The sequence below is a fragment of the Scytonema sp. HK-05 genome, from assembly GCF_963872035.1.
Lineage (GTDB): Bacteria > Cyanobacteriota > Cyanobacteriia > Cyanobacteriales > Nostocaceae > Kalymmatonema.
The window spans coordinates 1-57,671 of the sequence record NZ_CAWMYC010000136.1 but is presented as its reverse complement, the minus strand read 5'-3'; the positions used below and the strand labels follow the sequence as shown (position 1 = coordinate 57,671).

The window sequence follows — 57,671 nt, the reverse complement described above, 5'->3', positions numbered from 1 at the left end:
GTACTGCCACCAACGGCAGTGATTACAGCCCCACCCTTACGGGTACGGCAACTATTGACACCGCTCAAGCCTTTGTAGACATTACCATCACCCCAGTTGACGATAATCTCTTTGACGAAGGCAATGAAAGTGTGACCCTGGCTCTGGTAGATGCACAAAACTACAGTCTGGATTTATTCAACACCACCGCCACAGTTACCATTAGCAATAACGGTAATAACGCCCCGACAAACTTGGTATTGAATGCTACCACGGTAGAGAAAAACGTGCCTGTGGGAACAGAAATTGGCACTTTCACCACGACAGACCCAGACACAAACGACCAGCACATTTACAGCTTGGTGACAGGGACAGGCGATACTGATAATGCCGTCTTCACTATTAACGGCAATAAACTACTCATTAATAATTCCCCCAGTTTTGAAAGCAAACCTAGTTACAATATCCGCGCCCGTACTACTGACAAAGGTGGGCTTTACTTTGACCGACAGTTAACTATAAATGTCAATAAAGGCAATGGCTCTACTGTAACGACTCAACCGACAACGTCTCCCCAGCTAACCAAAATTGCTTCTGATGTCTTTGCCATCAAAGGTAAAGTTAGTAGTAGTCAAGCCAAACTTTCAGTTAAGCTAACAGAGCACAATTCTCAAGTAGTCAATGAACTAGGAGTATTTACCGTTGACGATGCACAAGGTCGAATCAACGGTATTGTCCCTGGTACCTTAGGTTACAGTGAAGCTGCCTTGAATCGATCCCAGGTCATTTTCTCTGCTCTTGCCAATGTCCCGAATGGATTTGATACTGACTTGACACGCCAGTTGGCATTCGAGCCGGATGCCAACTTGAGATTCTACTTAGTAGGCGACAGCACAACCGATGCTGTGTTTTTTGATAAAACCTCTTTAACAAAAGTAGTGTTTCCATCTACCACAAATTTCAAAGCCGAAAGCTTGGAGAATGGAGAGTTCTCTTTTGCTTGGAAAGATCCATTTGCTCAAAACTTTGGTGACTTCAATGATTTGGTGGTCAAGGTGAAAGCAACAGATGAAGAATTTTCTTTAGGTAGCAGTTTGCAAGGAAAGCCGCAAGATGAACTCATCGACTTGCGACAAGTTAACACTCAAGTTAAAGCTGAGTTTATTCTCAATAGAGAAGCTGCTTTCAACAACTTTATTGGCTTTTATGAAATAGCTGATGACAAGGGTGGTATTGATAGCAATGGTGATGGTATTATTGACCAGCGTCCGGGGGATGCTGGTTATGCACAAGCTGCTGTTAAGGGACGTGTTGCCGGGATTGACTTGACAGTGAACAACCAAGCAACAGCAAATTTCACTGGAACTTTCAAAGGCGGTTCGCTGTTTGTCCCGTTCATGATCGTCAATGCCAAACCTGATACACTTTTAGATAGTGATTTCAATAATGACCCGCAAGTTTACTTTCCGTTCTTAGGTGCTAACTCTGACAAAACGGATCATGTTTGTCTGTTGGGGGATAACATCTTTGGTTTTGAAGATCTCGTTAATGGCGGTGACAAGGATTACAACGATGTTACTGTCCGAATCAATTTGACTAATGTTTGACCGAAAAAGAAAAGGATACAAGCCCCGAAATTTATTTCTGGAGAATAAAAAATGCGGAGCAACTTTATTCAAGCCCCTGGATTCATCCGTGGGGTCTTCACTTTTGAATGCGTGACTTTTGACTTTTGACTTCCCCAAAGGGGTGACACTCCCACCTTGTGAAAACTTCGTGCAGGCACTCGTTTATGCCTTCGGCACGCTACGCGTGAACACATCAAGCCGTGGGATTCTAGGCTCAACCTCGAAACTTGTTTAACCAGGATTGCACGCCTACTGAATAGAGGTTTCAACTCCCAAGCGCGTTTCTTGTCTTCTTTATAGTCACGTTGTAGAACACAACCACATTTGCAAGTGTGCGTTCTAGTAGACAGTGACTTTTTGACTATTGCACCACAATTTGGGCACTGCTGTGAGGTCTAGTGTAAAGGGGACTCTCGCTACCGCAAGTAAAACAGCAATGCAACCCCAGCGATCGCAATCACAACACCAGCGATCGCCCTCAAACTGACTTTTTCACCTATCGTCAGAGAAATTGGTATAATAAATAACGGGCTAGTTTGCAACAAAGTTAAGGCAATTCCCGCAGCAGTTAATTTAATCGCTGTCTGTTGCAACCAAATTCCTAAATAAGTCCCACAAAAAGCAGCAAAGATAGCCGCTAGAACTACTCTTGGTGAATGTAATGTTTTTAACTTAAAATCACCTTGTTGCCTGCGCAAGGGTAGCAATATCACGAGAATCAACACGGCTGCAATTAACCGCAACAAGGCTGCCCACAAAGGGCTAATACTGCTATTTGCCAACGCTGCACGAGCCAAAACAGTACCTATAGCATTGGTTACTACGTTTATCAGACCAAAGCCAACTCCCCGCCATAACTGCATTCTAGAAGTATGAGTAGAAGTATCATTTGTATCGGGAGTGCGTTCTGTCACCACCCAGGCAACTCCCAAAATGGTGAGCAAAATGCCACACCAAGCATTAGCGTTTAACTGCTCTTGGAGAAAAATGAGCGCTAATATTGCCGTCATTGGTGGCGCAAGGGTTCCTATGAGCAAGGCACGACGTGCGCCTAAAAAATTTAAAGCTGCCAAGAAGGCTGTATCGCCTAAGCCAATGCCCACAATACCACTAAGAACCAGCAGACACAGGGGAAGTGGTGAAATGTTGGGAAAAAATTCACCCTTGATGAAGATGGTCAGCAAAAGGAAAGCGATCGCAACCATCCCTTTGATCAAGTTGAGTTGCAATGGCGGGATACGCTCCCCCAAGCGCCTATATATTACCGATGCCCCAGCCCACAAACAGGCAGCAGACAAAGCTGCTATTTCACCTTTAAAACTTGTCGCACCCAATTTGAAATAATTATTAAAAATAATATCCATCTCTTTTCTTATAAGGAAAATATTTAATAATTTAAGATAAATACCTCTATAAACTTTAGCACTCAATGCACTTTACTGCTAATTTTCGCGGAACAAACTTTAGCACTCAACGTACTTTACTGCTAACTCTTTTATGGGGAAAAACTTTAGCACTCACAAGACTATAGTGCCAATATTTTTGAACTTTAGTACCTATGGTATAGGCTGATGTCCAACTTATTTCAGATGTTATTTAAGAGGATTTTAGGACATTAAAAAAATTAAAAGCTCTGGTTTGAAGAGAACTCATGTAAGAACTTGGAGGAGTAGAATGAAATACACTTTCGACATCGTAGGAGTATCTCCAGTTTTGCATTTTTTCAGTCACCAACAGCAGAATCTAGAAACACCGCAGCATCAAGGTGTAGAATTAGTAGCAACTCATAAATGTACGCTTGATGCTCTGCTTGAATCTGTAGAACCATTGCCACAAAAGTGGGGCTGGGATATAGATGAAGTCGTAAGTACTGTCATTGAGTTTTGGATGAATAATTCAGAGAGTATTGGCTATTGGAAATCACGTTTAATAGATGCAGGGAGTGATAACTTACTGGTAGCAAGAGTCGCTGATATTAAGGCTCTAAGAGCAGAACTTGAAGTGTTACTGGGTAATAAGTGGTGAATTGCGTGCCTGTTGATAGGAGCTACATCACCAAAATCGTCTTGAATGCCAATTTTAGGGAATGGAACAGTCCTGCCTAACAGCTGGGGCGATGGGCGATCGCCTTCCCAATTTGCCCTCACACCCCATCTTCCCGCTTACCCTCTTGTACACCCATGCCACCCAAATTAAGACTGCATGAAATCAGGCACACTTGCAATCGACTAATACTATCCGCAAAGTAAGCACAACACTTGGACTTGATCTAAGTGGAGTGTCTAGGGGCGCTTTGACTCGTCTCACCCGGATATTTATCTGGGTGACAGCTAAGAAGAAACGAAGCACGAAGGTTTTACTCCCTTCCCGGTATAAGATTACCGATGTAGTTTCTTCTCCCCTGCTCCCCTGCTCTCCTACTCCCCTGCTACCTAAACGGTAATCTTCGGGCGGGAAAGGAGTAGCCTCGTGCGTAGTATCTGCTTAGAATCCCCGTCGATTTATCGCGGGGATAAGTCAAAATAATTATTAGTCTTTAAGAATTTGCAAATCAGGGAAAAAATGGCACAAATCTATGATTCAATAGCTGAACAGTATGAAAATTTTTTCTCCTCCTGCTCCCCTGCTTCCCCTGCTATTGTCAAGAGCGGTAAGACTATTACTTTTTATTAAATCTGACCCAAAGTTTAGACCGAGTCTATTCTAGAAACATAATGAGAGTCAGGTTTTCAGTTGATAGCGACGGAATATAATCTTAGGGAATAATCTATTTGATAGATGTGGTTAATCTTTGCAAAGGCGCACCATAAACTAACACAGAGTCAAATAGAATATACCTGAGAGCCAAATAGAATATACCTGCAACTTTTATAGCAAAGCCTTTTAGAAGTTTTCGCTAAAAGCGGTTTTCGTATAACACACTCTAAATGTGTTTTCACAAAAGCGACATGATTCTTTGAGGAGGTGCAGGAACTATTTTTGCACCTTTTTAGGTAGAGAATCTGTCAGAGTTAATAGCACTCTACTTAAATTCCAATCACAAGACGTTTGTAAGGAGTTGAAATTGTAGAAGCTAACAGTGTCGATAGGTTAGGTCTGAATACTTTAGACCTAGCTGATATTATGATTGCTTTGCAGATTCGTATTCTCTTGACTCTCTTCAAATTCCAATGAGTTGTTGGAGATAGATGAATGTGAATAGAGTAGCAATCACGGCTGGCGTATTAGGTCTTGTCAGTGGTGCCCTTGTGGCTTGCTCACCCATTTCCCAAAATAACAGAGCTGCCATACAGGGTAACCGGAGTAATCAAGCTCCCAAACTAGGATCGGTCGCCGTGACCGTTGGTGACCTTGGTAACCCCTTCTTCGTCCTTATGGGTCGGGGAGCAGAGGCAGAAGCCAAGAAAATAGGCGGTAATGATGTCAAAGTTACCGTAGTTTCTAGTGGCTATGACCTGAACCAACAATTCAACCAAATGGAAAATTTCATTGCCGCAGGTACTGACGTGATCATCCTCAACGCGGGTGACAGTAAGGGAATTGCACCAGCAGTCGAGAAAGCAAAACTTGCAGGTAGTGTTGTCATTGCAGTAGATACGGGCGCTGAGGGAGGTGTAGATGCCACCATTACCTCCAATAATGTGCAAGCTGGACAAGTTGGTTGTCAGTACATCGTCGATCGCCTCAAGGGCAAAGGCAATATAGTTATTATCAACGGTCCTCCAGTTATCTCTGTCGTCGAGCGAGTCAACGGCTGTCAACAGATATTTGCTAAATATCCTGGTATCAAAGTGCTTTCTAAAGACCAGAACGCCGAAGGAAGCCGGGATGGAGGACTCAGGGTAATGAGTGATTTGCTCGCAACCTTTCCCAAGATAGATGCGGTTTTTGCCATTAACGATCCAACTGGCGTAGGAGCAGAACTGGCGGCTAGGCAGGCAAAACGCAGCGAATTTTTCATAGTTGGGGTTGATGGTGCACCGGAAGCAAAAGATGCGATCGCAGACAAGAACAGCTTGTTTGTTGCCACTGCTGCTCAAGACCCGCTAGGAATGACTAAAAAGGCGGTTCAGGTTGGTAACGACATTCTTTATGGCAAAAAACCTGCGAATCCCAACATTCTGATTCCGGTCAAGCTGATCACGCGAGACAACGTCAGCGAGTATAAAGGCTGGCAGTGATATAACATCCAACATTGCAGGAATCCCTCATGACAACGGATATTGCAGCCTCCCTTCCTAATGTACCGAGCACGACCCCAGTGCTGGAAATGCAAGGGATTACGAAACGATTTCATGGTGTACCCGCCCTCCAAAATGTCAATCTTACGATTTATCCAGGAGAGGTTCACGCCTTGATGGGCGAGAACGGGGCAGGCAAAAGCACATTGATGAAGATTCTTGCAGGAGCTTACATTGCTGATGAAGGCGAGATTCGCATCAATGGTAACCCTGTGAAAATTACCGATCCGGGTACGGCGCGACAAGCGGGTATTAATCTGATTTATCAAGAACTCAATGTCGCACCCAATTTAACCGTGACCGAAAATATTTTTATGGGTAGCGAGTTGCGGCGGGGTCAGTTTTTAGACCGCCAAGGTATGGAGCGTGAAGCACAGCAAGTCCTCCAAAGCTTGGGAGCCAGTTTTGCATCAAATGATGTGGTTGGCACTCTCTCTATTGCCGAACAGCAACAAGTGGAAATTGCGCGGGCGCTGAAAGACAAAAGCCGTATCTTGGTGATGGATGAGCCAACGGCTGCACTGTCTGACCGGGAGACTGAGCGGCTATTTGAAGTCATTCGCAAACTGCGCTCTGACGGCATTGCCATTATCTATATCAGCCACCGTATGGAAGAAGTGTATGCCTTGGCTGACCGGATTAGCGTACTGCGCGATGGTCAATATATTGGCAGTCTGACGCGGGATGAAATTTCTCCCCAGCGATTGGTGCAGATGATGGTCGGTCGTCCCATGCAGGACTTTTACGAACATCAGCGGCAAACAAACTTTGGTCCAGTGGTGCTCGAAGTCAGAAATATCAGCGACGGACGCAAGGTTGAACCTGCCAGCTTCGAGCTGCATGCTGGAGAGATTCTCGGTTTAGCGGGGCTGGTTGGTGCAGGACGCACGGAGCTATCTCGGCTGATTTTTGGTGCTGACCGCAAGGTTAGTGGTGAAGTCTTCCTGGATGGCAAAAAACTCAATATCAATACGCCCGGTGATGCCATTGCTGTCGGAATTGGCTATGTCCCGGAAGACCGCAAAGACCAGGGTTTGTTTCTGGAGATGAGTTCGCGTAAGAATATTGCCCTCAACAGGCTGAAGCAGGATGCAAAGGCTGGCATCGTTAACTGGCGTTCAGTCAATCAGATTGCAACGGAGGCGGTGGAAAACTTCCATATCCGGCTTGCCAATTTGGAAATCAGAGCGGTAGATCTTTCCGGAGGCAATCAGCAGAAGCTTCTCTTGGCACGCTGGCTAGCGATTAAGCCGAAAGTCTTGATGCTGGATGAGCCAACACGCGGTGTAGATATTGGTGCCAAAAGCGAAATTTACCGGATTATGAGCGAGTTGGCAGCACAAGGTATTGCTATTTTGATGGTTTCCAGCGAACTCACGGAGATTGTCGGGATGAGCGATCGCGTCCTAGTGATGCGAGAAGGGCAGCTGGTAGGGGAACTTGACGGCAGCCCTGGCAAAGAGATTACCCAAGAAAAGATTATGCACTATGCCACTGGAGCAGCGGAGGTACTAGGATCATGAGTCAAACCTTAAGACCTGTCAAAAATAGACCTGGAGAGCATCCAAAGTCGGCTCAGCGTAAATCAGCCAGCAATTTGCTTCAGGTTCTAGGAATTCTGCCTATTCTGGTGCTTATCTGCATCCTGTTTTCGTTGCTTACCCCCAACTTCCCCACACCGGGTAACGTCGTCAATATATTGCGCCAGGCATCAATCAACATTGTGCTGGCAACCGGGATGACGTTTGTGATTCTTACCGGAGGCATTGACCTTTCGGTTGGGTCAATACTGGGTGTTTCTGCCGTCGTTGCGGTGCTGGTATCGCTGATTCCAGGTCTGGGCTGGGCGGGTGTGCTTGCCGGTTTGCTGACAGGACTGCTTCTGGGGTTAGTCAATGGTGCTTTGATCAGCTTTTTGAATGTGCCGCCTTTTATTGTCACCCTAGGTTCACTTACGGCATTGCGGGGTGCTGCCTTTTTGGTTGCCAATGGGACAACTGTCATCAACCGTAACCTAAATTTTGCTTGGATAGGTAACAGCTATTTGGGTCCTATTCCGTGGTTGGTAGTGATTGCCCTGCTGGCTGTTGCAGCGAGTTGGTTTGTCCTGCGGCAAACTGTTTTGGGGGTGCAAATTTACGCTGTAGGCGGCAACGACCGGGCAGCACGCTTAACTGGTATCAAAGTCAATCGTGTGCTGCTGTTTGTTTATGGCGTCAGCGGATTGCTGGCAGGTTTGGCAGGAATTATGAGCGCCAGCCGCCTTTATAGTGCGACTGGTATGTTAGGTCAGGGTTACGAGTTGGATGCGATCGCCGCTGTCATTCTTGGTGGAACCAGCTTCACCGGTGGTATTGGGACTATTGGGGGAACCCTTCTCGGTGCGTTGATCATTGCCGTTCTCAACAATGGTCTGACCCTGCTGAATATGTCTTATTTCTGGCAACTCGTCGTCAAGGGTCTGGTGATTATTGTGGCGGTGACAATCGACCGGCTTCGCAGACGTTCTGGGCGTTAATGAAGAACACAGAACGCAGAACGCAGAACACAGTTGGGTTCCCACAAATAAAAACAGAAGACAAGGAAGACAAGGGAGAAATTGAATGAACTACAGATTTATCTGTGTCCATCTGTGTCCATCTGTGGTTCATTATTTCTTTGATATACCTTACTCCGGGTTGCAAGCCGCTATATTCTAAGTTCTGACAACTGTGTTCTGAGTTCTTTTTTGTTAAAAATCCAACATTCAAAATGGGATTGCTCAAGAAAAACTTATTTTTCAACCAAGTTTGCAATAGCTGTCGCCAAGAGAGCTGGCTCGACTGGCTTGGGAACATGAAGCGTGAAACCACTCCCTAATGCTTGTTGTTGAGCAGTCTGGGCTGCATAAGCAGTTAGGGCGATCGCCGGAATTTCTCCACCTTGTTCAGCTGGTAAAGACCTGATTTGACGAATCAGCGTATAGCCGTCCATTTCTGGCATTCCAATATCACTCACCAGCAAATCTGGCTGTTCTTCAACCAGTGATGAAAGCGCTTCATGCCCTGAAGCAGCTGCACGTACAGAAGCCCCATAAGCTTCTAGTAGGAAAACTAGAAAATTACGGTTATCTGGTTCATCATCCACAACTAGCACCCGCACTCCACTAAGATCTGGGCTATTACCATCTTTTTGAGTCTCACCTTCAATTGTCATCGAGGACTCAAGCATCAGAGGAAGCCTGACAGTAAAACATGCTCCCTTTCCCTCACCAAAACTTTCTGCTTGGACAGTTCCGCCATGCAGTTCAACCAAGTGGCGGACAAGGGGAAGACCTAATCCCAGCCCGCCAAACTTTCTGGAGTAGCTACTATCTTGTTGACGGAAGTAATCAAATACGTAAGGTAGAAAATCTGGTTTAATGCCTTTGCCTGTATCGATAACTTGAATCTGAGCATATGAGTTAACCGTGTCTAACCGAACTGTGACCTCTCCCCTAAAAGGTGTAAATTTAACAGCGTTAGAAACTAGATTCCACATGACTTGCTGCAATCGTTTGGGGTCGCCGAAAATCGGTCCTACATTCCTATCAAATACAGTCGTGATCTTAATTGACTTAGCTTGAGCAGCAAGAGAGACACTTTCGATAGCAGCAGCAATTGTGGTTTGCAAGTCAACAGCCATTGGATGGAGACTTAACTTACCGCGCAAAATCTTAGACACACTCAGCAAGTCATTAATAAGTTGTACCTGCAACGAAGCGTTACGCTCGATAGTTTCCAGAGCCTGATTTGTCTTATTTGCATCAAGCTTGCCACTCCGTAAAAGTTTCACCCACCCCAAGATGGGATTCAGGGGTGTGCGCAATTCATGAGAAAGGATAGCGAGAAACTCATCTTTGATGCGGTTGGCGACTTGAGCCTGTTCCAAAAGTTTATTTCGCTCTTGTTCGGCTCGCCTGCGTTCCGTGATATCTCTTAGAGAAACAAGATAAGCGGTTTCTCCTTGCCACTCAATTTCTACCACGCGCATTTGGGCAATTTTTTCCAAGCTACCGTTTGCGGCAGTGCTTTCTCTGTTGTATGGGTAAATATCAACCTCTGTGTTATCACTGCCAACAACAGGAAAGCCAAACAATTCACCCAATAGCTCTTCTTGCTTGCAACCAAACAGCTTTAGTGCTGCTGGGTTGATAAAACGTACAATACCCTGCCGATCCACCACCACAATGCCGTCAGCATTCTTAGCAATCAGCGTTTGCAACTGCACCGAAATCCTTTCCAGTGCAGCTTCGACTTGTTGCAAGCGATCTTCTTGTTTTCTGAGTTCTACTGTTTGTGCTTGTAGGCGTTGTTCTAAATCTTTCTTATGCAATTGTGATTGTGTTTTCTTAGCAAGTGCCTGCTTAATAACTTGGGGTAGGCGTGCTAGTTCATCTTTGGGTAGGTAGTCCGCTGCTCCTGCCTTGATGCACTTGACAGCAACAGATGCCTTATCTGTGCCATTAACAATCACAAAAGGGACATTCAACCCTTGTGCTTGCACTGTATGCAATGCCTCCAAGGCATCAAAATCATTTAAACTGTAGTCAGCAACGATCGCATCCCAACTAGAATTGAGATAAGTCAAGTAATCAGCTTGTGTTGCCACACACTGATAGTTCAGTGCAAAATCAGCCCCATTCATCAAAGCCAGAATATGTTCTGTAGTTTGGGGAGAGGTTAATAATAAAGTGTTGCATTTATCATCCACTTTTTTTAACTAGTCTTAGTAGACGGGTGATTATTATGAACAAATCTTAATAGTTATTGTTTCGGCATCATATCACCCAAAGACTTATGTTTCTCATTCTCCCTGTGGAAAGAGATTCGTCAGACGCTCCAATTCGCTTGGTTCTAAAGATACCGGATTCCCTGCGACAATACCCGTGATATTACGTAAAGGAGCGCCAATGTGCATACCCTCATTGTCAACTGTAAACTCTCGGATTTGCTTATCATGCTGTGAACCGCGCATTTTAATAACCGTTATTCCTCGGCGAATTTCCCCATAAACTTCAACATAGCGTAGTAATATAATGACATCAGTCGTTGTAGAGATATGAGCCTCTGAAGTTGAGGTGCCGCTGACAAGTGTCATCGGGGTAGTGGAGGTATACAGTGCTGTGATTTTCCGCTCTCTAACCATTGAGTTAAGACCAACAAGAAATTGCCGAAACCCTTGAGTGCTAGAAGCCCACTCCAATGCCGATAGACTATCAATTGCGACCCGATTTGGTTGAAATTCCTCGATAATCTCTTGCATTCTAATCAGGTGGTACTCCAGGGGATTTGTCTCTGGGTAGCGACAGACGACTCGCAATTTCCCATCTCGTTCCATTTGCCGGAAGTCAACACTCCAATTCAGCGCATTTCTAAATATCAGTTCTCGGTTTTCCTCAAAAGCAAACAGTATGCAGCGTTCGTTATTATTGACTCCAGCTGCAATAAACTCGGTTGATAGCAAAGTTTTACCTGTACCTGTGGCTCCTGACACTAGGATAATAGAATTACGGAAGAAACCACCGCTACACATAGTATCAAGTTCCGCAATGCCAGAGGTGATGCGGGTATCAGAACTACCACCCTCTCCTGTCTCGGTTGTGGAGAGGGGAATAATCACAATCCCTTTGTCAGAAAGGATGGAAAAAGGAAATTCTCCCTGTTGATGAGAACTGCCTCTATACTTAAGAATTTCTATAGTCCGTCGGCGTTTCTCCTGAGCGATCGCATTCCGTAGGATAATTACATTGTCAGCAACAAACTCCTCAACACCGTGAGTGCTAATCTCACCATATTCTTGAGAGCGCTCGGAAGTCACAACAACCGTACTTTCAATTTGTCCTAGTACTGAAGCAATCATGAATAGATCATTGCGGATGTGAGCTTTATCAGGCAAATAGGTAAAAATTGCACTCAGGCAATCCATAGAAACTCGCACTGCGTTCACCTGATTGATGGCATACTTAATGCGAGCAACTAAAGAATCAAAGTCGTATTCTCCACTAATTAAAGGCTTTTCGCCAGGTTGACCAGAGGCATCCACAAACACCCATTTGCCTTCCTCCTCCCATTGGCGGATATCCCACCCAAAGCTCCGCATATTTTTCCGTATACGCTGGGGAGATTCTTCAAAGGTGACAAACACGCCATTTTCGCCGCGTCTAATTCCCTCAGCAAGATACTGAGATGCAAATACAGTCTTGCCAGCGCCTGCGGTGCCAACTACCAATGTTACCCGACCTACAGGCAGTCCTCCTTCAGATAATACATCAAAGCCAGGAATTCCTGTGACAATCTTCTCAACGAAATCTTGTTCGTTTTCTTGATTCATCTCTACAATTTTGTTGTTGATTGATTAGTAAATAGAATACTACTGATTAGTATTACTTAATTATCCAGATGCCTCTGGGGAATATTAAGCCCTAACAAAACTGTTTGCATATCAGATAAATCACCGATAATTCGCACTTTCGGAAGAGGAAATTCCTTGATTAAAGTTGGGGTGACTAAAATTTTCTCAGCTTCAGCAACCTGTGGTTGCTCCAGCACGTCTATAATGACTATCTCATGTCTATTTTGCAGATGTAACTCACACAACTGAATCAAATTGGAGATGGCTCGCTGGGATCGGTCGCTGGCTCCTGTAACATACAGTTTGAGCAGATATTTATCACTCATTTGTCAGTCGAGTCACAACTTGTTAATTTATGTATTCACTTTTTATAGAGGTCATTATAATTTTTAATAATGTTAATTTTTTTCACACTAACGAAGTATTTCTGATAGTCAGTAGTTAGGTAGTTCTGACTTCATCACTCATCAAGCAATTTTCTGCTAATATTATTTGATACTTGCCTAAGCACTGGTTTTGTGATTTAATAAGGCTTGATTTGTTATGTAGTTTGGATTGATGATTAACTCTTTACTATAACTAGATACAAAATATTTGCTTAAATTTATAAAAAAATATTATCAATAAAATGTGAAGTGAAAAGCAGAATTCTTGTTAAGTATGTCGATTTTCTTTGAAATTCATCAATGCTACAGGATGTTGCATTGTCTGTGGAATTATTCATTTAATGATGCTACAGGGATGTTCTGATGGGAATTCAGGGTGCGGATCTGACCTCTCCCCTAACCCCTCCCCTTTTAGGGGAGGGGAATAAAGAACTCCCACTTCCCTCGTAGGGAAGGGGGTAGGGGGGTTAGGTCTTTTGAGAACACGCTTTGGAAATACGCATCAAAACTTTATCAAGTTCCTGCCTCACTTCTTCATTGTTAATTCTTAACAAACGTAGTCCCCGTGCTGACAAAACCTTGTCACGTTCTGCATCGTATTCAACTTGTTGTTCATGAATTTCTCCATCTAGTTCTATCACTAATGCAGCAGCGTGACAGTAAAAATCTGCGATAAATCCATCAATAATCTGCTGACGGCGAAAGTGAAAACCATTCAAACGATTCGCACGCAGATGTTGCCAAAGAATTTTTTCTTCTGCTGTCATTTGGCAACCAAGTTCTTTGGCACGTTGTAGTTTTGCAGAGGTTATGTTTTGTCCGATAACTATATTGCGAGTTCCCTCTTTTCTTGGTGGAGAGGGTTGCTTTTGTGTGGGGTTATTCATTCAGTAAGCATCATGAAAAATTTGTCTGTTTTATCATGGCTGACCTCTGTTTGACCTCTCCCCTAACCCCTCCCCTAAGAGGGGAGGGGAATAAAGAACTCCCACTTCCCTCGTAGGGAAGGGGGTTGGGGGGTTAGGTTTTTCGCTTATGTGGGAGGGTGCGATCGCCACTCTAAAAATGTGTTAAACCTAAGCTGCTTCCTTGATCAGGGCTTACATACATATATCAAATGTTTCCTGAACTCAAAACTCCTTTTATCGAGGCCAAACTTTCATCGCTATATCGGCTAAATATTCAGCACGAGTTTTAATTGCTTCTTCATTCCAGATATCTATTTTGCGGAAATACTGGTTTAAAGTCAAATTACTATCTCTTAAAAGAATTACTTTCTCTTCAAAAGGTCTGTTAGATAACTCAGGGTTATACCCTGTTAGTGTCAGGTTACCCAACGTGTGCAGCCATTTCTTTTGTACATTGCTATAATTAGCGCCTAACATTTGTTGCCACTCTTTACGTAAAGGGGACTTCTGCGGCATGATATGCTCAATAGTCAGTTTTTCAAACTCAACCCGCTCCTTGGTAACAAATTCCTCTATACTTTCTAATAGAAGCTTCACTCGGTCATTGGCACTTGAGCTTTTACTATATAAACTTCCCTGGATTATGGCATGACGGAATGAATCATCGTCAGGCCAGACTTGATTACCCTCAAAGCTTATAAGAACAGCACGTAACCCACTTATCAAATCATCAGGATTTTTTGCCTTTACTTGAGTGTATAAGTTGTTAAAAACAGTACCTAAAACTCTTGTAGAAACTCCTGTTAACCAACGGCGTACAAAGTATGATTCTAAATAACACAGAATTTTTTCAAAATCTTGAAGTGATAAGCGTTCTTCCTCGTACTCATGATAAATATTAAGGAGAAATATATGACAAGTGGTGAAATCTAACCTCATCAACCGCTTAAACCAACGCCTTAGCTTAGGTTTTGGTTCTTCATTTTCAAAATTCAAACGCTGATAATAGTTAGCGAACTGTACAAGGTTTTGTAACTCACCTTTGATACCTAATTCAGGTTGAGCAAAGCTTTTTTCCGATTTGTCAAAGCGCTTTTTAAGAGCTTTATAAACTTCTTTCTGATTAACTGCGTCTCCATCTTTACGTAAGTAGAACCAGAATGCGCTTGTTAATTCATCTGCATATTCCTTTTTGTCCATGTTAAGCTTAAATTTCTCTTGAAGAGGCAACCATTCACTTTTGTACACATCTTCTCGTTCTTCATCGGGTAACTTCATAAATACATAGTTACGAACCAAATCAGCCTGGGAGAGTTCTTCTCCCTTGTTGTTTAAGCTTTCAAAAATAAGGTATGGGTTATCGCTGTCGTCAGAAGTAATGTTTACTAATACTAAACGTTCTAACAGAATGGTTTTAAATTTTGCATAATCTAGGGAAATATCATCTTCATAGTCAGGCTTTTTAAACTTTCCTTCAAAAAATTTGTAAGCTTCATATATTTGTCCTTCCTTTTTAATATCCTTAGCCTGCTTGCTTTGAATAATACTCTTATATACCTCACGGTCATCCTGAGTAGGCAAAACTTTATAGATATCATCATTTTTTTTAAACTTATTTATCAAGTATAATTCTTCGACCTCTTGCGCCATATCCCGGTCGGTCTTTTTAAGATAGTTGCGTAATGCAGCCAAGACAATTGTCAGAGTTGTCAGACGTTGTTGCCCGTCTATAACAATAAATGGAGTAATACTGTCGGCTGTTCCGAGTACGGCTTGGGTTACTATTGGACCAAGAAAATAAAAACCTTGTACCTCCTCCTTGTAGAGACTCATCAAGTCTTCCCAGAGAGTCTCCCAGTTTTCTTTTTTCCAAGAGTAAGGTCGTTGAAAAAGCGGTATTTGAAACTGTTTACCACCTTCTAACAAGTTGCGGAGAGTAGTTTCTGATGCTTTCATTCTTACTTATCAATTCATGTGTAGTTCTATACAATCATAGACAGCCTTTTACATTCTTAAAGACTGACTTTAGATAGATTTACGTTAAAAAGCCCGCGTAGGCGGGCTTCGTTCGTATAGCCCCAGGCTTTAGCCTGCGGGCATAATATGGACATTTTTCTACTTCTTACTCGCCCCCGTAGGCATGCCCAAAATATCCTCAATTCTAGGCATCTCTTCCAACGAAATCACTCGTCCTTCATCCTCAAAACCGGCAATTTGATCAAAGTTCAAATACCGATACAAATTCTCAGCAAAAGGATGAATTTTATTCGCCACAATATCCAGATATTCCTGCAGTGTGGGAATCCTTCCTAACAGCGCACAAACTGCTGCTAATTCAGCTGAACCGAGATAAACTCGCGCATCTTTACCCATGCGGTTATTGAAGTTGCGCGTTGAAGTTGAAAACACAGTTGTACCATCAGCAACTCGCGCTTGATTACCCATGCACAAGCTGCAACCAGGCATTTCTGTCCGCGCACCTGCAGCACCAAAAATGGCATACACACCTTCATCTTTGAGTTGGTGTTCATCCATGCGAGTTGGTGGAGAAATCCATAGGCGAGTTTTCACTGCACCCGCGCCTTCTAACACCTTAGCAGTGGCGCGATAATGACCGATATTCGTCATACAAGAACCGAGGAAAACTTCTTGCACCGGATCATTGGCAACTTCCGATAACAATTTCACATTATCGGGGTCATTGGGAGCAGCAACAATGGGTTCTTTGATTTCGTTCAAATCAATTTCGAGAATTTCCGCGTATTCTGCGTCCGCATCGGCTTCCAAAAGCACGGGGTTTGCTAACCACTCTTCCATCTTGGCGACACGACGCAAAATCGTACGGGCATCTTGATAGCCGCGTGCTACCATGTTCTTCAACAGCGCGACGTTGGAACGCAGATATTCGGAAACTGTCTCAATACTCAGCTTAATCGTGCAACCAGCACAGGAACGTTCGGCGCTAGCGTCGGTGAGTTCAAAAGCTTGCTCAACTTTCAAATCTGGCAAACCTTCTATTTCCATTATCCGCCCAGCGAAGACATTTTTCTTGTTTTGCTTTTCTACCGTCAGCAAACCTTTCTGAATTGCTACGTAGGGAATGGCATTCACAACATCCCGCAGGGTAACACCGGGTTGCAATTCACCTTTGAACCTCACCAAAACAGATTCTGGCATATCCAAAGGCATGACACCCAACGCCGCCGCAAACGCCACCAACCCGGAACCAGCGGGGAAGGAAATGCCTAAGGGGAAACGGGTGTGGGAGTCGCCACCAGTTCCCACGGTATCGGGGAGTAGCATCCGGTTTAACCAAGAGTGGATGATACCATCACCGGGGCGTAATGCGACACCGCCACGAGAGGCGAAAAAGTCGGGCAATTCGTGATGAGTTTTGATGTCAACTGGTTTGGGATAAGCTGCGGTGTGACAGAAACTTTGCATCACCAAGTCTGCACTGAAACCGAGACAAGCAAGTTCTTTTAATTCATCGCGAGTCATTGGTCCGGTGGTATCCTGAGAACCAACGGTTGTGATGATCGGTTCGCATGATGTACCGGGATGGACACCGGGTAAACCACAGGCTTTACCCACCATTTTCTGTGCTAAGGTGTAGCCTTTGCCTGTATCAGCGGATTGCTGGGGACGGGTAAAGAGTGCTGTGGGTTCTAAACCCAGTGCAAGTCTTGTTTTATCGGTGAGAGTGCGTCCGATAAGCAGGGGAATACGTCCCCCGGCGCGGACTTCATCTAAGATGGTGTCAGGTTTCAGGGTGAAGGTGGAAATCACTTCGCCAGCTTCATTGGTGATTTCTCCTCTGTAGGGGTAGATGGTAATCACCATGCCGGTTTCCATCTTGGTGACATCGCATTGGATAGGCAAAGCACCAGCATCTTCGGCGGTGTTGAAGAAGATAGGCGCAATAGAACCGCCTAAAATATACCCGCCCGCCCGCTTGTTTGGTACATAGGGAATATCATGCCCCATGTGCCACAATACAGAATTAATTGCCGACTTACGGGAGGAACCAGTACCTACCACATCTCCTACGTATGCTACGGGATACCCTTTTTTCTTCAACTCAGCAATCGTTTGCAGCGCACCAGGCATTTTGCTTTCCAACATTGCCAAGGCGTGTAAGGGAATATCCGGGCGAGTCATAGCCTGGGGTGCGGGGGATAAGTCGTCGGTATTCGTCTCGCCAGGAACTTTGAAGACAATGACGTTGACGAATTCTGGTATCGTCGGACGAACAGTGAACCACTCAGCTTCTGCCCAAGAGTCTATTACGCGCTTGGCGAAGGGATTGGTTTTGGATAATTCCAAAATATCGTGGAAGGCGTCATACACCAGCAAGATTTTGCTTAATGCCACTGCGGCGTATGCTGCTATAGGTTCCTTTCCTTGTCCCCCCATCACTAGAGGTGTTTCCGAAGATGACGATACCGATACGGTAGGAGTTTGTAGCAGTTCGATTAATGATTGGACGTTGTAGCCACCCACCATTGTGCCTAGCAATTGCACTGCTTCGATGGGGGAAATTAAGGGGCTGGTGATTTCCTCTTTGGCAATGCCGGTGAGAAACCCAGCTTTGACATACGCTGCGGGATCAACTCCAGGGGAAACGCGATCGCGCAACAATTCCAGTAATGTATCCTCTTCACCCGCAGGCGGATTTTTCAGTAATTCGCACAATTCAGATGTTTGATTTGCATCTAAAGGCAGGGGGGGAATTCCTAGTGCGGCTCTTTCAGCAACGTGTCTGCGGTATGATTCCAGCATTATCTTCTCCAAGTAGTCAGCCAAAAATTTATTCTGTGTTTACAATCACTTCCCATTCTTTATGGGTCGTTTTTCCAGATTGTCGAGAACGGACAACTAGTCTCCCTTGGTTAAGTTTTTTGTCTAGCAAGGACTTATAATTATCACTGGTTAGCGCCCTAGCTAGTCAAGTTCTTTCCAATTAGCTATGATTGCTGGCGATTCTTTATTGAGTTGTCCACCTATTTATAAGATAGGATATTTGACTTATCCGTTGCATAGCACCGCTATTGTATATGCCCGAAACTTACACCGTTGAAATTAACCACCAAGGCAAAACTCATACTTTGCAAGTCAGCGAAAATCAAACCATCCTATCAGTTGCTGATGCAGCTGGTTTAGAGTTACCGAGTTCCTGTCATGCTGGTGTTTGCACGACTTGCGCTGCCCAAATTGTCTCTGGGACTGTGGATCAAAGTGATGGTATGGGCGTGAGTCCAGAACTACAAAAACAGGGCTATGTATTGCTTTGTGTCGCTTATCCTCGTTCCGATTTAAAAATTGAAACCGAAAAGGAAGAAATTGTTTATCAGTTGCAATTTGGTAAATAATGTAGAGACGCACCATGGCAAGCCAGCGCTGCAGGAGGGTTTCCCTCGTGCCGGCTCTGGCGTCGCGTCTTTAGATAAGTCAGGAGTAAAATAATGACAACCCATTTTATTACCGCAGAAATTGACCTACAAGAAACTCCCACAGAACTGCAAAAAGTCATTGAAGCAGAGTTGAAAAAACAGGGAGAACCTTTGCGGTGGGCAATTACATCTGTGGATGTTGAACAACAAGCATGCACTGTTGAAGCTGTTGTCACCACAGAAAGCTAATAGCAAATAGTGTATTTTAACGGTTAGTAGTTAGTCGATAGTTGATAGTAAAAACAACTAAGAACTAACAAATGTACAGACGCGCCATGGCGCGTCTCTAACAAATGTACAGACGCGCCATGGCGCGTCTCTAACAAATGTACAGACGCGCCATGGCGCGTCTCTAACAAATGTACAGACGCGCCATGGCGCGTCTCTACAACTAACAATTTCTTTTGACTTGAAATTTTTGAATTTATTTGTGCGTCCATATACCGCTATCTTAATTGTTCCTACTGGCGTTGGGGCAGCAATCGGGGGTTATGCAGGAGATGCATTGCCAGTTGCAAAAGCTTTCGCACAGGTTTGCGATCGCCTGATCACTCACCCCAATGTCCTCAATGGCGCTATTTTATACTGGAACTTGTCCAACACTTTCTACGTTGAAGGTTACGGGCTTGACAAATTTGCCGCTGGATGCTGGGGTTTGCGTCCAGTCCACCAAAACCGCATAGGTTTAGTTCTTGATCAAGCAATTGAACCAGAGTTACGGCACAGACACCTGCAAGCAGCGGATGCAGCCAGAGCAACTCTGGGATTATCCTTAACAGATTATGTCATAACTGACGCACCGTTAAATGTAGAATTACGAATAGCAACTTCTGGGGCAAGTTGGGGAACGATAGGCAACCCAGATAGTTTGTTACGGGCGGCGGAAGTTCTGATAAAGAGGGCGGGGGCAGAGGCGATCGCCGTAGTTGCTCGTTTTCCCGATACTCTTGATGAAGTTGCCGATCAAAACTACCGCCACGGTAAAGGAGTCGATCCCATCGCTGGTGCAGAAGCCGTAATCAGCCATTTGGTAGTGCGAACTTTTCAAATTCCTTGCGCCCATTCTCCCGCATTCTTTCCCCCATCTCTAGATCCAAATTTATCTCCTCGTTCCGCTGCCGAAGAATTAGGCTACACTTTTTTACCAAGCGTGCTTGTTGGTTTGAGCCGCGCACCCCAGTTTATTCCCAAAGCGTCTGATAAATTGTCTGATTTTGGTGACATTTGGGCAAACCAAATTGATGCGGCGATTGTACCAGCAACTGCTTGTGGCAGTAGCGCCTTGCTGAGTTTAAGTCACAGTAGGCGATGTCAAATTATTACCGTGGAGGAAAATCAGACTCAGGTACGAGTTCGTCCGCAACCTTTAGGGATAAAATCAATACAGGTGAACTCTTATTTAGAGGCAGTAGGTGTATTAGTTGCCCTGAAAGCAGGCATTAACCCATCTGCTCTTAGCCCAAATATATCTCCTTTACGGTCATTAACTATTTAATTCTCTCCATTTCCCCATCTCCCTTGTCGTCTACTCCTGGTGGTATCCCGTGGCACAACAGCAGAAGCAAGAGCCAGAAATCCCTTATTTGACACGCACTCAAGTGCTGGTGGCGATGGGAGCGACTGCAATTCTTTTGTGGATAATCGCTAAGGTGTGGCTGCAATTTGGTCGCTTTTCCTTAATGTCATGGCGCTGGCACGAGACAGAGTTGCTTTGGGGGGTGTTGTTGGGTTTATGCATCACCGCCTTGAGTGGCTTAGCTTATCGCCTATGGCCTGACTACCGTAGAAGTGCCAATTATTACTTAGAAATGGTACTAAAACCCTTAGCTTTGCCAGACTTGATATGGCTAGGGTTACTACCAGGATTGAGTGAAGAATTGTTATTTCGGGGTGTGATGATACCAGCCTTTGGATACGACCATTTCGCTGTGATCCTCTCAAGTGTTTGCTTTGGTGTATTACACCTGAGTGGTTCCCAACAATGGCCCTATGTGGTTTGGGCAAGCATTGTCGGATTATTTCTGGGTTATAGTGCTCTGTTGAGTGATAACTTATTGGTGCCAATTGTTGCTCATATCATTACCAATTTGATTTCCAGCTATTTTTGGAAGATTGGGCAGTCTCAGATCATTAAAAATTAAAAATCAAAAATTAAAAATTACACTGCTTTTCAAATGTTTATCCCACAAATCTTTGCGTGGGCATTAGACCTCTTGCATAAATATTATTATTGTCTGACGCAAAGACGAGGTAGCCGCGTGGTGAGCCAGCGCGAATGACGGTGAGTCCAGCGCGAATGACGGCTTTCCCGACCTACTAGGCGACTGGCGTAAGCGCAAAGCGCAGGCTCCGCCAACGCGAAGCGTGTCCGTTCGCGCAGCGTGCCCGCAGGGCGAACGGACATACCCGAAGGGCTTTCCCTCTCCTGTCGGAGACGCTACGCGAACGTGCCGGCTCTGGCGTCGCAAAGAAGAACACCAAGAAAACGAATGAGTGCAAGAAGTCTATTGCCCATAAAAAGCCAGGGGGAAATCGAAGTCCTTAGTCATTAGTTATTAGTCATTAGTACGTTTTATGCCTTCGGCACGCTGCGCGAAGGCGATTATTGTGCTTTATTATACGTCGGACTCTTGACCAATGACGCCGGACTAAGACGCTTAACGAGAAATCATCCCACCCCGCGCGTGGGATGGGCACATCAAGCCGTCTTTTTGTAAAAATAGCAAACGAAACTATAAATAAACACATATACACAGACAAATTATCTGCGTGCAGATCCGGTTCCAAATAGACCGAAATCTGATTTTTACCAGAAATATATTACTTTCTACCTTTCGATAGATCCTTATATAGGAAAATGTCCATAAAGCTAAATTCCCAAGAATGACTGAAAAAAATATAAATTTTAGTGAACAATTTGATTTTTTACTAAATCACTCTTGACAAAATCTAGGATTCTATAATAAAACAAAACAGTACATTCATATACAGAGTTTAGTTAAAACTTGTCTTCCAGATAACTTCTGATTTATCAAAATCTTTTGATGAAAAAAGAGTTAGTGGTTGGCATCTTCAACTAGCAGATATTGCAGTTAAGTTTAACTGTTGCTATTTTTACACCCTTGAAGCTGTTTTCAGACTTTTTGCAACACCACTTCATCACCCTACATTTCTGGAGGATAAGTTATTAAACAGTTAGGTAGAATTCATGAAAATAATCAAAACTTATGCAGAGGAGTTTTGTATTATTTATCCATATGAGACCATATGAGATGAATAGTAGAACATGATTCTATCTGTGCACAGATATCAAAATAGCCTGTGCAATTCTTGGGTCATAGCGGTTTTCAGATCTGGTGGGCATTGCTCATCAAGATCTCAAATGTCCATCATATAAGCTTTTAGAGCAATGCCCCGTTCGCGGAGCGTGCGCTTTGCGCTCAGTTCCCGCTTGTTGGGAAACCCCGAAGTTTGCCCGGAGGGAAACCAACGCCAGTCGCCTGCTGTCGGGAAACCCTTCCGTTCGCGTAGCGTGCGCTTTGCGCTCAGTTTGCCCGGAGGGAAACCCTCCTTGCAACTTCTCTCCGCCTGCAGGACTTCTCTCCACCCTACGATAGCTACTTTTTCCCCTGGTAAATGTCATTTGTAGCTTTCATAACAGGGGGTAGTTAAACCTGATTATGGATGGTCTTTTCAAGGAATGTAATATTTTTGCTGCCCACTGTTGTTAATTAGGTGAACAACAGCTACCTGTCTGATGTGCTTTTCAGGCAAATTGATTCTGCGTCTGTAAAAACTGAGCGTAAGAGATTTCAGAACAGATGTGGAAGCATTTGTCCACCTGCTTGAATTTGACAATCACTGGCTTAAATTATGTCACAAAATTCCGGTCAGGATAAGGTTTTTGAAATTTCTGACTTTTCTGAAAGCAAGTTTTTAACCCCTTGTCAGCGTCAGGTTTTGTTGAAGAATTTGCAAGCTAATTTGCAACCAGAATACCGTCGGAGGATAGAAATTATGTTGCTGGCAGATGTGGGGAAATCGCAAACCCAAATCTGTAAGATTTTAGGTTGTTCTCAGGAGATGGCGCGGTATTGGATCACCGTCGCCCAGGTAGGTTTGGCAGACAAATGGCAGGAACGACCGATAGGTAGACCGAAGATTGTGAACGACCAATATATCCAAAGGTTAAAAGAATTGTTTAGTCACAGCCCGCGTAAATATGGCTATGCATTTAGTTGTTGGACATCTCAATGGTTAAGCAAACATTTAGCAACTGAATTTGGAATTGAAATTAGCGATCGCCCACTGGGAAGGCAAGCATTACATCGTCGTCTACGAAATCACTCCTAAACGGGTGATTGTCGCCGATCCTGCCATCGGTCAACGCACCCTCACTTATGCTGAGTTTAAAGCAGGGTGGACTGGTTATGCCTTATTAGTGCAACCGACAGCAGAACTCAAAGAAAGCCAAGAAGCGAATACACCATTCTGGCAATTGTGGGAGTTAGTCAAACCACATGGGCAAGTCCTGCTGGAAGTCTTCATCACTTCGGTATTTATCCAGGTGTTTGGACTAGTCACGCCTCTGTTCACCCAGTTACTGTTAGACAGGGTGATTGTCCAAGGTAGTACCCTCACCTTAACTGCCATTGGGTTAGGGTTGCTGATTTTTGGTTTGTTCCGCGTCGCCATGAACGGACTACGACAATACCTGCTAGATCATACAGCCAACCGCATTGGAACAGCGCTGATGGTAGGTTTTATCAAACATACCTTCCGCCTTCCTCTAGCCTTTTTTGAGTCGCGTTACGTCGGCGATATTGTTTCTCGCGTTCAAGAAAACCAAAAAATTCAGCGTTTCCTGACTGGCGAAGCACTGTCAATCATTCTTGATTTACTGACAGTGTTTATCTATGTGGGTTTGATGTTTTGGTATAGCTGGCAGATGGCATTGTTAGTGCTGTTGATTGTACCGCCATTTTTTATTCTGGCGCTGGTTGCCACACCTTTGTTCCGCCGCATCAACCGTGAAGTTTTTAATGCCGGGAGCAACGAGAACAGTTATTTAATTCAAGCCCTGACAGGAATTCGCTCGATTCGCTCAATGGCAATTGAACAAACGGTGCGCTGGCATTGGGAAGAACTGCTAAATAATTTGATTAAAAAAATGTTTGGCGCACAAGTCATTGCCAACCAACTGCAAGTTTTCAGTTCTACCATCGAATCAGTGGCAAATACAGGATTACTGTGGTTTGGAGCATGGCTGGTGATTCACAACCAACTGACAATTGGGCAACTTGTAGCCTTCAATATGTTGTTGGGTAATATCATTCATCCTTTCCAACGCTTGACAGTACTGTGGAATCAATTACAAGAGGTGATGGTTTCCACCGAACGGATTAATGATGTTCTAGAAGCGGAACCAGAAGAAGACTTACAACATCAACCACGCCAATCTTTGCCAAGACTGCGGGGTTACATTCGCTTTCGGGATGTGACTTTCCGCTATCACCCAGAAAGTGATATCAACGTACTGGAAAACCTCAGTTTTGAAATTCAGCCTGAGCAAACTGTAGCGGTTGTAGGGCGTAGCGGTTCCGGGAAAACAACCCTTTCCAAGCTGATTTTAGGTTTATATACCCCGACAAATGGCAAAGTATTGATTGATGGTCATGATGTGACGAGTCTTCAGATGCGATCGCTACGACAACAAATTGGTGTTGTCGATCAAGAAACCTTTTTGTTCGGCGGTACGATTCGGGAAAACATTAGCATCGCTCACCCAGAAGCCACTTTAGAAGAGATTACCCAAGCGGCGAATCTAGCAGGGGCTTCGGAATTTATTCAGCAATTACCTATGGGTTACGAAACCCAAATCGGTGAAGGCGGCGGAATGCTCTCTGGTGGACAACGTCAACGTCTAGCAATTGCTCGTGCTTTACTAGGTAATCCCCGGTTGTTAATTTTCGACGAAGCAACCAGTCACCTCGATGCAGAATCAGAACGCATCATTCAAAACAATTTGAAAACAATTCTCCAAGGACGTACCAGCTTGATTATTGCCCATCGACTTTCTACCATTCGCAATGCTGACTTGATTCTGGTATTAGATCAAGGTGTGTTGGTGGAAAGCGGGACTCACAAGGAATTAATCGCCAAAAAAGGTCATTACTACTACCTCAATCAACAACAACTTGCTCAAGTAGGTTGACAGTATTCCTTTGATCACAAACTATGCCTCATCCATCCAATAATTCATCATCACCATTCACCCCAACCGATGATCAGCAACTGAGCACTCCACTTAATTCAGTTGAGGAAAATAATGCTGTAGCAGTTAATGCCAAAGATTGGTTTTACGGTACAGAGGAATTACTAGATGCTTTACCTCGTCTTTGGACGCGTTCTTTGCTGTATTTGCTGATAGGTTTTAGTGCGATCGCCTTACCGTGGGCTATGCTGTCTCAAGTTGATGAGACAGGAACTGCTAGAGGACGTATCGAACCACTAGGCGCAACGCAAAGATTAGATTCTCAAGTCACCGCCAGTATCACTGCTGTTAAGTCCCGATTTTTGACGTTTTCTTTTGCCTTTAGACTTGCGAGTCATCCCTTTAATATTTAACTTTTCAGTCGCTACCAAGCTATTACAGCTAACTATTTGTGTAGAGACTTTAAGCCATAACATATCGACTTGTCTGTTATCTTAAAACGGTAGCATCTTGAAAGCGGATTGACAACTATGAAGCAAGTGACAACGCGAATATCCGATAGGGAATTTGAACACCTGCAAAAATATTGCGAGATCTCAGAAAGAACTCAGTCAGAAGTAATTCGTAATTTAATACGAAAATTGTCAATCAAAGGGGCATTGAACCCCATTGATTGACCGCTATACGAACCCAGTCCGCTTCGCTGAGACTGGGGACTGCCGCGATGAGCGTTCAAAGGAGCATTTTGCGATTGTCCAGCAAGGGCGAATCGCAAAAAGCGCCCTTGCCTCCAACCGCACTCCGTGCAGTTAGTTGCCCTGTCCCTCTGGGACAGGGGGCAGGTTTCTAGAAAATTGCCGTGGCAAGAAGAGCGATCGCCTGTGGCAAAATCCGATGTTCCTGAACTTGAATCCTAGCGTGGAGCGTTTCTGGTGTATCATCAGGTAGCACTGGCACGGCTGCTTGCATCACAATCGGACCACTGTCCATCTCTAAACAAACGAGATGCACAGTACAACCAGTAATCTTCACCCCAGAGGCAAGGGCTTCTTCTACTGCACGCCCACCCTTAAAACTGGGTAACAAGCTGGGATGGATATTGATAATCTTGTCAGGAAACGCATCGATGAAAACTGACGTTACCAGTCGCATCCAACCTGCCATAACTACCCATTCCACATCATACTGCCGCAAAGTTTGCACAATTTGCTCATCCAATTCTTCGCGGCTTTTGTAGTCGCGGTGATTAAGAAGCACAGCAGGGACAGCCCACTTTGCTGCCCGGACTGCGGCATAAGCATCTGGATTGTTGTAGATTAAAACTTGAATTTGGGCGTTTAGTTGCCCATCTTTGATTGCTTGGGCAACAGCCTCAAAATTACTGCCATTCCTAGAAGCCAAAATTCCCAATTTCAAGGGAGATTGTGTCCCAAGTGTGTCAGCACTTATATCGGGAGAAACCAGGCTAGGGGAGACAGCGCCGTGGGCGGGTTTCCCGACTTGAGGCGACTGTCGTGTAGAATCAGGGCGAAGCGTCATAACGGCAGGGAGGATGAATCAGTAGATGCCAAAAATATATACTACTAAGTCGTGGTTAGATAATGATACAGTTGCCGCCTGGATTTTTCTCACTCCCGCAGTGATTTTTCTGGGCATCTTTATCCTTGGTCCTATTGCCTATTTGTTCTTCCTCAGCTTCACTGCTGGTAATTTCAGCTCAACAGGTGCTTACTGGGTGGGACTTAAAAATTATTGGCGCTTGCTTCTCAATCCTGATTTTTGGCAAGTTCTTGGTAACACTTTTTATTTTACAGTTGCTACGGTCATTCCCAGTCTCGTTATTCCTTTAGGACTGGCAGTGCTGTTAAACCGTAGCATAGCATTGCGCGAAGCCTTGCGAACCACCTATTTCCTACCTTCAATCATTTCTCTGGTAGCCGCAGGTTTAGGGTTTCGCTGGTTGTTTCAACCCGAAGGACCAGTGAACGCACTATTAAATAGTATTGGCATTTCGTCAATTTCCTGGCTAGGAGACACCTTTTGGGCAATGCCAGTACTCATTATATTAAGTATTTGGAAACAATTGGGTTTCAATATGGTCGTGTTCTTGGCAGGGTTGCAAGCAATTCCTCCGAGTCGTTACGAAGCGGCGGAACTTGATGGCGCGAATTCTTGGCAACAATTTTGGCATATTACCCTACCCGGATTACAACCCACTTTAATATTTGCCACAGTCACGACTGTGATTTTTACGTTGCGGAGTTTTGAACAAGTTTATGTAATGACTAGTGGAGGTCCTTTGAATTCTACTAATTTACTGGTTTATTACATTTATCAAGAAGCCTTTGGTCAATTTGATTTTGGTTATGCAGCCGCCGCCGCAACTGTACTCTTAGCAGTAACGCTGGTGCTAGTGTATTTGCAGTTGCGAACTTGGGGTGACGAAAGTTAGGAATTATGAATTACAGCGCTTCTTCTTATGATTACACTACAAATCGTAGGGTGGGCATTGCCCAGAAAAGTTTATGTGATGCGCATTTGAGATATTATGCCGCAATGCCCACCTTACAGAAAACCGCTGTATGAATCATCAAAAGTTTCATAATGCATAATCTAAAATTCATAATTTATATGATACCTGCTCTTCTCTTGCTGGTTCTTTTGCTTGTTCCAATTTACTCAATGTGTTCAACGATAGAAAACCGAAACCAACTTTAGAGGCAATATCTAGCAGCGTGTAAAACATTGTCTCAGAACCCTGACCGAAACTGCTGAAGCCTTCTGGGCTAAGAATCCATACAATCGGATAGAGTGTCCACAGCACGAGATGCACAGTTACTAGCTTGCGAAATGCTTGCTTTGATCTGGGATGTTTGCGTTCAGCTTGAACACGGTAGGGCTGCACCAGCAAGTAGATAATTGCTAAGTAAGCAGCGCAACTCACAATATACCAAATGTAGCTCATTGGTTTGGGTGTAACTGTAGCAACGAACCCAGTCGCCAGCATATAGGCGTTTGCTCCCAATAAGCTACCTGTAATAGGCAGACTCGTTTTTCCTAAAAAAGTTAAATCTAGCAGCAACAGCGGCGTGGAAAAAAACCAAGTGAGAAATCTTACCCAATAGGTTGGACGACCATTGATAATATTAACTCCTAGACCGAATGCCATTGCTAGATACAGTCCAGCAGCAATCAAGCAAATGAAAAAATTTAATGTATACAGTATTTGCCATCGCTCATTTTTAGCATTATGTGCGCCGAACCCGAAAAAAACACTTCCTAGTGCCATGCTAATGACACCAATCCACAGCCAAGTTTGAGTCATGTAGAGTTTTTAGCTTTTCAGTAATTATTGACTTTTGTAAATATTGCTTGCAATTATCCCAGTATTGCAATTTAAAAAGATGCTTCTAAATGCGTATTTTCAACTTACCAAAATATGTATTCCAATAGGATTTAAAGATTATCAAAATACTATCAAAAGGTAGATTATGTTTATTAACTACATCACCTTAATGTTAATTAATTTGGTAGCAGGGCTGTTTCTGCTTGCCGGTTACGTATATTTTGGTCTGAATCGCACCAATCAAAAACGTTGGGTTCCTGGCTTTGGTATGACAGGGGCGATCGCACTTGTTACCGGCTTACACATGATTTTCACTTGGCCCGTGACTGGAAGTTACAATATTGCTTATGGCGAAACAACAGTTTTGTTTGGGATTTTGTTTCTCGGTACTGCGATCGCATTAGCCCAAGGTTGGGATTTACTGACAGTAGCAATCTATGGCTTCTTCGCTGGACTTGCAGCCATTGTAATTGGTGTACGCATCATTAACCTGGGTTTGACAAAGAGCCCGTTATTATCAGGAATCGGATTTATCCTTACAGGGTTAGGAGGAGTATTTGCAGCACCAACACTGTATTTCCAATCGATACGCACCTTGCGGATAATTGGCGCAATAGTACTGGTAGCTGCTGCTTTAATCTTCGCTTTCACAGGGTATCTAGCTTACTGGGGACATCTTGCTAATTACTCCAATTGGAAGCCCTTACCCATGCAAACACCTTAATCGGTACTGAGTTGTGAGTACTAAGTAATCTGTTCTAAGCCCATCCCCTAAACACAACTTTAGTTATTTGCTAAAATATCAAGCTTTCGTGACCTTTATCAAAGTATTTTGACACAAAAAAGGACTCTCTCGCGCCTATATTGAGCCTCTTACCGATTTTTCGGAATTTTTTTGAGATTTTTACTCAGCATATCTACTTCTGGGGTGTAATTTCAAAAATACAATGATTTTCAGTATCTCCAGTTTGGATATATTACACCCAAAGGTCAATACCATGAAAAACTTTACTGAAAAACAGGAATTCATTTTCAGTCAAATTACAGATCAATGTTTTCAACAAAGGGACTTAAGTGGATGCGACTTAAGTGGAATCGACTTGAGAGCAGTTGATTTAAGTGGAATTAATTTGATAGGAGCAGATTTGCGCTTTGCAAATCTCAGTGGCGCTGTCCTCACAGGTGCAAACCTAAGTGGCGCAAATTTAATGCAAGCCAATCTGCAGGAAGCTTATTTGTATGAAGTTTCTTTGTGTGAAGCTAACTTAACTGCTGCTGATTTAACCCATGCAAATTTGTGCGGGGCTTTTTTATGGCGAGTGAAATTATGTGCAAGTAAGCTATGGGGAGCTTCCTTGTGTGATGCTGATTTAAGCGAAGCCGACTTAACCGAAGCTAAATTAGTTGAAGCATCGCTCATCGAAGCCAATTTAGTGAGAGCCAATCTCACTGGCGCACAGCTATGTGGAGCGATGCTGCTAGAAGCAAATTTGAATCAAGCTAACTTAACTGCTGCTGACTTAACATGGGCAAATCTCATGGAAGCAAACTTGAGTGAGGCAAACCTTTGGGAGGCAAATTTGACGAATGCAAAACTACAAGGTGCTATCATGCCTGACGGAACAATTCACCAACCTCAAATATTCTTTTTTTAATTCAGGGAAAGTGACTCGTCTTTAGTGTAGAGACGTGACGCCAGTCGCCTACGGAGGGAGACCCTCCTGCAGCGCTGGCTCGCCATGGCACGTCTCTACAAATAGTTGCCAAATAGTTAAAATTCTCGTTGCGAGAAAATAAAGATAGCTATTGCTAACAGTAAGATAGTGTATATTAAGGCATAGCCAGCATTTAAAATGAGTGAGAGCGTGTCAGGCAGCGCGGCTAAACCATACACAGCTTCATTTTTCAAATCTAATCGAGATAAATCTGGCAAGATAAGATACAAAGCTTGAGTCATCCGTTCAATGCTAGGGTTGCTACTCTGACGACTCAGTTGTAGTAGATCTTTGGTAAAATTACCCATGAGATACACTGCAAATGTTAAAGCTGTTGCTAACAAAGAACTAGTCAACACACCCAAGGTCATCGCGACAGCAGTTATTAAGGATAACTGTAAAAAGAGAAAAATTGCGGCAAGAAGAAGACTTGCCACAGGATAAGGAATATTTTTAAATTGCAAAAATCCTAGGTAAATCACCGTCATGATGACGATGAGTACGGCTAGCACTGCTAATAAACCAAAGTATTTACCAACAATCAATTCACTGCGGCTTAAAGGTTTGGCAATTAATAGCAAAACAGTGCGTTTCTCAATTTCTTTGTTAATCAATCCTGTGCCAACAAATATAGCAACAATTAAGCCCAGAAAACTCATTACCGCCAAACCAAAGTCTAAAAACATTTTGTCCTGTGTGGTTGCGGCAAATTCAGGAAGTAAGAGCAGGGCGGCTGCGAGTATTAAAGCATAAAAACCAATAATGTAAAGGATGCGATCGCGCACCACTTCCCGAAACACATTGCTTGCCAATACAAACACTCTGCCAAAATTCATAGGAAATTCGTCATTAGTGATTCTTCCCCAATACTCGCGCTCGTCGCAAAGCGTCCCGTGAGGGATACGCTCTCTACCCCCATCCCCCTCATCTCTTCACTGCTGTGGTGGTGGTGAACCTGCAAAAAATGAAGTTTTTCTTTCGCACTCAATTTCAGCGATTGTATTTCTCTGCTCCGCTTTCCTGCCTGTTTGAGTGGAGGTACTTCCAGACTCTACCACCGGATCAACTCGACAGGATTTTACTAGGTAATATCCACGGGGATTGGAACTAGGACCCTTCCAGATACTTAGTAAATCCAGTTTGTATCCGTCCTTGACACCGGATATACGCGGTTCAACGCCCCATAAAGACCTTTCTTCATATTCTGCCAAGTTTGTTTGTATGACTTGCCTGCCTAAGTTGCCCACTCTTTGTCTAGCATCGATTAACCACTGCTCTACTTGCGACCAGGGTTGTCCAGCTATTTGTGCTTCCACTTGCGAAGTCAGTTTATCTAAAATTAAAACGCCGTTTTTTGGAATTTTGTCAGTGGGTTGTGTTTTGACAACAAAGGCACTGTCCTGATAATTATCTACCAGCAGACTGGGATATTCGTTTATCCAATTATCTGTCACAAAATAGAATTGTAACCAGCAACTGATTACCATAGAACTGCCAACTAACATAATGATTTTTTGGCGGTCTTCTATCTTCGGAAGTTGAGCTTTTGCTTCTGTACCAGTTCCTTCAAAAAATTCTGGAATTGCAGTAATGACTGCCGAAATTGTTGGCCAGAGAACAATTGTTCTTGGTGTAAAAACATCTTCTTGATTACCAAAGGCAAAAACACTGACTAAGAACCCAGTGATCACTGACCCTATTGGCATATTGGTACCAGGAATCAGTAACGGATTGTCTGTCGTATACCAAGCAGTACCAAAAATTAAAAATAACCAACCACAAAATGAAATTAGATCTTTTATATAACCTGCAGAAAGAGATGACATTAACCCAGAAAAAATACTGAGATAAATTAAAGTCTGCCAGGAATAAGCTCTCGGCGGAATAAATATCTTTTTGAGTCGCTCGTAAACGTCTTCAATAATTCCAAATAAACCAAAAACATCTCTCAATATTTGCATAGTTTCTCCTTTATTTATGGCTGCTCATTATTGAATCATTATGAAATATCAATTCATAAAACTGAATATTTTTACGTATTTACCGAACGAATAAATAAAATGATTGCTATCAAACTATAGCTGAGCGCATTCCCTATAAGTATTGTGGTTACTACATTGGTATTTTGCCATTTACTCTTAAAAGCACGACGGGAATTACGCCGTTGTTGAATTGGTTGAGGTTCCGGAGCAGCTTTTTTGAGTTCACTTAATGACATTAACAAAATTCTCAACAAAAAATACTTAACTAAAAAAGTCCCAAAGAAAATTATAAAAGCCGTTAAAATCATTAATGTTTGTATATTTGGGGCTTGTAAGCGATTGAAAAAAATAAAATTTATTAATTCTGATTTGATTTGTGGAGGCAACACTGGATCGAGAAAGAAAAATATGATCCAACCAATGACGTTGGAAAAAACATTGATAGATACGGCATAAAAAGCACTCGTCTTTTTGTCAAATTTTAGCCTTGTATTTAAGACATACGCTTCTAGAGGAATTGCTACTAGTAAAAATAAAAAATTAAACAAAATTGCTCCAAGGGGAAAAATGCGGGGAAGTGGAAGTTCAGGAATTTCAAACATAAACAAGTCATCGCTAAGGTGTAACTTTAAGAGAGTATAACCGTAATACTGAGCGTGTTGCGGGCAATTATCTCATCTTATTTCGCGAGAGACCCCACATAGGCGCGGATCTTGGTGGGGAGGGATAGCGGTCAAGTTTAATCGTTCGTTCGCGTAGCGTGCGCGAAGCGCATTGCCATTAAACTTGACAATTTACGAGATGGCAGCACGATCAAACCCGTGCAACGCTTTCCCAGTCGGACTTTGTTTTTACTGAATTGACCTAACCGTTTCCAGCTTTGGTCAGATACAGAAACTTGTTTTTCAGTGTCACCGCTCACCCAGCCCAGGTAAGTCTTTTTCCCTTGAGTAGCTTGAACCAAATCGCCTTTTCTGAATCCGTGACGGGTTATAGTACCGCCATACTTGCGCCTAACTCCACCCTTTGCGGGAAGCATGAGATGCAGTTGACGACGCGATATTGGAGGACGGCGAATGATTGTAAATGGGGCGGGTGTTACAGTGACATCCCCCTTCCATCCCATTGATTGAGTGGACGTAATACCGTAGTGGATAAAGGCGCTACAAGCCAGAGCTACTCCATCTACAGCGTGAGTTGCTGGAATGGTATCACCCTTAAAATGCTTTTGCTTGTGGAGTCCTAGTTGTTGTCTAATATTGGCAGTTTGCCAACCCTCTACTTCGCGTACATCATCCCAATCGTTGCGCAAGTTTTCTAGCTGCCAATTCTGCCCAACCATCACCGGGCTAAAACCTTTATCGCCTCGTGCATTGACTATTTCGTAGGTCACTGTGGTGATTGGGTAGATGAGCGACAATTCGTTAAGCACTCGTAACTCTAGCTCCCGATTAGCGCGAATACTTGGTGGTATCTTGCATTGACGGCGGTTGTCAAACCTTGCTTGCCGATGGGCGCGTTGGCTGAATTCAACACAGCGGTCAATCCTACGACCTCTGCGACCACGTCGCATCATGGCGCGTTGCTCCATGCGGTCAATGACCGTTTTAAACGGTAGTTGCAGATGGGCTAACCATAAGGTAAATTTGGCAGATTGTACGCCAACGCCTGTAAATAGTTTGCCTGGATCGATACCAACTGCAATTGGTTGTGTATTTGGCGCTGAGGGGCAGCGAACTAGTTGAATCTGGAAAATACTAAGGTCGTTGTGTACAACCTTTGCTTTTCCTTGCTTTAACCAACGCCTCGCCCTACTAGGCTTTGTTGGCATTAATACCTTGCCTGATGGCGATAATACTGGAACTCGATACATTTTGAGATAATCCTCTTTTCAGAGTTGTAAGTCCCCTCGCCCAACTAATTACAGATGTCTTGGCTTGACCCAACGGCTAAACAAATAGCCTTAAAGTGTGTCCGAACTGGGGAAGTATTCGGAAGTTTTTAGCCGTAACTAGTCTCAATGGGCTATTCAACGCTTACGTCCCTAAGTTTGTTCGTGAGCTACCCCGTCCTCAGTCCCGAACGCGAGTGCGTCTCCGAAGGAGAAGGGCAGGGCGGGGTAGTTGAATCTTCCAGTCTTTTACCATGTTTTTGTTCTAGTATTTCGTTGTTGCTTTTGTTGCTTTTCTTCATATATCTCCATACCTTATGGGGTGTGGGGTGTGAAGAATTCCTACAGCCCCTTCATTTTTACGCACGGTAAATCTGGGCAACCGTATCAAAAATCGCGAGCATAAGCACGAATAGATCCGGTGCGTAGTGACGGTATTATCACTCAAAAATCCAAAAACCACACGTGTAGCCACGTCACTACGCAACGGTTGCCCAGATTTACACAGGTTTACCCAAGCCCGCAACGCCAGTTCCCTGAATCGGGGAAACCCTCCGTATCCCTCACGGGACGCAAAGCGCTCAGTTCGCCTCTGTCGGGAAACCCTCCTCTCAGTAGCGGAGACGCTGCTTTGAACACGACTTCTGTGCGCACGGGACTGACACAAGCTGCACCCTACACCCAAGAGTGCAAAACCTTCGGTAAGATGAAAGACTGCCACGTTACAGCTTTCATTCATATGACAAGGAACGGCATCGGTATTCGCACGGCTCAATTGCGATCCTCACGGCTTACTGGTCAAATTCACGTTTATGATGGCTCAGGGAAAGGCAAGTCACAAGCAGCTTTAGGAGTTGTTTTGCGATCTATTGGTTTAGGGATAAATACTGCCAACAATTCTAACCGTGTTTTGCTGTTGCGGTTCTTAAAAGGACCAGAACGGGATTATGACGAAGATGGGGCTATTACCGCCTTGCAACGCGGTTTTCCCCATCTAATCGACCAAGTTCGCACTGGCAGAGCAGAATATTTTGGACCAGACGAAATTACGCTTTATGATCGGGCTGAAGCAGCGCGGGGCTGGGATGTGGCTAAAGGTGCTGTAGCCTCGGGTTTGTATTCAGTTGTCGTCTTGGATGAAATTAACCCCGTTTTAGATTTAGGTTTGCTTGGAGTCGATGAAGTGGTGCGGACACTAAAATCCAAACCACAGGAGTTAGAAATCATTGCTACTGGACGCGCAGCACCGCAACAGTTGCTGGATATTGCCGATTTACACTCGGAAATGAAACCCCATGTCCACCCAACAGCAAAAGCACAGGGAATACAAGGTATAGAAATTTATACAGGGGCTGGCAAAGGTAAATCTACGAGTGCTTTAGGTAAGGCGTTAAAAGCTATTGGTCGGGGAATCAATCATCCTGGGTCAACTCGCGTATTGATTATGCAGTGGCTAAAAGGTGGCACAGGCTACACTGAAGATGCTGCTATAGCTGCTTTACAGCAGTCATATCCAGAGGTGGTAGACCATCAACGCTGTGGACGAGATGCCATTGTCTGGCGCAACTCCCGTCAAGAAATGGACTACTTGGAAGCCGAACGCGGTTGGGAAATTGCTAAGACTGCGATCGCCTCCGGATTGTACAAGACCATTATCCTTGATGAGCTTAATCCCACAGTTGACTTGGAACTCCTACCAGTCGAACCGATTGTTCAAGCTTTACTCCGCAAACCCCGCGATACTGAAGTTATTATCACTGGTCGCTGCCAAAATCAGCCAGCATACTTTGACTTGGCTAGCGTTCACTCTGAAGTTTACTGCCACAAGCACTACGCCAATCATGGTGTAGAACTTAAGCAAGGGGTAGATTTTTAAATGAGTCATTAGTCATTAGTCATTAGTCATTGGTTAAAATAGCTTGACAATTGACTAATGAGTAAATCCCAGTCACCCAATCAACAGTAACTTGTTTTGTCATTATGGATAACAATACGCTTGACTTAATCACAGGGGGAGTGGCGATCGCTATTATGTTAGGCGGCTTCGTCATGATGTTTACCACTGTTTTCACCACCAAACGCAAGTAAGCAGACAAACATTCAAAAAACAAGACGAGACACTATCTATGTCATAAGATGTGCAAGAAGCGCGATATGCAAAGTTTGTGAGTGTAACGAATGTCAAATATTGTTAAGCGCCAATCTCGGAACCGAAAACTCAAGCAAAAGCCCATCGGTTTACTTTTAGTTATTTTGGCTTGGAGTTTAGCTATGGGATGGCTGTTAGCCTTGGCAACTCATGCTCAAGGTGCGACTCCTAGCTCAGAGGTAGGTACCGTTGACGTAGTGCCTGCACAATACCAACTGGGACAAGAAGTGTATATAGAAAACTGCTCCACTTGTCACATTGCCTTACCACCCGCTGTTTTGCCTACCCAAACTTGGAAAAATCTCCTGGAAGACACACAACATTACGGTACACAGTTAAAGCCTTTAGTCGATCCGCCACGGATTTTAGTATGGAGGTATATTACAGCCTTTTCCCGTGTGCAACTACAAGACGAACAAACACCATATCGCGTTAATAGCTCCCGGTATTTCAAAGCTTTGCATCCCAAAGTTAAACTACCCAACCCCGTGGAGATTGGCAGCTGTGTTAGCTGTCATCCCAGTGCTGCAGACTTTAACTTTCGTCGCCTGACTCCGGAGTGGGAGAACTCGCAGTAATCGAGTAATCAATTCACGCATTCGCATTCAGGAGAAATTCAAAAGGTACGGCATCATAGAATTTCTCTGTCACTCCCTCACTCCCCCATCTGCCTCATCTGCCTCATCTGCCTCATCTGCCTCATCTGCCTCATCTGCCTGTTGGGCGATCGCTACCTATGCATGGTCGGGCTTCTGTGCTGTATCTGGAGGCAAAATGATACTATAAAAACAGTTTAAATTTAAGCTGAAAATTAAAACCAATCATTTAGTGAATTAATTGGCTTTTTATACTGCTTTTTTTAGCAGAACCTCATGTACAACCGATGCAAAACCACAAAGCCTCAGCAAGGCGCGTTGCTGAAGGCATACGCTCCAGGAAGGGAACCCCGCAGCAGGCGACTGGCGTGCATGGTTCCCCTTCGTGCATGCAAACTGCCGTTCGGTTGAGTTAAGAGTTTATAATCAATCGCAATCCTTATAATTTCCATCCCCCTTGATTCTGTATAATCTGCCATGCTAAAGACCTTGTTGGGCGATCCCAACGCTCGTAAACTTAAGAAATACCAACCTTACATTACAGAAATTAATCTTCTAGAGGAAGAAATAAAAGCCCTTTCGGATGATGAGCTAAAGGGCAAAACAGTAGAGTTTAAACAGCGTCTCAAGAAAGGCGAAACTCTGGATGATATCTTAAGCGAAGCGTTTGCTGTAGTACGGGAAGCAGGACGGCGAGTGTTAGGGTTGCGGCACTTTGATGTTCAACTTTTAGGCGGTGTCATCCTGCATACAGGGCAAATTGCCGAAATGAAAACTGGTGAAGGGAAAACTTTGGTTGCTACCTTGCCGAGTTATTTGAATGCCCTTACAGGAAAAGGCGTACACGTCATCACTGTAAACGATTACCTGGCTCGTCGGGACGCGGAATGGATGGGACAGGTGCATCGCTTCTTGGGATTAACTGTAGGGCTGATTCAGCAAAGCATGACGCCCACTGAACGCAAGAAGAACTACGACTGTGACATTACTTATGTCACCAACAGCGAAGTGGGTTTTGACTACCTGCGCGATAACATGGCGACAGACATCAAAGACGTGGTGCAGCGCCAGTTCAACTACTGCGTAATTGACGAGGTAGACTCTATCTTAGTTGACGAGGCGCGGACCCCGTTGATTATTTCCGGACAGGTAGAAAGACCCACAGAAAAATATTTAAAAGCCGCTGAAATCGCAATAGCGCTGCAAAAAGAAGAGCATTACGAAGTTGATGAAAAAGCTCGTAACGTGCTGCTGACGGATGAAGGGTTTGCTGAAGCGGAACAGCTTTTGGGAGTAAAAGATTTATTTGACCCAGAAGATCCGTGGGCGCACTTCGTTTTTAACGCCATTAAAGCAAAAGAACTGTTCCTCAAGGACGTAAACTATATTGTCCGCAATGGAGAAGTGGTTATCGTAGACGAATTTACTGGTAGAGTCTTGCCAGGACGGCGTTGGAGCGATGGACTGCACCAAGCAATTGAAGCAAAAGAACGAGTAGAAATTCAGCCGGAAACTCAAACTTTAGCGACAATTACCTACCAAAACATGTTCTTGCTGTATCCAAAACTCGGTGGTATGACCGGAACGGCAAAAACGGAAGAAGTCGAGTTGGAAAAAATTTACAAACTGGAAGTTACGGTAATCCCCACCAACAGAACGAGAAGACGCCAAGACTTGTCTGATATGGTCTTTAAGACAGAAGCGGGCAAGTGGGGGGCAATTGCTAAAGAATGTGCGGAAATGCACAGCATCGGCAGACCAGTGCTGGTGGGAACAACAAGCGTGGAAAAATCGGAATATCTCAGTCAGTTGTTAAGGCAGATGGAGATTCCCCACGAACTGCTTAACGCCAGACCAGAGAACGTGGAACGCGAAGCGGAGATTGTCGCGCAAGCAGGACGTAGGGGTGCAGTAACAATTGCGACAAACATGGCGGGTAGAGGGACTGACATTATCTTGGGTGGTAATGCCGAGTATATGTCACGTCTGAAGCTGCGGGAATACTTGATGCCCCGCATTGTGAAGCCGGAAGATGATGATACGTTTGGCATTCACAGGGCGGCTGGATTACCGTCCCCCAGCACTGGCGGAGGTCAAGGTTTTGTCCCAGGTAAGAAAGTGAAAACTTGGAAAGCTTCGCCACAGGTTTTCCCGACTCAGCTTACCAAAGAAACTGAGAAACTCCTCAAAGAAGCGGTGGAAATTGCTGTGCGGGAGTATGGCGATCGCAGCTTAACAGAACTGGAAGCAGAAGACAAAGTCGCTGTGGCGGCGGAAAAAGCTCCCACGAACGACCCGGTGATCCAGAAATTGCGCGAAGCTTACAAGCGTATTAAGCAGGAGTACGAACAGTTCACCAATCGCGAACACGATGAGGTCGTGGAATTAGGCGGTTTGCACGTGATTGGTACAGAACGTCACGAGTCGCGACGGATTGACAACCAGTTGCGGGGACGCGCAGGACGCCAAGGTGACCCGGGTTCGACAAGATTTTTCCTCAGCTTAGAGGATAACTTGTTGCGGATTTTTGGTGGCGATCGCGTCGCACGCCTGATGGATGCCTTCCAAGTAGAAGAAGATATGCCCATCGAATCCGGAATGCTCACCCGCAGTTTGGAAGGCGCACAGAAAAAAGTCGAAACCTACTACTACGACATCCGTAAGCAGGTGTTTGAGTACGACGAGGTGATGAATAACCAGCGCCGTGCTATCTACGCCGAACGTCGTCGGGTGCTAGAAGGGCAAGACCTCAAAGAACAGGTCATCAAGTACGCTGAAAAAACGATGGATGAGATCGTTGATTTCTACATCAACCCAGACTTACCCTCAGAAGAATGGGAATTAGACAAGTTGGTTGATAAGGTCAAAGAATTTGTCTATCTGTTGGCGGACTTGCAGCCAAATCAATTAGAAGATATGTCAGTTGGCGAGATTAAAGCCTTCCTGCACGAACATGTGCGAATTGCTTACGACCAAAAGGAAGCCCAAATTGACCAAATTCAAGCTGGATTAATGCGGCAAGCTGAACGATTCTTTATCTTGCAGCGGATTGATACCCTCTGGCGGGAACACCTGCAACAGATGGATGCCTTACGCGAATCCGTGGGATTACGCGGTTACGGTCAAAAAGACCCGCTGATTGAGTACAAGAGCGAGGGGTACGAATTATTCTTGGATATGATGATCAACATCCGCCGAGATGTGGTTTACTCCTTGTTCATGTTCCAGCCGCAACCTCAGCCAGCGATGCAAGCACCTTCAGAGATGGTTTGAGGTGAAGCACAATAAATGAGATCTCATATCTCACGCAAAGACGAGGGCAGCGCTCTTGGTCGGGAAATCCTCCTGCATAGCGCTGGCTCGTCTTTGTGTTATTGAGTGAAATTGCCTAACAGTTTTCTATCATAGATATAGAAACCTTTGCGGTTTTTACTACGGAGGCTCCCACAACGCAAACACCCGTAAAAGTACGCTTTGAGGAGTACCTAACTGAGGATGACGGGACTAACAACCGTTATCAACTAGTAAGTGGGAGACTGGTTTTAAGGAGAATAGTTATGGATAAGGTTTTTTCGATAGACAAGCTGTGCTCTGAGTCGTCAGGAGAAGTCCCAACTGCGGGGGTAGGTAAGATGTCCAAGGCTGACCGTCTTGTAGTGCGTGGTACAACGGAATATTCTATATATTATCGTGCAAAGGTCTTCAAGCTTTTGATAGTCGCCATGACAGCATTGGGAATCAGTTTTTTATCGCCTCAACAAGCTTCGGCACAAACTAATTCTACTTCCAGTCCTCCTGGTGTGGGCAACATTCCCAATTATCCTGTTGGGACGCGCATCTATCCGAATGGTGTGATTAACACACCAAATGGCAGTACGATTGCTCCTGCCACGACAATTAATAATGGCAACGGTACTACCACTTACTATTACCAGGATGGGACGCGCATTAACACCAATAGCAATACAGTTAGTCCTGGTGGAAGTTTTCTCACACCAGGAAGCTCGAATGGAGGGTTCCCACCTACACCCCAAAACCCTAACAGAGGGATTTTGCCCGCGCCAGGAAACTCGAATAGAGGTCTGAACAATCAGTAGCTACCCTCAGACCTTAAGGAGCGAAAAATCTCAAAAGGGCAAGTTCAGATCAAGACTCCTTACGGCTTTAGCTTTTGAGGATTGTCAATTCATATAAATAGGAAGAAGCTTCAGTGTAACAGGTTTAACTCAAGCGACTATTGCTACATTTAAAGCACTTGGAGCAGTAGAAGTTTAACCTACAGCAAACTCTGTAAATTTTCTTTTATAAGGCGAGTGAAATCCTAATACAATATCTTGCTTGGGAACGCCTAACTCTACTAATTCATCGGCAATGTTAGCTTCCGTACCATTATGCTGAATCCAAATTTTTTCATCCTTGATATCAAGATGCAAAACGCAACCATATACCCGTCTCTTGTTCTGCCAACCCACATAAACTAACTGATAGTGGTCATGTTCAGTATCAAAAATAGTCTGTACTTCAACTTCACCTTCTGATTTACCGTACTGACTATATGTTGTTAGTAGCTGTTTAATATATGCTCGATAATCATCTAATTTTGCCATGTGATAATCACCTCATTTTCAATGTTATAAATTAGCAAACGTAATTGATATTGTTGAATTATCATCTGAGTAAATGGCAGTTGAAAAAAAGTATCATAGGTATCGGATGGAACTGCTAAATATAAAGCACGTTCTGGCTCTTTTTGTGAAAGTGCAAAACGATAATTAATAAACTGTCCAAGGGCAGTATGAAATTCAGAAATGGTTGATTGACCAATAAAACTCTTAACTTCTACAGCTATTTTTTGTCCTTTTCTTTCAGCAGCAATAATCTTTTCTGCACCTAAATCAATGTAGAGTTCAACCAAACCCCACTCAATACGTAAAGGGTCATCAGTAATAGTCCACCCATCCCTTTGTAATGCCGATTTAACAATATCGTGAAATTTATCTTTAGCTGACATAACCTGTTTGTCCGCCCTTTTTGGGCATTCTATTTATATGCTATCCATCTTCTCAAGGCATAGCCAGGGCACAAACTCATGAGTGACAATAAAAGCAAGGTTAAATTTGTCAATAAGCAATTTTGCTTATTTATGCGGAATTGTAACGGTACGCCTCTGGCTTTGTGCCTGTACAGGATATAAGCGTGCGTTCACCTGCACAGTTACAATGATGAAGACAGTTTTCGACAAAACGCGAGGCAACAAATGGGATTGGCTGGGGTGAGAATTATCTTAGTAGAACCAGCAGGTCCTATGAATGTAGGGTCGATCGCACGGGTGATGAAAAATTTTGGGTTCAATCATCTGGTGTTAGTTAATCCTCAGTGCGATCCGCTTTCACCAGAAGCGTTGCAAATGGCAGTCCATGCCAAGGATGTTCTAGAATCAGCGGTATCAGTAGCGACAGTAAAAGAAGCATTGCAAGGATGTACGCGGGCGATCGCCACGACAGCTCGTGTTCGTAACTGGGATTCCCCCCTAGAAAACCCCCGCACAGCGCTACCCTGGTTATTGGAGCAACCAGAACAACCCGCCGCGCTCATTTTTGGTAGGGAAGACAGGGGATTGAGTAATGAAGAATTAAATTATGCTCAGCGGTTTATTCGCATTCCTACCAGTTCGAGCTATCCATCGTTGAATCTGGCGACTGCTGTGGGAATTTGCTGTTATGAACTGGCACATAGTGACGCCCAGAATGAAGAGGACACGGGGACTTCTTCTCTCTGGGCGTCTTCTAGTGAGCCTGCACCTTTGGATATCTTGGAAGAATACTACCAGCAGCTAGAATCGCTACTGCTTGAGATTGGGTATCTTTATCCTCATACGGCAGCCAGCAGGATGGAAAAATTCCGGCAGTTGTACAATCGCGCTCAGCTACAAACTAAGGAAGTTGGCATGTTGCGAGGTATTTTACGGCAGGTAGAATGGGCGCTTGAGAACCGGAACAATCGTGAAGACTTTTGACTCATCGGTTACCATGTATCCAGTCATCCTCCCAAAGCCTTTGATTATGGCTTAAACTAAACACAAAAATGTTATTGGTAAGCAGAAATTGATTTCAGTAACAAGGAGCTTTAAAAGTCACTTTGAATTGTAATTAGGGAGTCGGCACAAAAAAAAACAATTCAATGCCTATCAAGGTTTGAGACAAAAGTAGCTCCGCCCCTAAGGTGAAGCCTTTATAAATATGTTTTAGATTATACACTTTTATCAGCATTGTCTTTTATGCCAATGAGAACCGTTATAAAAACTGTTTCGCGGCGTCAACCCGCCAACGGTCAGCCGGTTAAGCGCAAAGTCCAAAAGCAGGGGCAAAATAAAGTTGAAGTGCCAAAACAGCAGCAACGAGCCTCGCATAAACCAACAACACCTACACGTATAAAATCCATTCCCCCTCTTAGCCTTGCAATACCGACACGAACCGGGGTAGTAGCCCAAACAGTCAAACCAATGGCTACCGCAAAAGGGAGAATTCCACCGTATAACCCAAAGACACCACAGTTCAAGAATGTGGGGGCGCGGAAGCAGCCGTTACCCAGAAAAACCATTCCAACCCGAAAAACGCGGTTAAAGCCGATGGCAAGAACATTTTTGTATGGTCTGCGGTTGTTAATTGTGGGAGTTGGTATCGGTGCGATCGTAGGCACGGCGTTATCAGTATTAGATCCTGCTACTCGCATCGCCACACCAGAAGCAACATCACCTGAGACAACTATCAGGCAAGAAACACAACCACAACCTACCCAAAATCCCCCAGTAGCGGCTTCCAGCTTATTGTTAACTCAGGAAATTTCTTCTTTAAAAACTGTTATACAAAATTTGGCAGCGGCAAACCCCAATCTCACACCAGGAGTTTTCTTGGTAGATTTGGACAATGGCGGTTATGTGGATGTGAATGGCTCCTCTAGTTTTTCTGCTGCTAGCACGATTAAAGTTCCGATTCTAGTTGCCTTTTTCCAAGATGTAGATGCTGGCAACATTCGCTTAGATGAAACACTCACCATGCAGAAAGAAATGGTGGTAGGCGGTTCTGGGGATATGCAGTACAAACCAGTGGGAACCCAGTTCACAGCGATGGAAGTCGCAACTAAGATGATGACAGTTAGCGATAACACGGCAACAAATATGCTGATTGCCCGCTTGGGTGGTATGCAAGTGCTGAATCAGCGTTTCCAGAGTTGGGGTTTGACAACCACTGCAATTCGCAGTCCACTTCCCGATTTGCAAGGGACAAACACCACCAGTCCCAAGGAGTTAGGGAATTTGATGGCGATGGTGAGTAAAGGCAATTTGGTGAGTATGTCATCACGCGATCGCATGCTGGATATTATGCGCCGCACAGTCAGAAATCATCTCCTACCAACCGGTTTAGGACCAGGTGCAACCATTGCCCATAAAACAGGGGATATTGGGACAACACTAGCAGATGCGGGTGTGGTGGATATGCCGACTAGCAAGCGTTACATAGTCGCTGTTATGGTACAACGCCCTAATAATGACGCCCGCGCCGAAAAACTCATCAGCTCAATTTCTCGTGCGGCTTACCAACAGTTTAGCCAGACTACTGCCATACCAGGCACTACAGGCAGCACAATGCCCCCAACTGGTTATCAGTCTCCTGTCATGAGTCCGCCTTTACCTAACAACATACCCAACAATATGGGAAGAACAATGCCCCCAACTGGTTATCAGTCCCCAGTCATGAGTCCGCCTTTACCTAACAGCATACCCAACAATATGGGAAGCACTGTACCCAACAATACTTATCAGTCTCCCGTTCAGCCCCCAGTGATGAATCCGCAGTATTATTATCCTTACCAACGCTAATCTCTGTTTCATGACATCTACTACACCCTCAATCCAATTTTTTGCTGGCATTTTTGAAGAACTCAGCAACGTCAGCTTGCGAGGTAACCCTAGTTCTGGAAAGCGCATTGTTTTGATGAGATTCAATCAATTGAAAGCTTTGGAAAAATTTAACAGCTTCACTAAACAATCTTTAAATTCCATGCTTTTGACAGACGAAGAAGGTGAGATTAGCGTGACTCCTTCTTCCACACAATTTATTTTTGGCGGTGCAGAAGGTGATGAATTGCAGCGTGTAGAGTGCAAATTTGAAATTGAGCAAGATGACCATTGGGAACGATTCATGCGCTTTATGAATCGTTATGCTGAGGCTAATGGTATGGCATATGGAGAATCTTGAACCTATTCACTAACCGTTTGTAACAGTGCTGGCGTTTCCACACTTTCTTCATACTCAGCCCAAGAGGTCGAATCCTTGCCCAAAGGTAGCCCGACGATTCGACAAATCAGCGTGAACAGAAGAACTAAACCGAGATTAATCAGCAAAGCAGCCACTCCGGCATATATAGAGACGCTGAGTTTGCCAAAATGAAGTGGAAAAATTGAATTGAAACCTTGTGCTACCATCATCTGAGTCCCTGCAATCATGCCGCCTGCCCAACCTGCAACCAAAGCCCACCGGTGAAACCAACTGGTGTAGAGTCCTAAGAAAACAGCAGGTAAGGTCTGCAAAATCCAAACTCCTCCAAGTAGTTGAAAGTTAATAATATTTGTGGTTGGTAAACCCAGAATAAACACCAAAGCGCCAAACTTAACTACGAATGAAGTCAACTTGGCAACGGTGGATTCCTCGTGTGCGGTGCAATTTGGGCGGAAATACTCTCGATAAATGTTGCGGGTGAAAAGATTCGCAGCTGCAATTGACATCACTGCAGCTGGTACTAACGCCCCAATGCCAATAGCAGCAAATGCAAACCCTGCAAACCAACTGGGAAAGATGGCACTCAACAGGGCTGGAACCGCACCGCTTGCTTTGTAGGCGCTAGGCAACTCGATATGAGCAGCGATCGCCATATAACCCAACAGCGCTAGCACACCCAACATGAGGGAGTAGATAGGCAGTAATGCAGCATTGCGTTTGATCACGTTACTGTTTTTACTGCTAAGAACACCCGTGATCGAATGAGGATACAAAAATACAGCCATTGACGAACCGAAAGCTAGCGTGATATAAGCCGGATACTGAGCTGGTGCGAGAAGTTCATGGAATGTTTTGGGATTTTGCAGGGCATGTTGATGAACAGCCGCAAAAATATGATCAAATCCGCCCAATTTGGATGGAATATAGACAAGGGCTACGAGCACAACCAGCAGGATCATGAAATCTTTGACAAAGGCAATCATGGCTGGAGCGCGAAGACCGCTTGTGTAAGTGTAAGCCGCTAGAATGACAAAGGCAATAATCAATGCGGCTTCTACTGGAACCCCGATTTGGGCAATGCAGACCTCAATGCCAAACATTTGCAAAGCAATATAAGGCATGGTTGCCAGAATTCCTGTCAGCGTCACAGCCAAAGACAATAGGCTGCTACCAAAGCGTTCTCGCACAAAATCAGCCGCTGTGACATAGCCGCGATTTTTAGCGACAGTCCAAAACTTGGGCATGACAAGATAAACGAGTGGATAAGCCAAAGCCCCGTAGGGAATGGCAAAAAATCCCGCAGCACCTGAGCTATAGAGGGCGGCGGGCACAGCAATGAAGGTATAGGCAGTATACAAATCTCCACCCAATAAAAACCAGGTCACGACTGTTCCAAAACGCCGTCCTGCCAATGCCCACTCATCCAGTAAATTTAAATCACCTCGACGCCAGCGAGCTGCGACAAAGCCAAGGATCGTAACCAGAACAAAGAAAAAAATAAATACGGTTAATGCTATCCAGTCCATGATGGATATCCTCCTAATCAGTTTATTTGCAACAGAACTAAGCTTTCAGTCGATATAAACCAGCTAGAAGTAAAGACGTAAGAAATATCCAGAGCGTTTGATACCAATAGAAGAATGGAATCCCTACCAATGTGGGTTGATTTCTGTTATAGAAAGATGGATATGACAGGGCAATGGCTGGAAGAATTAAAAGCCAGCGCAGCCAAACACGTTTATTTTGAGTTGGGCGACTCACCATAACCTCTCCCTTTATAAGTTGAGTAACACGCAGGAGACTGAGCCGATGTATTGCAATTGGTACTTTGTTGCACTGCTACTGCTCTACTTCCTACACCGATGAGAGTTAACGATGTTGAAGCAATCGCGCAGAGTGAATGTTGAAAGATTGCCATTCGCTTCACATTTGAGTTATGAAATCCCTTAATTTGGGAATCCTCATGGCTTATCAGCCACTAAACTAAAGTATTTCGCATCCGTTAAGGACCAGACCAGGCAAGATTTACCAGTTAAGTGAAACTTAATCACAAAAAGTGAGGTGAAATATGCTTTCTTATATCTTGTATATAAGTGTTAATTCTTATAATTAATGAAATTAAAATAACATTAATTATATGTGTGGAATACGAAAATTCAAGCTGTTGGAGCCTGCTTATACCAATTTGAAAAAAGAATGCGACAGATACACACTCTCAAACCCTCGTTATATATGGCTTTCTTAATGCCGTACCTTATGAATGAGCGAATGCGTGAATTGGTATTAGGGAGGCTTGGTTTGTATAGCCACACTTTTCTAGAGTGTTGGTGCAAGATATGAGATCTGCGATCGCCTTTAACAGCGCTGATACCGCATCCCTGGCAATTGCGAAACTAAACCCATGAGTTCCAACTGCAACAAAGCGCTGGAAACTTCACCCGCACTCATCCCGGTTTGTTGGATAATAAAATCAAACGGTAAAGATTCTGAAGCGATCGCATCCATAACCCGTTGAAGTTCTGGTGATAAAGTTGGCAACGGTAACTGCTGTTCTAATGACGGCGATGCTTCAACAGAATCGAGTTGTGGTATTGCTCCCAGCATTTTTAACAGTTCGTCTAATTCTTTAAGAATGGGAGCAGCCCCTTGGCTGAGTAATTTTAAACACCCTTGAGATGGGTAATCATCCAGTCTTCCTGGTAGGACATAAACATCTCGCCCAAAATCGTTTGCGTAACTTGCGGTAATCAAAGCACCCGATTTTATCGGTGCTTCCATCACCAAAACAGCACGACTCAAACCTGCGATAATTCTGTTACGACGGGGAAAGTGAGTGCGATCGGGTGGGGTTTTTGCTGGATACTCACTGACAACCAACCCAGCCGTCAAAATCTGCTTGTACAGTTCTAGATTTTTGGATGGATATACCACATCTACACCCGTACCTAAAACTGCGATCGTGCGTCCTCCAGCTTTCATCGTAGCGGCGTGACTTTCAGTATCTATTCCCTCTGCTAAGCCAGAAACTACTGTGAACCCATTTTTAGCCAAAGCCGTACTAATTTGGCGAGTCCAACGAATACCATACTCCGAAGGTTGGCGTGTACCGACGATTCCAACGAGTTGTTTTTGTCCAAGATTTTCTTGCAAGTCTACTTCACCGCGATAGTAGACAATCGGCGGTGGACTGGGAATTTCTAGCAGTAACCGGGGATAGTCTGCATCTGCTGGTGTCCAGAAATTCGGGTTTTGCTCTTGGTGTTGCACAAGAAATTGTTCAGGTTGCAGACGGGAACGTTGTTGCACGACCTTTTGCAGAGTCTGAAAACCAAAACCTTCTACTTTTCCCAACTGGGCAGGCGTAGCTTCCCAAGCTGCTGCCAGTGTACCAAAATGCTGCTGCAACCGTCGTAGTAATACTGGACCAACCCCAGAAATTTGTGACCAAGCTAGCCAGTATGCACGTTCTTGTCCCAATAGTCCATCCTCACCTCTTCTGGGTTTATTATTCCCAAATTAGAAAAGCAAAGCGGACTTCCAAAAAATAAAATCTAAACTGCCTGTGGAGGAATAAGCGCGTGGATGTTGCTGTATGTTTTCCGACTTACGGCATCTGGAGTAATGACCAATGAAGCAGGAAATTTTTTCAAGGCGACGTAGGAGTTGCCCCATCCTCAGTCGTAAGACAGGATGGGGAGGATAATTAAATAGTCAAAAACTTTGCTAAACTTAGTCAAACTTTGGGAATTTAAGAAAGTTTTTCACAGAGCTTGTGTTGTATAATTAAGTTAATGCCGAAAACCAAGGCTAAAATTTCTGGTTTGTAAACCACAGTCGCGGTCATTACTAGCAAGCCTGTAAAAAGGTCAAACGGGAAGTCCACAGTTTGTTAAATTAGCTGAAAATAACGGGTGACAAATGACTAAAAGCCTCAAAAAGGTTATTCGTTTCGATACATAGGGTGGGCTACACCCGAATTTACGCTTGTGGACTGTTGGAGCCGACTCCCTTGATAGAAGCAAGAAGCAGACCCTCTAAAGGAAACTTTAGTTGAATGGCTAGCTTTAAATAAGTTTGGTCAAGTTTTGTATAGCAGAATGTCACGTTTTTATCCGCAGTCCAAATGTTGTATCAAAAAGGCTCAAGCATTCTTGCCTGAGCCACTGCTAAATAAAATTAATTTCCTAGATTAATGGGTTAGCTCAAAGAGCTAAATCTATTAAGCTTAGTAGCGGTTGCGGAAGCTGTTGTTTCCCCGATTACCACCAAACGAACCTCTTTCTTCCCTGGGCTTAGCCTTAGTCACTTTTAAATCACGTCCCATCCACTCCGCACCATTGAGCGCATCAATGGCAGCTGTTTCTTCAGCATCTGTACCCATTTCTACAAAACCAAAACCGCGCATACGACCTGTTTCACGATCCGTAGGTAGCTGAACGCGCTTGACAGAACCATATTCTGCAAACACAGTATTGAGACTATCTTCTGTAACTTCGTAAGAAAGATTGCCTACATAAACTGACATAGATTGTCTCCGAAATTATAAATGTGTGGAGATTTAGGTTTCGGAGAAAAGTTTGTAAATACCAAAAACAAAAAGCCTGTCAATATTAAAAACAAACGCTGTTAACCGAATTAATTCTCAGATCCCATCATGACATAGCAAAATACTTTTAGGGAGAAAGTTGGAAAAAGCGTTATATAAAGTTATGTAAGCAATTGATAGCTAGGTATAATCATGGCACAGCTTGAAGGCATACTCTCTACAGTTTGAACAATCATCTGCCGCCCATTGTTCGTCCATGCGAAGGAGCTTAAAATTTTGAGAACCGCTATAGCACTTTGAGTTGTGGGATTATTTTGTATAAAGCTATACAAGTATATGCTTTGAAGAAAACTCTACACTAATGATATATAGCAATCCGGTTTGATTTTTGAAAAAATTTAAGTATCTTTCGGGTGTGCCTTGCCCACTATATCTAGGTTATATCTGGGTTTTAGTGAGCAAGGCACACCCTACATGTATTTCAAAAATCTGCGGAGGAATCCTATGTCATACGTTTGTCTAACCAAGTAGGAGAGTATTGTTTTAACACATCATAAATTTATAGTTAGTGTTGTGTTACATTGGCATTACTTGCACTCGCGAAGTATTGAACAATTGAGAGGAAACCATTATCGTCATCCAAAAGCAACTCATTAACTCCCAAATCAAGTCACCTCAAGTTTTCTTGATTGACCATGAGAACAACAACCGTGGTTTGATGGATACACAGGAGGCTCTACAGCTAGCACAGAGCGTAGAGCTTGACCTAGTTCTAGTCTCGGAAGGCAAAGACGCTCCAGTTGCGAAGGTTCTTAACTATGGTAAGCTTCAGTATCAAAAGAAAAAGCGTCAGGGACAGAGCGCTAGACCTACGGTAAAGGAAGTTCGGCTCCGTCCTAACGTGGGTGTGGCTGATTACAATTTACGTATCGAGCAAGCAATTCAGTGGTTGAGTAAAGGCGATTCAGTAAAGTTTGTTATTCGTTTACGAGGTCGAGAACATCAATATCGTGAACAGGCTGGAGAACTGTTAGAGCGGATTGTAACTGCTCTCTCGCAAGTAGGTAAAGTCCAGTCGCTTGATAAACGCTCACTGATTGCTCAAGTCATTCCTGCCTAAATTAGTTTTCCAGGAATATTTTAGTGAACTCAAGTAGCCAGACGAACTCCTATATGTGCTGGCTACTGTAATGCTGTCGTGTGCTGTATTATTCAAGCTTTCCACTTCACAAATAGGGCATAAATATAAGCGATCGCCTCAGAAATGACTGTTCGCACACCTTCGCTAGAAACCCACCATTTCTTGGGATCGTATTCTGCTGGTTCAGCAGCAATCACTCCCACTTTGATTTTGGGAGCAAGGACTTGTTTGTATATCAGCCAACTTCTACGGGCATGGGCATCATTTGTAAACAAATTTACTGATTCTAGCTGGTCATTTGAACTTGATAGCCATTGATGAAATGCCACCGCAGAGGCATGAGTACGATCCCTAATAACTTTAGGTGTCGGAACAACGACCAGCTTTTCTTTTGGTACACCCATTTCTTTCAAAGTTGCTGCGGCAATTTCTGCAAAATTCTTGTATTCAATCAGATAGGAACCTCTTTCCACTGGTCCTCCTGTGGTAAAAATTTGGCGATAGGAACCAGTGGAAATTTCGCCAACCGCTTGTTTTAGTGCTTCGTCTGATAGCCATCCTTCTACAACCAATGCATCTGCTTTGATGGGGGAAGTGACTGCTAGAAATGGGTGTATGTAAGTTATCATGAAAAGTAATAAAATAGCGGCAGTTGCGAACAGACTCACCCATCCTTGAAGGGTAAACATCCACATTTCTTGCCGCTTTATTAACCGAATTTTCGGGAATTTTTGCTTTTTATAACGAATTTTAGTAGGCATTACACCTTTGCTAAACGCTGTGCCTTCAAATATTCAAACACAGATTTATCCCCAATATCCGGAGGAATTGCTTGTATTGCTTTCCGTGTGGCAAACACCACAAACAAAATTGCCCACAGTCCTAATAAAACCTGTTCTCCTTGTGTTGGCAAGACTCCAAGCATATGCCCTAGCAGTAGTACCGGCACTATTGGCGTCAGTATTTTGGTTTCCAGACGATTGAAGCAAAATGCTTCTTTGAAGTAAATCCCTGTCAAAGCGACAAAGGTAAAGCCCACTCCCAACAACGTCAGTGGTTGGGTGTAAATGGTTACAGCTAAAGGTGTACTGCTAGATAATGCCAGGATAACTGCGGTTATGCTGCCAATAACCCAACAAACTTGCAAAAGTCGGTGCAGAAACGCCATATATATATGGATGGTCAGTAAACTGACACCAAGCGCCAGACTGAAACAGGCATATAGAGGCGTTAGGAGTTGGAAATTAGGGTTATTGTTTAGCACAACCAAAGCGCTGCCTATGGCAAAACTGAGTGCAGCTACCATTAAGCCAGTACGGTAGATGATCACGCCTGTGCGATCGCCCTCAGTTAGAGTAAATTCTCCAAACTGACCTTGATACACTTCTGGTACATATACTGTTTGCTGAGTCATAGTTATTTGAGATTTGACATTTTGGATGACTTGGTGGTAAAAGCAAAAAATTTTTCAATCCACAATTTCTATGGTAATAAGCACCAACCGCTACGCGTTTACAAAATCAGCGAAAAGCTTGTGATATAAGCATGCGTGAATTTTAAATGCGTGAATGCGTGAATGCGTGCGCCTGCGGTACTAGCTTTCAAAAGCAAGTTCCACCGTATCTTCCAAGTGTATCTGCAACTGTGAGTGTGCGTTACCGCGATTGATGGCAATTTCTACCCAACCGTGACTTTCAACGAGTGCGATCGCCTCTCCAACTTCCACGTCACTATAAGTTTCACTTCCTGTAATCGTTAACCCAGCTGCTTTAACATACCAGGTTTTGCCTTGCACGTAACTCCCTGGAATGTTCGTCACTAAGTTACCGAAGTGGTCAATATATTGAATAGAACCTGCTATACCAGTTTCTGTTAAAATACATCCAGATATGTCCATCTGTACCAAAGTTGCTGAGTTAATTGGATTCCCCAGTTCTTGAAAAGGGACTCCCTTGGCAAGATGTGCAGCGACTGGTGCAAAAATATCCCTCCCGTGGAAAGTCTTGCTGGGTTGAGAGATTCTCCAATAATCAGGGTTTGTCAATTCTACTACTGCGAGCGCTGGACTTTGACTTAATAATCCGCTGAATGTGCCATTATCTGGTCCTACCAAAAACCCATTGGCAAATTGTACTGCGATCGCCCGTCGCGTTCCTCCCACACCCGGATCGACCACTGCTAAATGCACAGTCCCATCTGAAAAGTACGGGTAAGCATTCATCAGGCAAAACCTAGCCGCTGCGATGTTTTGCGGCGGAATTTGGTGTGTCAAGTCTACCACCCTCACTTGGGGGTTGATTTCGGCAATGACTCCCTTCATTACGCCGACATAAATATCGCGATCGCCAAAATCGCTGAGCATAGTGATCATGGGGTTAGGATGCATCTGGCTATAATATATTTCTGGTTGATTAATATATATGACATTTCATTTGTCTGTAACATAAGCTACGAAAAATTTGCTATGTTATGAAAAGCAGACATATAATGGAGAAGTTAAAGAGGCTAATTGTCAAAATGACCAAGAACAGAGTGCAAGCAATAACAAAAGCACGGGAAGTGCATCAATCGAATATTAAAAGAAGCTTAGAACATCGCTTAGAAGTAGCTAGAGCCAAGGGCGATGAAAACCTAATTCGGCTGCTGGAAGCAGAAATGAAGTATTTCAGCTAAGTCAAGATTTTATTGTTCTAGTTCATAGTTTTGTTGTGTATCAGCCCGCTTAAGCGGGTTTTTGTGTGTAAAGGGGACTGGGGATTGGGGACCCTTGGATTGGGGTAGTGGTATATCAAACCAAAAATTATGTCTGGGGAAATATTGACCATCACCAAGTCGGGAGCATTTCCACTCTTGAGCCAGTCCCCAGTACCCAGTCCCGGGGCGACCAGTTGAAATAGCGTTCCAGCACAAAAATCCTCACCCCTAACTCCTTTGCCACCTTGGGAGAGAGTTTAAAGGTGAGGAAACTGACGATAAGTGATTAAGCGGATTTTGTATTAGAAGTTATTTGACACTGGCTTCGAGGCTTTGACCAGAACCAGAGGAAGATACTTCGCCTAGATTAATCTTGACCACACGATTACGGACTTCTTCTACCTTAGGCAGGGTAAGAGTCAGAATACCATCGCGGTAGTCAGCTTGTACCTTGTCATTTTGCACTGCAACTGGTAAGTTAATGATGCGCTGGAACTGACCATAACGGAATTCAGAGTGCAGGTGGTTGGAGTCGTTATGCTGGCGCTGACGTTCTCCAGAAAGAGAAATAGCATCACGAGTGACTTGCACATCGACATCCTTTGCCGCAATACCAGGAAGCTGTGCTTTTAAAATCAAGTTATCACCTGCATCAATTAACTCAACAGCAGGAGCCCAAGCAGCAGATGATGCATCATTAGTTTGAGCCGTTAGCTCATCAAACACTTGATCCATCTGACGACGAAGGTTTTCTAATTCTCTGAAAGGTTGCCAGTAGCGAATCATCATAAACTATTTACCTCTGCATTAGTTACTAGTTACTAGGTGTTATTCAGTAATTCTTGCAGCGTTTCTACTGCTGACACCTGCTATCTTGCCCTAATACTCTATGGGGTGAAAATGCAGAGAACACGACATTTGAAGTAGTGTTTTTCCCACCTCGGGAAGATGAGTTTTAAACAGTTAAACTTTCAGATTTTACGCTTTTATTAGTTGGTAAGAAGTACGGTTGTCTTCGTACAGTTCAGTACGGTTTATAGCTGTTTGCAACTGCATTGAATACAGTTCTTGTGGGGTGGGCATCTTGCCCGCCCTTGAATCTAGAACGGGCGGGACGCCCATTCCACTCATAAGCATCAGTACTGTAATCCATTCAATAGACTTCTTGCAGAAGTCGGGGAAAAGGGGAAGGTGGGGTCCCCTCTGGGGATAAGGGGCGGGGGGAAGGGGTCCAAGGGAAAACCCATCCTTTACCCTTTGCCCTTTTCCCTTTTCCCAACAATGAGCAAAAGTGACTTTTGCAAGAGTTCTAATTGAAAACTGCTGTATAAGTCTGTCCCAAAGGCAAATCATGAACTGAGAAAAAGTGGATGTGCAAGGAAATGTACATCCACTTTTTTTGACTTCACTTTTCATAAAAGCTATTTCACCTGTGTGACGCGCCAACTGAGCTTCAAATTCACCCAGAAGTTCCAAACAGTAGCGACTGCGATCGCAATCAGGTTAGCAATGTAGCGATTAGGAATGACGAAATTAAACACCAAGTTCAACACCAATACATTTAACACTAATCCGGCAAGACAGATGATATTGAATTTCAAAAACCGCTTCAAGCGCTGACGCCATTGCTGCTGGTGGCTGCTGACATCGGCAAAAGTCCACATATCATTCCACAAGAAATTATTGACAATTGCCACTTCACCTGCAATGATTTTGCTGCGCGTCAAAGGCAAACCCAAAGTCGTCGGGTCACTAAGCAAGTAAAGCACTGTCATATCTACAAATACCCCCGATAGTCCCACCAAGCCAAAGCGGAGGAAGCGACCAATCGGGAAACCGATGCGTTGAGAGAATTGTCCCACCTTCCCTGTAGATAGTCGTAAACGGATGAGGTGGTGGATGTACTCGACATATTGCTTCCACGTTACTTTACTTTCACCCTCTTTGCGCTCACTGAACACATAGCCGACTTCAGCAATTTTGCCGACGTTTCCGCGCCCGATGGCTTCCAGCAGAATTTTGTATCCCACGGGATTGAGAGTTTGACCGACTATACATCGGCGACGGATCATAAAATAACCGCTCATCGGGTCTGACACTCTTCCCAGAACCCCTGGTAAGATTATTAATCCTAATAGCTGAGCGCCTCGTGACAAAAAACGCCTGATAAAACTCCAGCTGCTGACTCCACCGCCGTCCACGTGACGACTAGCGACTGCTAAATCTGCTCCCTCCTCCACCGCTTGCAATAGTTGCAACAGCACATGAGGTGGATGCTGCAAATCGGCATCTATCACCCCTAAAATACTTCCTGTGGCTGCTTGCCATCCGCGAATCACTGCACTGGATAGTCCCCTCTCATTCTGTCGTCGCATCACCCGCAGTTGCGGATATTCTATTATCAGAGACTGTGCAATCTTCCAAGTGCCATCTGGACTATCATCGTCTACGACAATCAGCTCGTAGTTTCCTGGTATTGACTCATCTAGCAAGTTGCTCAATACAGAGACGATTTTTTGGATATTTCCAGCCTCTTTGTAAGTCGGAATTACCAAAGACAACAGGGGTTCACTATCTGCGTTTATCGTTGCTCTCGGCAATTCTGGAATTCGTAATGCACCAGTAGGTACTGACAAGAGGGAATTAGGTTCGATGCTATTCATGTAGAGAGAACTTTCTGGGGAAACAGCGCTTTTAGTAAATATGTTCGAGCCTGCTTTTGATGGTTTTAGTCAAAATTAATAGTTGCTTATTCTCGGTTTTTTCTATCCAAAGAGGTATCTCTTAGGTATGACTTTAATGAGTATAAGTTTAATTTGGAAAGTTTTCCTCTAAATTATATAGTTAATTCTGCTTATTTTTTTGACGTAGTACTTAACTATCTGGAATAAAAGTAAGAGTTTACACTTCAACTCTCTATTGAATAGCTAATCATACTGATTTTTTTGTCTTTGAAATCGCCATTCCTTTAAGGATATGAACGGCAAATTAACGCATAGCTGGGCGCTCCCTCCGACTTGGTTACGGTTTCTAGTCATCGTCATATTGGTAGTGGGCGTGTTTTTTCGCTTTGTGAATCTTGACCGAAAAGTCTACTGGTTCGATGAAGCTTTTACGTCATTACGAATTTCTGGCTACACAGAAAGAGAAGCGATCGCGCAACTTTGCAATAATAAAGAAATTGGCGTTGAAGATTTACAGAAATATCAGCGTCTCACTCCAGAGAAAACCTTAACAGATACTCTTAAATCTCTAGCAGTAGAAGACCCTCAGCATCCACCGCTCTATTACGTGATGACGCGATTTTGGGTGCAATGGTTTGGTAATTCAGTTGCGGTAACGAGAAGTTTGACTGCCCTGTTTAGCTTGCTGGCATTACCCTGCATCTATTGGCTCTGTCTGGAATTATTTAACTCGTCGCTTGTGGCGTGGGTTGCAGTTGCACTGCTAGCAGTGACGCCATTCCATGTGCTATACGCACAGGAAGCGCGGGAGTATAGTTTGTGGACTTTGACAACTTTGCTATCAAGCGCAACACTACTACGGGCAATGCGACTAAAAACAAAGCTGAGTTGGGGAATGTATGCAGTCACTGTGGCATTAGGACTGTATACATTTCTGTTTTCTGGGTTAGTGACAATTGCTCATGGTGTCTATGTAATTGCAACTGAAAGATTCCGATTAACCAAGAGAGTTATTGCTTATCTGCTTGCGTCTTTAATAGCAATTCTAGCTTTCACACCTTGGATAGTGGTTATTCTTAGTCAATCGGCTCAAATTAATAAAACAACAGGCTGGACAGGTGAAGTTAAAATACCTCGGTTACTTCAGATTAAAGAGTGGATTGTTAACCTTAGCTATTTTTTCGTTGATTTTGACTACGATTTGATACGTGGTGCTGAAGGCTCTTGGTTAAAATTATTAATAAAATATTCAAGTCCTTTTATCTTAATTTTTGTCGGATATTCAATTTATTTTCTCTGTCGTAAGTCTCCAAAGCAGGTTTGGTTGTTTGTCTTAACATTGATTGGGTTTACAGCGCTACCCTTAGCAATACCAGATTTCATTTTGGGTGGGATACGATCGCAAACTCCTCGGTATTGAAATAAGTTGCTGAAAGTATTAGCAAACATTAGCAAGCAACAGCAGAT

Annotated in this window: 48 protein-coding genes and 3 pseudogenes (1 of these 51 running past the window's edge); 25 read left to right on the top strand and 26 right to left on the bottom strand. The window is 44.0% G+C overall.

The window, feature by feature from the left end; genetic code table 11:
* On the top strand, window positions 1-1,586 hold the 3' end of the coding sequence (locus tag AACT52_RS30605; protein WP_073627888.1) for a DUF4347 domain-containing protein. The gene continues 1,933 nt to the left of window position 1, outside the view; the window shows 1,586 of its 3,519 coding nt (coding positions 1,934-3,519); the start codon falls outside the window, past its left edge; it ends in the stop codon at window positions 1,584-1,586.
* A gap of 437 nt (window positions 1,587-2,023) precedes the next feature.
* Here AACT52_RS30605 and AACT52_RS30595 read toward each other — a convergent pair whose 3' ends face one another.
* Window positions 2,024-2,971: a DMT family transporter gene (locus tag AACT52_RS30595; RefSeq protein WP_073627886.1), complete on the bottom strand. Its 948-nt coding sequence runs from the start codon at window positions 2,969-2,971 to the stop codon at window positions 2,024-2,026.
* 310 nt (window positions 2,972-3,281) lie between these two features.
* Here AACT52_RS30595 and AACT52_RS30590 point away from each other — a divergent pair, with 310 nt between their 5' ends.
* The 4 genes from AACT52_RS30590 to AACT52_RS30575 all read left to right on the top strand — a co-directional run bounded on the left by AACT52_RS30590 (window position 3,282) and on the right by AACT52_RS30575 (window position 8,366).
* Window positions 3,282-3,632 (top strand): hypothetical protein, encoded by a 351-nt coding sequence (locus AACT52_RS30590; protein ID WP_073627884.1) that lies wholly within the window; start codon window positions 3,282-3,284, stop codon window positions 3,630-3,632.
* Window positions 3,633-4,795: 1,163 nt separating this feature from the next.
* On the top strand, window positions 4,796-5,788 hold the full coding sequence (locus AACT52_RS30585) for an ABC transporter substrate-binding protein (protein WP_073627880.1): 993 nt from the start codon (window positions 4,796-4,798) through the stop codon (window positions 5,786-5,788).
* Between the two features lie 29 nt (window positions 5,789-5,817).
* Entirely contained in the window at window positions 5,818-7,371 is a 1,554-nt protein-coding gene (locus tag AACT52_RS30580; protein ID WP_073627878.1) for a sugar ABC transporter ATP-binding protein, read from the top strand.
* A complete protein-coding gene (locus tag AACT52_RS30575) occupies window positions 7,368-8,366 on the top strand; it encodes an ABC transporter permease subunit (protein WP_073627876.1) in 999 nt (332 codons plus the stop codon). The genes AACT52_RS30580 and AACT52_RS30575 overlap by 4 nt, the downstream gene beginning before the upstream one ends.
* Window positions 8,367-8,620: 254 nt before the next feature.
* On the opposite strand, the gene AACT52_RS30570 is transcribed toward AACT52_RS30575, so the two are convergent.
* From AACT52_RS30570 to acnB, 6 genes are all read right to left on the bottom strand, one after another.
* Window positions 8,621-10,579, bottom strand: a complete 1,959-nt coding sequence (locus AACT52_RS30570) for a response regulator (protein ID WP_073627874.1) — start codon at window positions 10,577-10,579, stop codon at window positions 8,621-8,623.
* A gap of 93 nt (window positions 10,580-10,672) precedes the next feature.
* Window positions 10,673-12,199, bottom strand: a complete 1,527-nt coding sequence (gene kaiC, locus AACT52_RS30565) for a circadian clock protein KaiC (protein ID WP_073627872.1) — start codon at window positions 12,197-12,199, stop codon at window positions 10,673-10,675.
* 56 nt (window positions 12,200-12,255) lie between these two features.
* Window positions 12,256-12,546, bottom strand: a complete 291-nt coding sequence (locus AACT52_RS30560) for a circadian clock KaiB family protein (RefSeq protein ID WP_073627870.1) — start codon at window positions 12,544-12,546, stop codon at window positions 12,256-12,258.
* 527 nt (window positions 12,547-13,073) lie between these two features.
* A complete protein-coding gene (locus tag AACT52_RS30555) occupies window positions 13,074-13,493 on the bottom strand; it encodes an endonuclease domain-containing protein (RefSeq protein ID WP_073627868.1) in 420 nt (139 codons plus the stop codon).
* A 255-nt stretch (window positions 13,494-13,748) separates the two neighbouring features.
* Entirely contained in the window at window positions 13,749-15,470 is a 1,722-nt protein-coding gene (locus tag AACT52_RS30550; RefSeq protein WP_073627866.1) for a DUF262 domain-containing protein, read from the bottom strand.
* Window positions 15,471-15,629: 159 nt separating this feature from the next.
* On the bottom strand, window positions 15,630-18,296 hold the full coding sequence (gene acnB, locus AACT52_RS30545) for a bifunctional aconitate hydratase 2/2-methylisocitrate dehydratase (protein WP_073627849.1): 2,667 nt from the start codon (window positions 18,294-18,296) through the stop codon (window positions 15,630-15,632).
* A 275-nt stretch (window positions 18,297-18,571) separates the two neighbouring features.
* Between acnB and AACT52_RS30540 the strand changes: the two genes are divergently transcribed.
* From AACT52_RS30540 to AACT52_RS30510, 7 genes and pseudogenes are all read left to right on the top strand, one after another.
* Complete coding sequence (locus AACT52_RS30540; RefSeq protein WP_073627847.1) at window positions 18,572-18,886, top strand: 2Fe-2S iron-sulfur cluster-binding protein; 315 nt, start codon at window positions 18,572-18,574, stop codon at window positions 18,884-18,886.
* Window positions 18,887-18,979: 93 nt separating this feature from the next.
* Window positions 18,980-19,156 carry a hypothetical protein gene (locus AACT52_RS30535; RefSeq protein WP_198940827.1) on the top strand — a complete coding sequence of 59 codons (177 nt, stop codon included), beginning with the start codon at window positions 18,980-18,982 and terminating at the stop codon, window positions 19,154-19,156.
* 241 nt (window positions 19,157-19,397) lie between these two features.
* A complete protein-coding gene (locus tag AACT52_RS30530; protein ID WP_073627845.1) occupies window positions 19,398-20,462 on the top strand; it encodes a DUF3326 domain-containing protein in 1,065 nt (354 codons plus the stop codon).
* 49 nt (window positions 20,463-20,511) lie between these two features.
* Window positions 20,512-21,108: a CPBP family intramembrane glutamic endopeptidase gene (locus tag AACT52_RS30525; RefSeq protein ID WP_073627843.1), complete on the top strand. Its 597-nt coding sequence runs from the start codon at window positions 20,512-20,514 to the stop codon at window positions 21,106-21,108.
* A gap of 1,732 nt (window positions 21,109-22,840) precedes the next feature.
* Window positions 22,841-23,284 (top strand): annotated as a pseudogene (locus AACT52_RS30520) (helix-turn-helix domain-containing protein); the annotation flags it as partial.
* A pseudogene (locus AACT52_RS30515) lies at window positions 23,265-25,181 on the top strand (peptidase domain-containing ABC transporter); the annotation flags it as partial. The pseudogenes AACT52_RS30520 and AACT52_RS30515, both read left to right, overlap by 20 nt.
* Before the next feature lie 23 nt (window positions 25,182-25,204).
* Window positions 25,205-25,534 (top strand): annotated as a pseudogene (locus AACT52_RS30510) (HlyD family secretion protein); the annotation flags it as partial.
* Between the two features lie 493 nt (window positions 25,535-26,027).
* Here the strand turns inward: AACT52_RS30510 and purN are convergent.
* Window positions 26,028-26,720 carry a phosphoribosylglycinamide formyltransferase gene (gene purN / locus AACT52_RS30505; RefSeq protein ID WP_233153801.1) on the bottom strand — a complete coding sequence of 231 codons (693 nt, stop codon included), beginning with the start codon at window positions 26,718-26,720 and terminating at the stop codon, window positions 26,028-26,030.
* Between the two features lie 25 nt (window positions 26,721-26,745).
* On the opposite strand from purN, the gene AACT52_RS30500 reads away from it, so the two are divergent.
* Window positions 26,746-27,633 carry a carbohydrate ABC transporter permease gene (locus tag AACT52_RS30500; RefSeq protein WP_073627839.1) on the top strand — a complete coding sequence of 296 codons (888 nt, stop codon included), beginning with the start codon at window positions 26,746-26,748 and terminating at the stop codon, window positions 27,631-27,633.
* Between the two features lie 168 nt (window positions 27,634-27,801).
* On the opposite strand, the gene AACT52_RS30495 is transcribed toward AACT52_RS30500, so the two are convergent.
* The gene (locus AACT52_RS30495) at window positions 27,802-28,506 is read right to left on the bottom strand and encodes a bacteriorhodopsin (RefSeq protein ID WP_073627837.1); all 705 of its coding nucleotides are present in this window, start codon (window positions 28,504-28,506) and stop codon (window positions 27,802-27,804) included.
* Between the two features lie 166 nt (window positions 28,507-28,672).
* Here AACT52_RS30495 and AACT52_RS30490 point away from each other — a divergent pair, with 166 nt between their 5' ends.
* The gene (locus AACT52_RS30490; RefSeq protein WP_073627835.1) at window positions 28,673-29,251 is read left to right on the top strand and encodes a DUF981 family protein; all 579 of its coding nucleotides are present in this window, start codon (window positions 28,673-28,675) and stop codon (window positions 29,249-29,251) included.
* Between the two features lie 274 nt (window positions 29,252-29,525).
* Complete coding sequence (locus AACT52_RS30485; protein WP_073628047.1) at window positions 29,526-30,182, top strand: pentapeptide repeat-containing protein; 657 nt, start codon at window positions 29,526-29,528, stop codon at window positions 30,180-30,182.
* Window positions 30,183-30,298: 116 nt separating this feature from the next.
* Here AACT52_RS30485 and AACT52_RS30480 read toward each other — a convergent pair whose 3' ends face one another.
* The 4 genes from AACT52_RS30480 to AACT52_RS30465 form a co-directional block, all read right to left on the bottom strand.
* Window positions 30,299-31,078 carry an ABC transporter permease gene (locus tag AACT52_RS30480; RefSeq protein ID WP_073627833.1) on the bottom strand — a complete coding sequence of 260 codons (780 nt, stop codon included), beginning with the start codon at window positions 31,076-31,078 and terminating at the stop codon, window positions 30,299-30,301.
* Between the two features lie 96 nt (window positions 31,079-31,174).
* On the bottom strand, window positions 31,175-32,203 hold the full coding sequence (gene fraD / locus AACT52_RS30475; RefSeq protein ID WP_073627831.1) for a septal junction protein FraD: 1,029 nt from the start codon (window positions 32,201-32,203) through the stop codon (window positions 31,175-31,177).
* 71 nt (window positions 32,204-32,274) lie between these two features.
* Window positions 32,275-32,826: a filament integrity protein FraC gene (gene fraC, locus AACT52_RS30470; RefSeq protein WP_073627829.1), complete on the bottom strand. Its 552-nt coding sequence runs from the start codon at window positions 32,824-32,826 to the stop codon at window positions 32,275-32,277.
* 137 nt (window positions 32,827-32,963) lie between these two features.
* Window positions 32,964-34,097 (bottom strand): RRXRR domain-containing protein, encoded by a 1,134-nt coding sequence (locus tag AACT52_RS30465; RefSeq protein ID WP_073627827.1) that lies wholly within the window; start codon window positions 34,095-34,097, stop codon window positions 32,964-32,966.
* A 757-nt stretch (window positions 34,098-34,854) separates the two neighbouring features.
* Here AACT52_RS30465 and AACT52_RS30460 point away from each other — a divergent pair.
* Complete coding sequence (locus tag AACT52_RS30460) at window positions 34,855-35,991, top strand: cob(I)yrinic acid a,c-diamide adenosyltransferase (protein WP_073628045.1); 1,137 nt, start codon at window positions 34,855-34,857, stop codon at window positions 35,989-35,991.
* Window positions 35,992-36,293: 302 nt separating this feature from the next.
* Complete coding sequence (locus AACT52_RS30455; RefSeq protein ID WP_073627825.1) at window positions 36,294-36,842, top strand: cytochrome C; 549 nt, start codon at window positions 36,294-36,296, stop codon at window positions 36,840-36,842.
* 323 nt (window positions 36,843-37,165) lie between these two features.
* Here the strand turns inward: AACT52_RS30455 and AACT52_RS30450 are convergent, their stop codons facing one another.
* The gene (locus AACT52_RS30450) at window positions 37,166-37,339 is read right to left on the bottom strand and encodes a hypothetical protein (protein WP_158054507.1); all 174 of its coding nucleotides are present in this window, start codon (window positions 37,337-37,339) and stop codon (window positions 37,166-37,168) included.
* Between AACT52_RS30450 and secA the strand changes: the two genes are divergently transcribed.
* Together secA and AACT52_RS30440 are read left to right on the top strand one after the other, a co-directional pair.
* Window positions 37,338-40,133 (top strand): preprotein translocase subunit SecA, encoded by a 2,796-nt coding sequence (gene secA / locus AACT52_RS30445; RefSeq protein ID WP_073627823.1) that lies wholly within the window; start codon window positions 37,338-37,340, stop codon window positions 40,131-40,133. The two genes, AACT52_RS30450 and secA, sit on opposite strands and share 2 nt — an antisense overlap.
* Window positions 40,134-40,417: 284 nt before the next feature.
* Window positions 40,418-40,957 (top strand): hypothetical protein, encoded by a 540-nt coding sequence (locus tag AACT52_RS30440; protein ID WP_073627821.1) that lies wholly within the window; start codon window positions 40,418-40,420, stop codon window positions 40,955-40,957.
* A 174-nt stretch (window positions 40,958-41,131) separates the two neighbouring features.
* Here AACT52_RS30440 and AACT52_RS30435 read toward each other — a convergent pair whose 3' ends face one another.
* Together AACT52_RS30435 and AACT52_RS30430 are read right to left on the bottom strand one after the other, a co-directional pair.
* Window positions 41,132-41,467 carry a XisI protein gene (locus AACT52_RS30435; protein WP_073627819.1) on the bottom strand — a complete coding sequence of 112 codons (336 nt, stop codon included), beginning with the start codon at window positions 41,465-41,467 and terminating at the stop codon, window positions 41,132-41,134.
* Window positions 41,455-41,871: a XisH family protein gene (locus AACT52_RS30430; protein ID WP_073627817.1), complete on the bottom strand. Its 417-nt coding sequence runs from the start codon at window positions 41,869-41,871 to the stop codon at window positions 41,455-41,457. The genes AACT52_RS30435 and AACT52_RS30430 overlap by 13 nt, the downstream gene beginning before the upstream one ends.
* Window positions 41,872-42,117: 246 nt before the next feature.
* Between AACT52_RS30430 and AACT52_RS30425 the strand changes: the two genes are divergently transcribed.
* The 3 genes from AACT52_RS30425 to psb28 all read left to right on the top strand — a co-directional run bounded on the left by AACT52_RS30425 (window position 42,118) and on the right by psb28 (window position 45,118).
* Entirely contained in the window at window positions 42,118-42,876 is a 759-nt protein-coding gene (locus AACT52_RS30425; protein WP_073627815.1) for an RNA methyltransferase, read from the top strand.
* A 261-nt stretch (window positions 42,877-43,137) separates the two neighbouring features.
* Entirely contained in the window at window positions 43,138-44,739 is a 1,602-nt protein-coding gene (locus AACT52_RS30420) for a serine hydrolase (RefSeq protein WP_073627813.1), read from the top strand.
* 10 nt (window positions 44,740-44,749) lie between these two features.
* Window positions 44,750-45,118, top strand: coding sequence for a photosystem II reaction center protein Psb28 (gene psb28 / locus AACT52_RS30415; protein ID WP_073627811.1), 369 nt, complete (start codon window positions 44,750-44,752; stop codon window positions 45,116-45,118).
* A 2-nt stretch (window positions 45,119-45,120) separates the two neighbouring features.
* On the opposite strand, the gene mctP is transcribed toward psb28, so the two are convergent.
* From mctP to AACT52_RS30395, 4 genes are all read right to left on the bottom strand, one after another.
* Entirely contained in the window at window positions 45,121-46,665 is a 1,545-nt protein-coding gene (gene mctP / locus AACT52_RS30410) for a monocarboxylate uptake permease MctP (RefSeq protein ID WP_073627809.1), read from the bottom strand.
* A gap of 37 nt (window positions 46,666-46,702) precedes the next feature.
* The gene (locus AACT52_RS30405; protein WP_073627807.1) at window positions 46,703-46,903 is read right to left on the bottom strand and encodes a DUF3311 domain-containing protein; all 201 of its coding nucleotides are present in this window, start codon (window positions 46,901-46,903) and stop codon (window positions 46,703-46,705) included.
* Window positions 46,904-47,494: 591 nt separating this feature from the next.
* A complete protein-coding gene (gene dprA, locus AACT52_RS30400; protein ID WP_073627805.1) occupies window positions 47,495-48,616 on the bottom strand; it encodes a DNA-processing protein DprA in 1,122 nt (373 codons plus the stop codon).
* A gap of 748 nt (window positions 48,617-49,364) precedes the next feature.
* Window positions 49,365-49,664 (bottom strand): RNA recognition motif domain-containing protein, encoded by a 300-nt coding sequence (locus AACT52_RS30395; RefSeq protein WP_073627803.1) that lies wholly within the window; start codon window positions 49,662-49,664, stop codon window positions 49,365-49,367.
* Between the two features lie 649 nt (window positions 49,665-50,313).
* Here AACT52_RS30395 and infC point away from each other — a divergent pair.
* Window positions 50,314-50,805: a translation initiation factor IF-3 gene (gene infC, locus AACT52_RS30390; protein WP_083630019.1), complete on the top strand. Its 492-nt coding sequence runs from the start codon at window positions 50,314-50,316 to the stop codon at window positions 50,803-50,805.
* 92 nt (window positions 50,806-50,897) lie between these two features.
* Here infC and AACT52_RS30385 read toward each other — a convergent pair whose 3' ends face one another.
* From AACT52_RS30385 to AACT52_RS30375, 3 genes are all read right to left on the bottom strand, one after another.
* Window positions 50,898-51,587: a YdcF family protein gene (locus AACT52_RS30385; RefSeq protein WP_073627799.1), complete on the bottom strand. Its 690-nt coding sequence runs from the start codon at window positions 51,585-51,587 to the stop codon at window positions 50,898-50,900.
* Window positions 51,587-52,240 (bottom strand): DUF2301 domain-containing membrane protein, encoded by a 654-nt coding sequence (locus tag AACT52_RS30380; RefSeq protein ID WP_073627797.1) that lies wholly within the window; start codon window positions 52,238-52,240, stop codon window positions 51,587-51,589. Before AACT52_RS30380 ends, AACT52_RS30385 begins: the two co-directional genes overlap by 1 nt.
* 180 nt (window positions 52,241-52,420) lie before the next feature.
* Window positions 52,421-53,197 (bottom strand): SAM hydrolase/SAM-dependent halogenase family protein, encoded by a 777-nt coding sequence (locus AACT52_RS30375; protein WP_198940831.1) that lies wholly within the window; start codon window positions 53,195-53,197, stop codon window positions 52,421-52,423.
* A 146-nt stretch (window positions 53,198-53,343) separates the two neighbouring features.
* On the opposite strand from AACT52_RS30375, the gene pirA reads away from it, so the two are divergent.
* Complete coding sequence (pirA, locus tag AACT52_RS30370; protein ID WP_198940826.1) at window positions 53,344-53,499, top strand: arginine synthesis PII-interacting regulator PirA; 156 nt, start codon at window positions 53,344-53,346, stop codon at window positions 53,497-53,499.
* A 330-nt stretch (window positions 53,500-53,829) separates the two neighbouring features.
* Here the strand turns inward: pirA and AACT52_RS30365 are convergent, their stop codons facing one another.
* From AACT52_RS30365 to AACT52_RS30355, 3 genes are all read right to left on the bottom strand, one after another.
* Window positions 53,830-54,309, bottom strand: coding sequence for an Hsp20/alpha crystallin family protein (locus AACT52_RS30365; protein WP_073627789.1), 480 nt, complete (start codon window positions 54,307-54,309; stop codon window positions 53,830-53,832).
* 235 nt (window positions 54,310-54,544) lie between these two features.
* Window positions 54,545-54,673, bottom strand: coding sequence for a hypothetical protein (locus AACT52_RS30360; RefSeq protein WP_272937062.1), 129 nt, complete (start codon window positions 54,671-54,673; stop codon window positions 54,545-54,547).
* A gap of 268 nt (window positions 54,674-54,941) precedes the next feature.
* Window positions 54,942-56,183 carry a glycosyltransferase gene (locus AACT52_RS30355; protein ID WP_073627785.1) on the bottom strand — a complete coding sequence of 414 codons (1,242 nt, stop codon included), beginning with the start codon at window positions 56,181-56,183 and terminating at the stop codon, window positions 54,942-54,944.
* 313 nt (window positions 56,184-56,496) lie between these two features.
* On the opposite strand from AACT52_RS30355, the gene AACT52_RS30350 reads away from it, so the two are divergent.
* On the top strand, window positions 56,497-57,624 hold the full coding sequence (locus tag AACT52_RS30350) for a glycosyltransferase family 39 protein (RefSeq protein WP_083630017.1): 1,128 nt from the start codon (window positions 56,497-56,499) through the stop codon (window positions 57,622-57,624).
* Window positions 57,625-57,671 lie beyond the last annotated feature (47 nt).

What these genes read in the sequence shown, in the direction of transcription:
- AACT52_RS30595 (WP_073627886.1), bottom strand. Translation starts at nt 2,971, where the DNA reads ATGGATATTATTTTTAATAATTATTTCAAATTGGGTGCGACAAGTTTT.
- AACT52_RS30500 (WP_073627839.1), top strand. Translation starts at nt 26,746, where the DNA reads ATGCCAAAAATATATACTACTAAGTCGTGGTTAGATAATGATACAGTT.
- AACT52_RS30450 (WP_158054507.1), bottom strand. Translation starts at nt 37,339, where the DNA reads ATGGCAGATTATACAGAATCAAGGGGGATGGAAATTATAAGGATTGCG.
- kaiC (WP_073627872.1), bottom strand. Translation starts at nt 12,199, where the DNA reads ATGAATCAAGAAAACGAACAAGATTTCGTTGAGAAGATTGTCACAGGA.
- AACT52_RS30435 (WP_073627819.1), bottom strand. Translation starts at nt 41,467, where the DNA reads ATGGCAAAATTAGATGATTATCGAGCATATATTAAACAGCTACTAACA.
- AACT52_RS30550 (WP_073627866.1), bottom strand. Translation starts at nt 15,470, where the DNA reads ATGAAAGCATCAGAAACTACTCTCCGCAACTTGTTAGAAGGTGGTAAA.
- AACT52_RS30425 (WP_073627815.1), top strand. Translation starts at nt 42,118, where the DNA reads ATGGGATTGGCTGGGGTGAGAATTATCTTAGTAGAACCAGCAGGTCCT.
- AACT52_RS30540 (WP_073627847.1), top strand. Translation starts at nt 18,572, where the DNA reads ATGCCCGAAACTTACACCGTTGAAATTAACCACCAAGGCAAAACTCAT.
- AACT52_RS30365 (WP_073627789.1), bottom strand. Translation starts at nt 54,309, where the DNA reads ATGATGATTCGCTACTGGCAACCTTTCAGAGAATTAGAAAACCTTCGT.
- AACT52_RS30485 (WP_073628047.1), top strand. Translation starts at nt 29,526, where the DNA reads ATGAAAAACTTTACTGAAAAACAGGAATTCATTTTCAGTCAAATTACA.
- AACT52_RS30350 (WP_083630017.1), top strand. Translation starts at nt 56,497, where the DNA reads ATGAACGGCAAATTAACGCATAGCTGGGCGCTCCCTCCGACTTGGTTA.
- AACT52_RS30380 (WP_073627797.1), bottom strand. Translation starts at nt 52,240, where the DNA reads ATGACTCAGCAAACAGTATATGTACCAGAAGTGTATCAAGGTCAGTTT.
- AACT52_RS30590 (WP_073627884.1), top strand. Translation starts at nt 3,282, where the DNA reads ATGAAATACACTTTCGACATCGTAGGAGTATCTCCAGTTTTGCATTTT.
- AACT52_RS30395 (WP_073627803.1), bottom strand. Translation starts at nt 49,664, where the DNA reads ATGTCAGTTTATGTAGGCAATCTTTCTTACGAAGTTACAGAAGATAGT.
- AACT52_RS30555 (WP_073627868.1), bottom strand. Translation starts at nt 13,493, where the DNA reads ATGAATAACCCCACACAAAAGCAACCCTCTCCACCAAGAAAAGAGGGA.
- AACT52_RS30575 (WP_073627876.1), top strand. Translation starts at nt 7,368, where the DNA reads ATGAGTCAAACCTTAAGACCTGTCAAAAATAGACCTGGAGAGCATCCA.
- AACT52_RS30460 (WP_073628045.1), top strand. Translation starts at nt 34,855, where the DNA reads ATGACAAGGAACGGCATCGGTATTCGCACGGCTCAATTGCGATCCTCA.
- AACT52_RS30385 (WP_073627799.1), bottom strand. Translation starts at nt 51,587, where the DNA reads ATGCCTACTAAAATTCGTTATAAAAAGCAAAAATTCCCGAAAATTCGG.
- AACT52_RS30405 (WP_073627807.1), bottom strand. Translation starts at nt 46,903, where the DNA reads ATGGTGAGTCGCCCAACTCAAAATAAACGTGTTTGGCTGCGCTGGCTT.
- AACT52_RS30440 (WP_073627821.1), top strand. Translation starts at nt 40,418, where the DNA reads ATGGATAAGGTTTTTTCGATAGACAAGCTGTGCTCTGAGTCGTCAGGA.
- AACT52_RS30420 (WP_073627813.1), top strand. Translation starts at nt 43,138, where the DNA reads ATGCCAATGAGAACCGTTATAAAAACTGTTTCGCGGCGTCAACCCGCC.
- mctP (WP_073627809.1), bottom strand. Translation starts at nt 46,665, where the DNA reads ATGGACTGGATAGCATTAACCGTATTTATTTTTTTCTTTGTTCTGGTT.
- AACT52_RS30480 (WP_073627833.1), bottom strand. Translation starts at nt 31,078, where the DNA reads ATGAATTTTGGCAGAGTGTTTGTATTGGCAAGCAATGTGTTTCGGGAA.
- psb28 (WP_073627811.1), top strand. Translation starts at nt 44,750, where the DNA reads ATGACATCTACTACACCCTCAATCCAATTTTTTGCTGGCATTTTTGAA.
- AACT52_RS30375 (WP_198940831.1), bottom strand. Translation starts at nt 53,197, where the DNA reads ATGATCACTATGCTCAGCGATTTTGGCGATCGCGATATTTATGTCGGC.
- AACT52_RS30360 (WP_272937062.1), bottom strand. Translation starts at nt 54,673, where the DNA reads ATGGATTACAGTACTGATGCTTATGAGTGGAATGGGCGTCCCGCCCGT.
- secA (WP_073627823.1), top strand. Translation starts at nt 37,338, where the DNA reads ATGCTAAAGACCTTGTTGGGCGATCCCAACGCTCGTAAACTTAAGAAA.
- AACT52_RS30455 (WP_073627825.1), top strand. Translation starts at nt 36,294, where the DNA reads ATGTCAAATATTGTTAAGCGCCAATCTCGGAACCGAAAACTCAAGCAA.
- purN (WP_233153801.1), bottom strand. Translation starts at nt 26,720, where the DNA reads ATGACGCTTCGCCCTGATTCTACACGACAGTCGCCTCAAGTCGGGAAA.
- AACT52_RS30585 (WP_073627880.1), top strand. Translation starts at nt 4,796, where the DNA reads ATGAATGTGAATAGAGTAGCAATCACGGCTGGCGTATTAGGTCTTGTC.
- AACT52_RS30535 (WP_198940827.1), top strand. Translation starts at nt 18,980, where the DNA reads ATGACAACCCATTTTATTACCGCAGAAATTGACCTACAAGAAACTCCC.
- AACT52_RS30465 (WP_073627827.1), bottom strand. Translation starts at nt 34,097, where the DNA reads ATGTATCGAGTTCCAGTATTATCGCCATCAGGCAAGGTATTAATGCCA.
- AACT52_RS30495 (WP_073627837.1), bottom strand. Translation starts at nt 28,506, where the DNA reads ATGACTCAAACTTGGCTGTGGATTGGTGTCATTAGCATGGCACTAGGA.
- fraC (WP_073627829.1), bottom strand. Translation starts at nt 32,826, where the DNA reads ATGTTTGAAATTCCTGAACTTCCACTTCCCCGCATTTTTCCCCTTGGA.
- acnB (WP_073627849.1), bottom strand. Translation starts at nt 18,296, where the DNA reads ATGCTGGAATCATACCGCAGACACGTTGCTGAAAGAGCCGCACTAGGA.
- fraD (WP_073627831.1), bottom strand. Translation starts at nt 32,203, where the DNA reads ATGCAAATATTGAGAGATGTTTTTGGTTTATTTGGAATTATTGAAGAC.
- AACT52_RS30355 (WP_073627785.1), bottom strand. Translation starts at nt 56,183, where the DNA reads ATGAATAGCATCGAACCTAATTCCCTCTTGTCAGTACCTACTGGTGCA.
- AACT52_RS30580 (WP_073627878.1), top strand. Translation starts at nt 5,818, where the DNA reads ATGACAACGGATATTGCAGCCTCCCTTCCTAATGTACCGAGCACGACC.
- AACT52_RS30430 (WP_073627817.1), bottom strand. Translation starts at nt 41,871, where the DNA reads ATGTCAGCTAAAGATAAATTTCACGATATTGTTAAATCGGCATTACAA.
- AACT52_RS30490 (WP_073627835.1), top strand. Translation starts at nt 28,673, where the DNA reads ATGTTTATTAACTACATCACCTTAATGTTAATTAATTTGGTAGCAGGG.
- AACT52_RS30560 (WP_073627870.1), bottom strand. Translation starts at nt 12,546, where the DNA reads ATGAGTGATAAATATCTGCTCAAACTGTATGTTACAGGAGCCAGCGAC.
- pirA (WP_198940826.1), top strand. Translation starts at nt 53,344, where the DNA reads ATGACCAAGAACAGAGTGCAAGCAATAACAAAAGCACGGGAAGTGCAT.